The organism is Plectonema radiosum NIES-515 (assembly GCF_025753815.1).
Lineage (GTDB): Bacteria > Cyanobacteriota > Cyanobacteriia > Cyanobacteriales > Nostocaceae > Hassallia > Hassallia radiosum_A.
Genome location: NZ_JAOWRF010000104.1, coordinates 1 through 51,522 on the forward strand (window position 1 = coordinate 1; position 51,522 = coordinate 51,522).

Consider the following 51,522-nt stretch of genomic DNA (forward strand, 5'->3'; position numbering starts at 1 on the left):
GGGGGGGAGAGGGACAAATGGGATACGCGGGGGGGTGCTGGAACAAGGGGGAAGAAATATGTATTCTTTCTTACCATGAGTCCCTTTTCCCTTTTCCCCTTTCCCCCTCTTCCGGTAAGTCTAATATAGATATAATTCCAAATCACGCTACTTCGATGCCAGTCGCACGTAAGTGGCTCCAAAATCTCAAATTTAAAATTGATGGATAGACGGTCTTTTATACTGGGTACAGGGGCACTGGCATCGCAACTGCTTGTTGGGTGTGCTGATAATAATCAGCTCAAATTAAACGTGCAGCTATTGAAAGGCTCTATCCCCGGACAGGTGGTGAACCAATTTAGCAAGAGTTTACAGCAAAAAGCACAATTAAAGTTTGCCCCAGTAGGACAATTGCAGGATTTATTTGATCAATTGCAAACTTCCCAGGGGAAAACCAAAGGTACTGATGGTAAGGGATGGCTTCCCTCGTTACATTTACCACAATTCCAAAAAACCGCTGTAGCCGATTTGGTAACGTTGGCAGATAATACACTAAAAGAGGCAATTAAGCAGAAACTGATTCAACCATTGGAAGAGTCGCAGTTAAAGCAGTGGTCTAGTTTGCCGAAACGGTGGCAAGAATTGGTGAGACGTAATGACCAAGGTAATTTGGATGCTCAAGGAAAAATTTGGGCTGCACCTTACCGCTGGGGTAGTACGGTGATTGTTTATCGCCGTGATAAATTTAAAGAATTGGGTTGGACACCGAAAGATTGGGCTGATTTGTGGCAAAGTGAATGCAAAGGTCGCATTTCTCTGCTCGATCAACCACGAGAAGTTATTGGTATAGTTTTGAAGAAGTTAGGAAAATCCTACAACACAGAAAATCTTGACAAAGTGCCTTCCTTGGAAAAGGAATTACGAACCTTAAACCAACAGGTGAAGTTTTACGCTTCTGATAAGTATCTCGAACCCTTAATTATTGGTGATACTTGGTTAGCAGTTGCTTGGTCAAGCGACGTGGTGCGGATGCTGCCACGTTATCCAGAACTTGCGGCAATTGTCCCCCAGTCAGGAACGGCAATGTGGTCAGATTTGTGGGTACGTCCAGTTGGGGGAAAAAGTGCTTTATCATCCTCGTTTATTGATTTTTGTTGGACTCCCAACATTGCCAAGCAAATTTCTTTGCTAACTAAAACTAATTCACCAATTTCTATCGACATTGCGATGTCAGACATCCAGGAACCATTACACAATCTTTTAGTGAGTAATTCTCAATTTTTCGATAAAAATGAATATTTATTGCCTTTATCCGAATCAACGCAAAAGCAGTACCAAGATTTGTTTACCAGAATCAAAAATGAAGCATGAGTGACTCTTTTCTATAAAGAGCGTCCTAACCCAAGCTTATTCTGAGTATCAATATCTATCCGACATAAAGTTGGATTTGTATTAAAGTTACAAGTATAACTTGCTAAACGTTCTTGTTGATAGTTGAAAACCCGGATATTGTAATTGTAATTCCTGGCAAAGCTACCTACACGATTCACAAAGTTGTATCGTTCTAAATAGTCTAAAATACTCCAAAATTGCTGGTTGACAACAACATCAACTCGTGCTGGTTGTGTACCTTCTGCTGGATATGCTATCCAGTTATCTAACAACTTGTTTTCAGAGTTTTCTTTTGCCCACCATAAACTAGGAACAGTCAATTGCCCTTGGTTAATGGTGTTAGCTGTAATTACACCTTTTGGATTGCTCAATAAATCTAGTTCTAAAGGAGCATCAGAAGCGGGTGGTATAGATGCTTCAGTTTGTGCTGTTGATGGTTGAATTGATAAAAGGTAAATCGTGGTGAGGGTAATGCCATATAGTAGTGTCAGTAATGACTTTTGACCAGCCATTTTATGTTTCCGCATAAATTATACCGTGTTCGATTTGGGATTAATCTTCAAAGGAGTATGGGTAATAGGTTTTCGTCAATTCTTCAAAACCCATTACCGAAGGGAGGGGAAAAGGGGAAAGGAAAAAAGGGGAAATGTTGAATTAGATACGCAGAAATTTTTATATGATTATTTTCCCCAATAAGGGTTTAAAACCCCCTATGCCTAAGTGGTTTTATTTGGGGGGAGGTCACAATTCCCGAATCCAAATTCTTTCCCCTTTACCATGAACCCATGAACCATGAACCCCTAATGAGTGAACCATTACATTTTTTAGATTATCGTTAATTTGTTAATCTAAAGTCTGAAATTTGGAATTGTCTACTTACTAAGGACAGAGCTTTTAATACCAATGTTTCTAATTTTAACTGTATAAGTAACGCCTTTCGGCAATCAAAACAATTTTTCTGTCTTCTAGCAGATAATGAAAGCAGCTCCCGTGCGATCGCTCTGCATCTTTGATCAGTTCGTAGTCAGGTGAAATTGAGCGATTAATCGCTCACTACGAACTTATCTACGTTATCTGATTGATACCGATTGGTATTATTTCAGATTCTTGCTGTTTTTTCTAAGTTCTTGCTATTTTCTTTTATTTTTAATTTATTGGAAGTCGCAAACTGTGGATAAAGCTTACTCAATAGCTGTGCGATCTCTTCAGAACTAGAAGAATTAATTAAACTCAGGTTTAAAGGTGCTTTACTAATAAACCTCGCATAAGACTCACTTAAATAAGGACGATAATTAGGTTTGTTGACAAGATGAGTTTCAAAAAAAGCCACACTGAGAGCTTTAACATAAGAGTAAGCTGCTGTGCGATCCGGACCAAGTAATCCATTTGGTACAGGTATCACTGTTTGACTGGGAGGTGGATCTATTTCTACTGTGAAATGAGTGCCATTTTCAATTAATGCTAAATATTTATCTGGATTTGGCAGCCTGGTAAAAGGAAAAATCTGTTCTGGTACGGGTGGGGTAAAAATATCTTGACTACTAGCTAATAGCATTGTCGGAATTTGAATTTGACTTACTCCTTTAGAACCAAAAATTGTGCTACTTAAGGGATTAAATGCCAAAATGGCTTTTACCCGATCGTCTTTAATTGGATAAATACCTGGTTGTAATTCCAACGCTCCACACTGTAAGAAAACGGATAAATTTAACGAACGGTTAGGAATACAATCTTTCCGGACTTGCTGAAAATTTATTGTTGCACCTGCTAACGCTAAAGCGGTATATCCACCTAAAGAATGTCCGATTACTCCTACTTGTTTAAGATTAAATTTTCCCTTGAGATTAACATCAGAATCGTTAAGACGTTGAAGTTCATCTAATAAGTATTTTACATCTAATGGACGGTTAATTAAATCTGTTGCTTGTGGGGTACTTGCAAATCCTGATAAGAATTGTTGAAAATCCTTAGAGTTAGTTTCCGGATGTTCAATTACCGCAACTGCAAAGCCATAGGATACTAAATGTTTAGCTAAATAGGCAAATGTATTGCGGTCTTCTGCTAAACCGTGAGAAATTACAATTACAGGAAAAGGAGAAGGGAAGCTATCTGTTTTATTCTGCCGTGATTGAGGTAAATATAAATCTACGTCTAAGTTGCGTTCTGATATAGCTCCAGATTGATTTTTCCGCGAGCGATCGCGCAGATTTAAAGTGATTTTTTCGGAACTCAAACCACCTGCTAGTCGAATATCTGGCTGTTGTGAAAAATCAATTTGCGCTTGTGTTGTATTATCTGCTAATTGTTGTAGTGCCGCAACTACTGCATCTCTTTTTTTCAGTAAGTCTGATAATTGCCCAAATGTATTTATCGTTTCCGAAAAATTCAAACGAATACTGGGGCTAGGATATCGACGTAAGATATTAATTAATGTTAAACCTTCTGGGTCAGCAGCAGATAAAATAAGTGTAGAGCGTAAAGCGTAGAAACCATTTTGTCTAGTTTCCACTTGCACTAATTCTCCCAGACGTTGCAGTATTTTTTCACCGATGGGGGAATAGGTAAACTGCGAAACTAAGGTGGGGCTAATGTTAAATTTAGTTTGCAGAAATTCTCGTAGTTGTGCTAGTTGTTCTGGTTTAGCACGTTTAGTATAAAAGGCAAAGTCGGAAGTAATTTTACCTTGTTTGGCAAACAGTTCTAAATCATTGGTAGAGATAGAAAAGTCACCAAATGGGGGGTAATAAAAATCAATGCGATCGGCTCCGAATACAGGCGTTGTAATTGCTACACTGGATATAACTCCGAATAAAGAAGCGTTGACGTAGCCTCTCCAACGGAAAATCGCTTTTCCTAGCCAATGCTGCTTTTTGTGAAGTATCTGACTAAAATAATCTATATTGTGCTGTGTCATTGCCACTACTGCCAGAGTGTCTGCCACAGTATGATATAACTTTTTGTTTCGTACTAAACATTTTAACGCTGACTACAAACTTGATTACTGATGTGTACTTGTCACCCCTCAATTCATGCGATCGCCATGCTTGGCTTTTTAAGAAAGTAAGCTCGTGTTACAAATTTCCTTCAACAATCAGGGAACACTACAAGTAAGCATCTAAAACTGCTTGGATGAGCAGTGAGATTAGACGCGAATCAACTTGGTTTAACCCTGGAGGAATAGCTGTTATGAGTTTTATGGAAAACTTAAAGGACATAGCACAAAAGGCTAACGAGGCAGCGCGTGCTGCTATATCTAAAATAACACTATGAAAATGCGTCTACTTTCTAAGCTAAAATTTGTTCCATCTCAACTAATAGCTGTAACAGTAGCACTAACACTACTCTTGTTTATTCCTCAAAATTGGCTGAAGTGGCAAGCGTATTATAACTTCGATAGGATTACTCAACACGAATTTCAACTACAACGATTGAGTGATAAAATTACTTATTTGGATGAAGTCTTAACCATGTCGGCTCGCATGAATGCTGCAACAGGAAATTTTGCTTGGGAGCAACGCTATCGTCAATTTGAACCTCAACTTGATGTTGCCATCAAAGAATCTATTAAACTAGCTCCCAAAGCATATACAAATGAGAATGCAAAAAAAATTTATACGGCTAATCACAATTTGGTTTCAATGGAATACCAATCTTTTAACTTAGTTAGAAACAATCAAAAGGATGCAGCGCAGCTTCTATTATCCAGTCACGAATATGAGATTCAGAAACACATTTATGCTGATGGTATTGCTCAAAGAAACCATAATATTTCACTGGATTTGCAGCAGAAAGTTACTAAATACCGCCAAAGAATGTTTTGGGCATTTTTAATATCTATCATAAGTTTATTCATTCTGATTCCTGCATGGCTTTTAGTATTACATTTATTGCAAAAGTATCTGAGAGCTAAAAAAATATCTCAGGCTGCTTTAGAAGAAGCTAATTCTAACTTAGAAATACAAGTTGCGACAAGAACAGAAAAATTAAAACAAAAAAATATCCAATTACAACAAACACTACAAGAATTGCAAGCCACTCAAGTACAGCTAATTCAAAGTGAAAAGATGTCTTCGTTGGGTCAACTAGTTGCTGGTGTTGCTCATGAAATCAACAACCCAGTTAATTTCATTTATGGCAACTTAATGCACTTTAGAGAATATACTCAGCAATTACTAACTTTAGTCAACCTATATCAGCAACAAGGTTTTTATCACCCAAAAATAGCTAATTTTATTCATGAAATAGATCTCAACTTTGTTATAGAAGATGTACCAAAAATTTTAGCCTCAATGGAAGTTGGTGCTGAACGCATCCGTGAGATTGTGCTAACTTTACGGAACTTTTCACGTCTTGATGAAGCAGAAATGAAACCTATTGATATCCATGAGGGGATTAATAGTACATTATTAATTTTGCAGCATCATCTTAAAGGAGTGCATGACCAGCAAGAAATTATAATTATCAAAGATTATGGTAATTTGCCTTTTGTCGAATGTTATCCGGGAGGACTAAACCAGGTATTTATGAATATTCTTAGTAACGCTATTGATGCTTTACGACAAAAAGAAATAGAATACTTAAAAGGAGGAATTAAAAATTACAGTTATTCTATTACTATCCATACTAAAATTAAAGATAACAAATCTGTAATTTTTAGTATAAAAGATAGTGGACTAGGAATAACGGAAGAAGTAAAAAATAGAATATTTGACCCTTTTTTTACTACTAAACCAGTAGGCAAAGGTACTGGTTTAGGATTATCTATTAGTTACCAGATTATAGTAGATAAGCATAAAGGAAAAATTAAGTGTATCTCTGCACCTGGTAAAAATACAGAATTTGTAATTGAGATTCCTATTAAACAAAGCAATCTCCTTGAGCAACCTAAGCAGCCAGAATTATCTTGAAAACTAAACGTTGGTATTTGAGTGCGATTCGTACCTGAGGAAATAGTTGAAGATGAAAATGTCAAGGCAAAACATTGAAAAGTTTCATAACTAATTCACCATAATCGCTTTCTCAAATAACTAGCAACTTGGGTTAATTAGGAAAAACGAACCGCACTACTATCGCAGAGGACACAGAGTTTGGCAGAGTTGAAGAGAGATTCTGTGTAAGTCATAAATTATTTGGTTGTTGGATTAAAGCCTGAAAGCGTCCATCGTCACGGATTTTGTCAAAATCTGAGTGAGTTTGGATCGTGTGCAAATATTGTTCTGGACAGATAATAATTGCTTGTTGCAAGTTTTCAATTGCTGCTTCAATGTTGTTTTGCAAGGCGTAACAGCGCGCTTTATTATACCAGACTACATGATCGTTGGGTTGCAATTCAATGGCACGATTGTAACTAGCGATCGCATCTTCGTAATGCTGTAATTTTTCCCAAGTTATGCCCCGGTTTAACCAAGCTTTATAATAATCTGGTTCAATTGCTAAAGCGCGATCAAAGCTGACGATCGCTTTTTCATAACGTCCCCAGTTACTCAAACTTGCACCTCGGTTATGCCAAGCCATAAGGTTGTCGGGGTCGAATTCAAGAGCGCGATCGTAGCTGTTAACAGCTTCTTCATAGCGTCCTAGTTGTTTGAGGGCATTACCTTTGTTATTCCATGCCCAATAAGCATCTGGTTGGAAGTTTATAGTGCGATCGAAGCTAATAATTGCCTTTTCATAATGTCCCAAGTCGCATAAGGTAATACCGCGATTGTGCCAAATAGTAGCGGAATTGAAGTTAAATTCAAGAGCGCGATCAAAGCTGTTGAGAGCTTCATCGTGACGTTCTACTTTTCCTAGGGCAATAGCACGGTTGTGCCAAACCCAGCAAGCGTCTGGACGTAATAAGAGCGTTAAATCAAAACAAGCGATCGCATCCATGTGACGACCCAAGGAACCTAAGGCAAAACCTTTTTGCGATAAGGCTTCCGGATAATCTGACTGACATTTAAGCGCTTTGTCGAAATTAGCGATCGCCTCTTCAAACTTTTCTGCTTTGTTTTGGCGCAATCCTTGGTGAAAATATAATTCCGCTTCTAGTTTAAGGATTATTTTCATAGACCTGGCATCTTCCCTTGGTATGATATTTTTTCCAGATTCCCAAAAGGATAACATAAGCACAAAAAATATGTTTGTAAAAGCACTCAGCAATTTGTGAAAAACGCATCATTCACCCATTTCCAGATGTAGAGACGTTCCACCATTTCCAGATGTAGAGACGTTCCACCATTTCCAGATGTAGAGACGTTCCGGCATTTCCACATGTAGAGACGTTCCGGCATTTCCACATGTAGAGACGTTCCGGCATTTCCACATGTAGAGACGTTCCGGCATTTCCACATGTAGAGACGTTCCGGCATTTCCACATGTAGAGACGTTCCGGACCGAACGTCTCTACTAGTGTTACAAATGTGAGATCCTGAAAATAGTTAAGGACGGTCAAGGGAGTCTAAAGAGAATGCAACAACATGGGCAATCAACGGTTGTAATTACCGGTGCATCCTCAGGAGTCGGTTTGCAAGCTGCAAGAGCGCTTGCTCAAACAGGAAAATGGCATGTGATCATGGCATGTCGGGATATCCCGAAGACGGAAAAAGCTGCCCAAACCTTAGGAATGCCCCAAGACAGCTACACAATCATCCATCTCGACTTAGCTAGCTTAGAAAGTGTGCGACAGTTTGTGAAAAACTTCAGAGAAACCGGTAAGTCTCTGGATGCTTTGGTGTGCAATGCTGCTGTGTATATGCCTTTATTAAAAGAGCCGTTGTACAGCGAAGACGGATATGAGTTGAGCGTTGCCACAAATCATCTGGGACATTTTCTTTTGTGTAATTTGATGCTTGAGGATTTGAAAAAATCTTCATCCCAGCCAAGATTAATTATTTTGGGAACTGTAACGGCAAATCCGAAGGAGTTGGGAGGCAAAATTCCGATTCCAGCACCTCCAGATTTGGGAGAACTCCAAGGCTTTCAGGCAGGTTTTAAAGCCCCGATTTCCATGATTAACGGCAAGAAGTTTAAACCAGGTAAAGCTTACAAAGATAGCAAGCTTTGCAATGTTTTGACGATGCGGGAATTGCATCGACGTTATCACGAGTCAACTAATATTGTTTTCAGTTCTCTGTATCCGGGATGTGTAGCAACTACGGCTTTATTTCGCAACCACTATCCGCTCTTTCAGAAAATCTTTCCACTCTTCCAGAAAAATATTACTGGTGGATTTGTCTCTGAGGAATTGGCAGGCGATCGCGTTGCCGAAGTTGTCGCCAATCCCGAATACAATAAATCCGGGATGTATTGGAGTTGGGGAAATAGACAGAAAGAAGGTCGTAAATCTTTTGTGCAAGAGGTTTCTAACGAAGCTAACGATGATAACAAAGCTAAACAACTCTGGGATTTGAGCGCAAAGCTAGTTGGAATTGCCTGACGATCCAGTTGGTAATGGGTAATGGAGAAAATCATTACCTATTACCAACCTCATAATCCCTCAAAGCAAGCAGCTACTTAACAATAAGCACTTACAAGGTAAACTTATGGCAAAAGTTGCGAATATGCTGTTTGATGAATTGGTGACTGTGCGATCGCGTTACAAGGAGACTAACTAGAGTGAAATTAATATCCGAACCACCGATTCCAGTGAAAATCCAAAAGATGAAGGAACGAGTGCGATGGAATCATTCAAGTATTGTCTCACGCTCAATTGACCAAACCAGCATGGTTTTGGATGACGGTAGAGACGATTGCCCAGAATTTTCTTTTATGGTTATCGGTGATACTGGCACTAAGTCACATTATGGCGAACATCCCCAACGCAAAATTGCCGAATTAATGCTTCTTCACCGTGACTCTTGCCGTTTTGTCTTGCATACGGGGGATGTAATTTATGTGGTCGGTTCCCATGAGTATTATCCCTCAAAGTTTATTGAGCCTTACCGCGAGTTTTTGGAGGGTGGCAAGAACCCTAAAAAGATTGCTTACGATCGCATGGTCTTCAACTTACCAATATTACCTGTGCTGGGCAATCACGATTACTACGATGTACCGTTGATGTATCGCTGGCTGACAGGAGCAACCCAACCCCTACGTCGGATCTTCGGCTATCAAGATATAGAGATTGGCTGGCATGGTTCCTATCAAGGCAACGCTTATGCAAAAGCATTTCTTGATTATTTGAAGGCGATCGCTTCTCCGAAAGAGTTAGAACGTCACCTCGATACTCATTATACTGCCAAAACTGACACCGGACGCTGTTTGCGTTATCAACCCGGACACTTCACCCGCTTGCCCAATCGTTATTATACGTTTCGTTACGGCGGTATTGACTTTTTCGCTCTTGACTCGAATACTTTTAATGAACCATTACCGCTGCCGGCAACCAAAGAAGGGGAAATTAATCGGCGCGAATTAGAAAAACGTTGGCGGGAGATAGACCAAGAAGAATCAGAGATTTTGGCATTATGCGTAGACGCGGAGCGCCTTGTCGATAGACATCACCTCAACCCAGATATCCCCTCATACGCAGAAAAACTCGATGAACTCAGTGCAAAATTAGACCAAATCAACCAAATCAAAATTGACATTGAGAAACAACTTGCATCTAACAACCCGTCTGCTATCGACTTTGAACAACTCGAATGGTTGAAACAAAGATTAATTGAATCTTGGCATACTTCAGACGTGCGCGGACGTATAATTTACTTTCACCATCCGCCCTACGTTACTGAAAGCAATAAGTGGCATCAAGCACAAACATTAGCAGTGCGTCACCGCTTGCGTGCTTGTTTTGATGCAGTTGCCCTTCAAGTTGGTTCCCTAACTCAAGGACGTTCAATAGTCGATTTAATCTTAAACGGTCACGCCCACTGCTTAGAATATCTCCGCACCACTGATACTGGATATGCAGACTCGCACATCAACTGCATTATTAGTGGTGGTAGCGGTCATTATCCCCGTCGTCAACGCTCCCAGGGAACAGAATTGATGGAAACTGTTGAGGGAATTGACGGCAGTTCTACCCGGAAAATTGCGGATTCATTACTTTATGTTGGTCGCGAAGGGTACAAACCCCACAGGCGATCGCCTTACTCATTCGTGCGAATTGATGTACAATCCGGTTCCCCACCCAAGTTGATCATTAGACCGTTTGTGGCAGAGCGAATTGGAGAAAAGTGGTGCGATCGCGCTTTGGAACCCTTTGTGATTTAAATTTTTGTGTAGTAGCAACCGTCGTCGAGACGTGACGGCGGAACGTCTCTAAAATATGTGTGATGTACCGGACATGATATGAAATATCAACCGAAAAATAACCTTTTATATCTTGGTGTAATCATCCTACTAATACTGTGCTGCTGGCTACTTAACCCTACGCTGTCACCAATTGCACCTACAGCATCCGCAACATATCAACAAAAGGCTGTCCACAGCCCAGACGGTATCGGCAAGTTCTATCAAGGTCGAGAAATAGCAAAAGTTATGGGACACACCGGTGCTTCATGGCTAGAAAGACCCCAACGTGAAGCGGAAGAACAGCCTAGTAAGATAGTAAACGCCATCGACCTCAAACCTAACGATGTCGTTGCAGACATTGGCGCGGGTACAGGTTATTTAAGCTTTCGCATCGCACCTTTAATTCCCAAAGGAAAGGTGTTTGCTGTGGATATTCAACCAGAAATGTTAGATATTATTAAGTCTTTGAAAAAAGAGAAAAATATCCCCAACGTTGAACCGATTTTAGCAACCGTGAGTAACCCCAACTTACCGTCGGAAAGTGTAGATTTGGCGATAATGGTCGATGCTTACCACGAATTTGAGTATCCCTTAGAAGTTATGCAAGGAATTGTCAGCGCCCTTAAACCTGGTGGTAGAGTGGTTTTGGTTGAATACCGAGCCGAAAATCCTTTTGTCACGATCAAACCCTTGCACAAGATGAGTCAGAAACAATTAAAAAAAGAAATGCAAGCTGTTGGTTTGCTTTGGCGCCAAACCAAAAACTTGCTACCACAGCAGCATCTAATGGTGTTTGAAAAACCGCAGACATGAATCTGTACCTTTAGAATAACTGCCTTGTGTTTCTTGAAAGTTAATCATTGAACTCTCCTGGCTTTGAAAAACCAGGATTCTGAACTGATATTGCGGTGCGGCGGCTTATAGCCGCCGGGAGCAATGTTTATTCTGCCCTTCCGGGCTTTGACTGGTTCAAGCAGTCCTACTCGCCTCGACCAATTACTTGGCTGTGCGGCTACTTTGAAGTTACTCATAATGTTTTTTGTTATGGGTTTTTCACCAACATCATGGGTAAAATTAACATGCCTTTCGGAATCAGGCGGTTAGCTTTCATCCCCCGGATAAATCACGCTTGGGCGGTACTACGTACCTGTTCTTCGTATTTTCTCAGAGGAATGCTGATAGACATCTCCAGAAATGAACTATGCGTTGCCCAGAACCCTTGATGAGACGTGAAATTTCGCGTCACAATAATTGTTTTCTGGAGATGTCTAATAGACAACCTATTTGAAAATGAACTATGCGTTGCCCAAAACCCTTGATTAGAGGTGAAATTTCACGTCTCTACATTCATTTTCAAATAGGTTGTCTAATAAAGATAGGAGTGAAAATTAAATATGCATTATCCATAACCCTTGATTAGACTATCAAGTGCTACGTCTCTACATTCATTTTCACGTTTATGTCTAATAATAGGAATCAAGAAGCAACTTTATCTTGAATACTACTCAGACAAAAACTCAGATGGGAACGAATAGCCCGCTCATAAACTAAAGTTTGCTCTGTGCGTACCCCAACAGGTTGATATATCAAGTTCACTTCGGGAAATTCCTGCCAAGACAGCAAAAAAATGTCTTTGGCTGGAGTAGTAATTTGATAATTATTCTCTTGTCTTTTCTTTATGAGCCGGCAATTATTTAGCTTTAATTTTTGTCTAAATAATTCTTCAAATTCGGGAACTAAATTTGCATAATTTGTCATAGTCTATACACGCTCAAACGTTTTAGTGAGAGAATCCGCATCTGGTGATACTAACAATTATGACACTTGATCTACTGAAAATATAAAAATATTTTGGATGTATAAACTAGCCTCTGTATTTGTTAGCCAAATTAAATTGATTCGGCAAATCTGTAACAGTAAATACTGTTTTGCAAAAAGTAGTCTATAGTGGTTAGTAGATTACACAAAACTAGGTAAAAAATTTGGCTGACATTATTGATACCGCTGTAAGTGCAGGTTCTTTCAGTACCCTAGTTGCTGCAATCAAAGCTGCTAATTTGGTAGATACTCTTAAAGGCGCTGGTCCCTTCACCGTCTTTGCACCTACTGATGAAGCATTTGCAAAGCTTCCAGCAGGCACAGTAGACGCACTACTTAAGGACATTCCCAAACTCACGAAAATCCTGACTTATCATGTCGTTTCCGGCAAGGTTATGGCTGCTGACGTGGTTAAGCTAAAGTCAGCTACCACAGTTGAAGGAAGTAATGTGAAAATTGACGCTTCTAATGGCGTGAAAATAAATGATGCTACCGTTGCAACAGCTGATGTTGCTGCTGATAACGGTGTCATTCACGTCATTGATACTGTGTTAATTCCTGCGTAATTAAACGCTTAGATAGGTAATACTATCTCTGGGGCAACGACTAGAAATAGTCGGTGTCCCATTATTGTATAAATGTGTTTTATATCATGACAGGCTGATGGCGCATACTGTAGAGACTACCAAGTGCTACGTCTCTACTTATTATTATTATTATTATTATTATTGCGACTGACCAAAACGTTCTAATAATTCTTCACGAGATAATTGCAGTAGTCAGGGAGTAAATTCTTCGATTGGTAGCGATCGCAATGGTTCTATAATTTTTGATAATTGCTCATCCAACAAGGCAAAACGAATTTTCGGCAAATTTTCGACGACTTTTCTTTGTCCTTCTATTTGTCCCCGTCCCAATACGCTTGGTGTTAACGTATGTAGAGACGTTGCATGTGCAACGTCTCTACAAGGGTTTTGGGTTCACAAATATTCTTAACCGAACCGTATTGATTAGACAGGGACTTTGAGTCCTTGGCAAGCTGGGAGTTTAAGTCAGCTAAAAGACCATCAGCAACTATCACTAACCGTTTTTTCCCTAATTTACCTTTCACCGGAGCTAGGATAAGTTGACTGAGTTCGGTTGCTGCTCGATCAATTCTTCGAGTTTTGATGTCTGGACAGGGGGATTCTTTATTTGTTACCGAAGGTGGTTTGGAACTGTTCTGACTGATAAGGCAAAATAGATTGATGGCACTTTTATCTATCTCTGATTTTTTCGGAAGTTGGTAGGTGTCGAGAGAATTGGGAGAAACAACCCATAAAAAACTGCGATCGCTACCCAAGGAATACTGTAGATGCGAATACGGGTTTTGGCAATAATTCTATTTTTATGTAGAAAGAGGAATGATGCTGGCGCTTTTTGCTACACTATCCCAAACTATCCAATTACAAGAATCATTCACATCAGCCGGATTATTTGTCACTTTAAAATAAAGCTTTTGGCTGCCTTTGGGTTCAATAGCAAAATCGGCATTTTGAGCGTATACTACTTTGAAACCTCTATCTCGCAGGCAATACATTGCCCAATTTTTCAATGACTCCTTATATGGATTGTGGGGAATTGGTGGACTTGTGATTAATGCTTCTTCGATGACTTGAAATATTTGCATGTTTGTTAGTTGGAGCGTTGGAGCGTTGGAGCGGTGGAGCGTTGGAGCGGTGTTCTACTAACCACTAACCATTTACATCATCCGGATCGCAACGAATTTCAATCATAAAGCCATCGGGATCGTAAAAATACACACCTCTACCTGTGGGACGGGTGACTGGACCGTGAGCGATCGCTATTTTATTTTCTCTTAGTACTGCCACTGCTCGCTCAAATAATTGCGGCTCGATATCAAATGCCAAATGATATGCTCTAGTAAACGTCTGAAGAGGATTTGGATTGGGTGGTGATAGTTCCGGTTCCCAAAATAAATCGAGGATTGTCCCATCTGGAGTAACGAAGTTGGCAACTTTACCTTGTGCTACCAACTCAACTAAGGTTTTGGGAACTTCTTCCCCTGTAAGTTCATGCAAACCCAAAATTGTGCTGTAAAAGTGGCGAGAAGCTTGCATATCATGCACATTTAAGGCAATATGATGCACGCGACGCAGATTTCCGGCGACAAGGGTAGGACTACAAGTGGTGCTAAAAAGCATGGTATGACTCAATTCCTTACCTAAGATAGAAGCAAAGTTCGTTTATTCAAGTTTATTATTCATCATAAAAAGCGATGATGCAATTTGATTATTCTTTAGACTTTAAGAATATCGACTTTCGCCAACATCCAGAACTGTATCGCGTTGGCAAAGGTGAACAGGGTGTACTTTTGGTAGAACCCTACAAATCAGAGATTCTTCCTTACTGGCGATTTAAGACTCCGGATATTGCTAGAGAGTCGAGTGAAAAAATCTACGAAATGTTTCTTGCTTATTTGGAACAAGATGATTTTGTCGGTGCAGATATGGCACGAAAGTTTATTCAAATGGGTTATACGCGATCGCGTCGCTATGCTAATCACAAAACTGGCAGAAAATACAAAACAAACCCCCAAAAAGAAGCTTCACCAGAAGCACAACTGCAAGCGCGAAAAGATATCTTACCTTATGAAGTAGACCCGGTGAAAGCCGAATCCGCAGCGATATTTAAAGAAAAATGGATCCAAGCAAAAACAAATCAAAAATATCTTCTGTTATTAAAAAAACATCAAGAAAAAGTTCAGGCAAAAGTCGATAGATGCGATAATCTAATTAGTAGAGACGTTCCGGCGGAACGTCTTTACTAGTAGAGACGTTCCGCCGGAACGTCTTTACAAGATGTGTGATATCATATCCGAGAAATCCCCATAATTAATTAGTAGAGACGTTTCGGCGGAACGTCTCTACTGTTGATTTGCCGGATATGAAAATTTTAGTAACAAATTATTTTTTCTAGCTGCTAGAATTTCTTCTATCTTGGTTGTTTTGCTGTCTATTCATTTTGTACTCATTTTTTTCTAAAAGTCTCTGAGTAGTAATCAGAACAACAATTAGCAATAAAAGCTGAATCTGCCAAGGAGCTAAGACCAAACTTATAATTAAGCTGATAACTGCAAGTATGCCTGCAAAGTAGGTGATTTCATCGACACCTTTTTTAAAGATGTAACCAGTTATCAAGCCAGTAAAAAGTGGTATCAAAAAAGACAAAGTCATTTTAAACAAACCTCTGCACTAGAAGTACGTTGCTCTGAGAATATAAAGATTTCCGGTAAGTGTACTTACTTTACATCCAAACATGTTTTCAGTACAATGCCTAATTTCAAATAACAACGTGTAAAATAGAGATTCCGGAATAACTATGATTTAATTTAGCTTAACACTCTAGGTTTATGCTGAAAGAGCCATTTGGCATATTACTTGAGAAATATATTTTCGCTCCTTAACACTTGATGCTGAACATTCCTCAATTATTGGCAACTGAATTAGACCTTAAACTTTATCAGGTGCAAAACGCGCTCGAACTATTCAAGGAGGGTGCGACAATTCCCTTTATTGCACGTTACCGCAAAGAGCGTACCGACGAGATGAATGAAGTGCAATTGCGTGATGTTGCGGATAGGTATACTTACTTAGAAGAACTGGAAGAAAGAAAAGCGGCGATTTTGAAAGCGATCGCCGAACAAGGTAAACTCACTTCGGAACTGAAAGCAAAAATCGAATTCTGCCTACAAAAAACGGAACTTGAGGATTTATACTTACCTTATCGACCAAAGCGACGCACTCGCGCTACTATCGCTAGAGAAAAGGGACTCGAACCTTTAGCACAGTTTATCAAGTCGCTAAATGTTAAGAATGGTATAGCAGCTTCACTAGAAGAAGAAGCCGCAAAGTATATTTCCGAAAGCATGGGAGTAAAGACAGCAGAAGAAGCACTCAAAGGTGCTGCTGACATCTTAGCGGAAGAAGTCGCAGAAAAAGCCAAATTGCGGGCATATGTGCGCGAATATCTCTTAGAAGAAGGAGTGTTTATCTCTCGCATCAAAGACAAGCATCCCGAAGGTACAACCAAGTTTGAAATGTACCGCGACTATAAAATTAGAGTGCCAAATATCGCACCGCACAACATGTTAGCGTTGTGTCGCGGTGAAGCTGAAGAAATATTACATTTTGAAATTTCCTTTGATGAAGATGTGGTACTTTCTTATTTAGAGTCGGAAGAAATTCACTCAAAGCAGCGTGTAATGAGAAATTTTTATCAGGATATGTTGAAAGATGCATTCAATCGCCTGATGAAAACATCTTTGATCAGTGAGGTAATATCTGAAAAGAAACTTTATGCAGATATTGAGTCAATTAAAACATTTGAAACGAATCTGCGAGAGTTATTGCTAGGAGCGCCGGCGGGAATGAAACCAACTTTGGCGATAGATCCGGGGTTTAGAACTGGATGCAAAGTGGCAGTACTCGACGAAACAGGGCAATTTTTAGAGTATCAAGCGGTGTTTCCCCATCAAGCCGCAGAACAACGCGCTAAAGCTGCACAAACCATCAAAAAGTTGATGGAAAAATATAAGATAGAATTGATTGCGATCGGTAATGGTACAGCTTCACGAGAAACAGAAGAATTTGTCTCAGAAGTTTTGCGTTCCATTGAACGCAAACCAATTAAAGTGATGGTAAATGAGTCTGGTGCATCTATATATTCTGCCAGCAAACTAGCAGGTGAAGAGTTCCCCGATTTAGATGTTACTGTACGCGGTGCGATTAGTATCGGGCGCCGTTTGCAAGATCCATTAGCGGAACTTGTGAAAATAGACCCGAAATCTATTGGTGTGGGACAATATCAACATGATGTCGATCAAAAGTTGTTGAAAAAGAAGTTAGATGAAACGGTAGAAAGCTGTGTTAACTATGTTGGTGTGGATTTGAATACCGCATCAAAGGAACTTCTGACTTTTGTATCGGGAATTAGCTCAACCGTAGCGAACAATATCGTTAAATATCGTAACGAGAACGGTGCATTTAAAAATCGCCGCCAACTTTTGAAAGTTCCTAAATTGGGACCAAAAGCCTTTGAACAAGCGGCAGGTTTTCTTCGCATTCGCGGTGGTGACAACCCCTTAGATAATACCGCAGTGCATCCAGAAAGTTACGCAGTTGTGAGTGCGATCGCATCCGATTTAGGTGTACCCTTACAACAGGTAACGGAAATTGCCGAAAAGTTGAAAAAAACCAACTTGAAAAAATACGTTACCGATGCGATCGGTGAACCGACGCTGCGTGACATCAAGAGCGAACTAGAAAAGCCAGGAAGAGATCCGCGTGCTGAATTTAAGTATGCCACTTTTAAAGAGGGAATCAAAGAAATTTCTCATTTAAAAGCAGGGATGGAATTAGAAGGTATCGTTACCAATGTCGCTAATTTTGGCGCATTTGTCGATATCGGTGTGCATCAAGATGGTTTGGTGCATATATCCCAACTTGCTGATAGATTCGTAGACGATCCGAATAAAGTTGTGAAGGTAGGGCAAGTTGTGAAAGTGCGAGTTATGGAAGTTAACGAGAAATTGAAGCGGATTGGTTTGTCAATGAAGGCTGTGAAGCAGTAGAATCTCAGCATTTTACCTCTCCTCGCTTGCTGTGGAGGGGTAATACCATTTCACGTTAATAACGATACATATGAATCTTGTAGAGACGCGAAATTTCGCGTCTCTACAGGTCTGTATTTGTATCAAGGTTTTTGTGAAACGGTATAAGGGTAATGTTTGCTTAATTTGACATAGGAATGAAAAAGAATGTAGAGACGTAGCACAGAATAGTCTCTTGGGGTTCGGGCAACGCATATTTAAATTCGGTCGATGTCTATTTGACAATATTGCACATTATGTGTCTAATAAAAAGTTAGGGTTCCCGTTCTTTTTTTATGTAGTATCTTTACATGCAACTACCCAAACGTTAGAAAATAATAAATTGTGACTATTCAAACAATAAATAAAATATGGCAATTTATAAAGTTCGACTTATCAATTCTGCAATTGGCTTAGATCGCACAATTGAAGTACCACAAGACCAATATATCCTTGATATAGCCGAAGACATCGGTATCCGCTTACCATCTGGGTGTAAACAAGGCGAATGTTCCGTTTGTGTTGCTAAACTCATCAGTGGGAAAGTCGAGCAAAGCGAGCAAAAATTTTTGCGTCAGCAAGAAATCCAAGCTGGATATACGATTACCTGTGTAGCTTACCCTTTGTCTGATTGCACCTTAGAAACTCATCAAGAACAAGTCTTGTATAAATCGTCGCTTTACTTTCAATCTGACGCGACATCAGACGATACAAGCAAGAATATCTAACTTTAATTCTAGCGACTTACTTAACTTTTTTCACATACCAGCCAAATGGCATAAGACAAATCTACCTTCTTAGGGAGGTTTAAACCTAAGCGTTTAGTCGAAGATAGTTTTAGAACGTAAAAACAATCTTTGGTTCTTAGGTGAAAAAAAATGTTGTTGGGAACCTTCTTTATAACGCTAGCTACAGCTTTAAGCCTACTAATTGTTGATTTAGTTGTGCCCGGTGTTGATATAGCTAACTTTCCAGCCGCTTTAATTGCTGCTTTAGTAGTTGGTTTAATCAATGGTTCAGTTAAGCCAGTTCTGTCTACGTTATCTTTACCGCTTAACTTATTAAGCTTTGGAGCATTTTCTCTAATTGTAAACGGTCTGTGTTTTACATTAGCAGCATTTTTGGTTCCTGGGTTTAGCGTTCACGGAATTCTCGGTTTTATTCTCGGTCCAGTTGTTTTATCTTTTGCTAACACTTTCATTAGCAAATACTTTGCAGAGAAAAATCTGGCTTTGACTAGTGGTGACATCAAAACCCAAGGCGAATTACCTTCAAGGTAAGTATAAGTTGGAGTAGAGATGTCAGTAATATTATATCTCTACCCCAAATATGAAGGGTTAAATAAAACTTCCGAATTAAGATGATTCTTCAGATGGAGTTGATAATTCGGTAGCTTCCATAAAATGTAAGTAAATATTGAAACTGTAGCAGCAATCACATGAAATTAGTTCGTTTTATTCTTGGTCTTCTTGTGCCTCCATTAGGCGTCTTCTTGACAGTTGGTGTTGGTTCAACTTTGCTGATTAATGTTTTGCTAACTCTTCTCGGTTGGGTTCCCGGTAGTATTCATGCAGTTTGGGTAATTGCTAAACATGAAGAAGCTTTAGATAGACAGGAACCGATTTAATAAAGTTTTGAAGCTGGATAAATCTTCTCTCTTAACAAGGAAATAAATTAGGGTGGACTAATATTAAGTCCGCCTTTTTAATTGTTATATACAGTAGATTTCACTCCTGAGCAAGTACATATATAAAACCCCTCTCCTTGTAGAGACGTAGCACAGAATCGTCTCTACGTGTATTTGATTAGAGCGATAGGCTGCTGTATTTTGCAAAAAAGCCGACGACTGAAGTCGCGACTACAAAAACAAAGTCCGCAGAACCGAAGCGGACTTAATGTCTAAAAGCCTACCTGGGTAGGCTTTCTAGGTGCTCTATTTGTGAGATTTATCAGAATGTTCTCTTTCTTTAAAAGAGCTAACCGCTGTTGACAGCAACTCCCGCAAAATTAGTTTTACTTGACGTTCTTTTTTAGCGATAGAAGAACCGGCTTCACCAAGTTTATCTTCTAACTGCGATCGCTGTTGCGCTACCTGTGTAGCCAGTGTTTCCGCTTGCGGACGAGCTTTATCATACCAGGTCTTAGCCTCGTCTAGATAGCCTGTAACTTCTTCACCGCGTCCCCCGTAGCGTGCTGCTAAGTTAGCTCTGACAATGGCTAGCTGCGCTTGCAATTGAGCATAACGTTTCTGTAATAATGCGGCTTCTTCACTATTTTTGATCGTGTTGACAGCCGAATCAACAACAGTTTTGGTACGAGCATTTTCTTTGCCCGTTTCTCCAACATCTGCTAAAATGCCATCAATTTCTTGCTGAAGTTGTTCTTCTTGATTATCCAGTTTTGCCTGGAGTTGCTTCATTTCCGCTTGAGTTTTAGCAATAGCTTCATGTCTTTTGCTATTGACAGCTTCCAGCGCTCCTTCAATTGAGGCTGTCACTTCTTCTTTGAGTTCACCACCTTTTTCTTGTAAGTTTTCAACGACGCTAGAAACAGCTTCTCTGACAATGGTGCGAAGTTCTGTGGAACCTTCTTTAAATTCGGAGGTGACTTGAGAAACTGCGGCTTTGACAATTTCTCGAATGCGATCGGCTCTAAGTTGTCCGGCTTCTTTAGCTTGTTTGATGTCGGTTGTAATTTGTTCTTTGATATTGTTAGGCATGGAACTATTCTAGTGTAGATAATTTGGAACTCTAAAAGTTAAAATTCTTAGACATGGTGTAGTATTTACATTCTGGCGCAGTATTTTCTAGCTTGGCACTTCCTTTAGGTAGAAAAATATTCTGAATTTACTTACTTGTATGAGGTGACACTTCGTGAGATAATTATTATCTACCTATTGATAAATAAAAGTAAATTATGTGGTTAGTAAATGTTACTTGTTCAAATGATGCTTGGAAGCGCTCTGCTGTTGAATTTAAGACAATGACAGATAAGTATCAAGGCGATTGTATTTCTTCTAAGAGAATGCCTGATGGTAGGCGAATTATGGAATATAAAATTGAGGATGTTAATGATGCTGAAGCTTTTCAGGATGAATGTGCAAGTTTAGCTGAATTTACAGCTTACTTTGAGTCACTTTGAAAGTGGTGATAATTGATTACCAAACTGCGAAATTATTCCAGCATTTTATCTTATATTTAAAGGAGTATCAAAGTGAAAAAAACAGTGATAATTATCTTAGGAATGTTAATTTTATTAAATCTTAATTTCATATCTCCTGCCTTAGCCGACGATACAGTTAACGGCACACAAATTTTTAGCGTTCATTGCGCTGGTTGCCATATTAATGGTAGCAATATTATCAGGCGGGGTAAGAACCTGAAAATGAAAGCGCTCAAGAAAAATAATATGGATTCAATCGAGGCGATCGCATCCATTATAACTAACGGCAAAAACAATATGTCAGCTTACAAAGACCGCTTAACTCAACAGCAAATTCAAGATGTAGCTGCATACGTTCTCGAACAAGCAGAAAAAAACTGGCGCTAACAAAAGTTAGGAATTATGAGTTAAGAGTGATGAATTGATAACTCCTACTCCAAACTCCAAACTCCTAACTCCTAACTCCAAACTCCTAACTCCAAACTCCAAACTTTTAAAATGGTATTACCAACATCAAGTCGTCTACAATTAACTTCTGAAGTGAGGAATTATGAGTTAAGAGTGATGAATTGATAACTCCAAACTCCAAACTCCAAACTCCAAACTCCAAACTCCAAACCCCCAACTCCAAACCCCCAACTCCTAACTCCAAACTCCTAACTCCTAACTCCTAACCCCCAACTCCTAACTCCCAACTCCCAACTCCAAACTCCAAACTCCTAACTCCAAACTTTTAAAATGGTATTACCAACATCAAGTCGTCTACAATTAACTTCTGATTTAAACATTTGCCAGATCTTAAATGGAATGTGGCAAGTTTCTGGGGGACACGGACGCATTTACCCAGCCACCGCCATCGAAACAATGTTTAAATATATGGATGCCGGCTTTACTACTTGGGATTTAGCAGACCATTATGGTCCAGCAGAAGACTTTATTGGTGAGTTTCGGCGTCAATTAATTGCTAGTCGTGGCAAAGAAGCTTTATCTAATATACAAGCTTTCACAAAATGGGTTCCTCGACCTGGAAAAATGACCAAAAAACTGGTTGAGGAAAATATCAATATATCCCTGAAAAGAATGGACGTAGAATCATTAGATTTAATGCAGTTTCATTGGTGGGAATATAAAGATAAAAACTATTTAGATGCCCTCAAATATATGACAGAACTTCAAACAGAGGGAAAAATTAAGCATTTAGCTTTGACAAACTTTGATACTGAACATTTACAAATCATTACCGAAGCCGGGATCAAAATAGTTTCTAACCAAGTGCAATTTTCTTTAGTTGATCGTCGTCCGGAAGTGAAAATGATTAAGTTTTGTCAAGAACACGACATCAAACTTTTTACTTACGGCACAGTTTGCGGTGGTTTATTATCAGAAAAGTATTTAGGTAAACCCGAACCACGAAGCTTAGACTTAACCACCGTCAGCTTAAGAAAATACAAAAATATGATAGATGCGTGGGGAGGTTGGAGTTTATTTCAAGAATTACTTTCTACACTGAAACAAATTGCTGATAAGCATGGTGTGAGTATTTCTAATGTAGCAGTGCGTTACATCTTAGATAAGCCAGCATTAGCTGGTGTAATAGTCGGTGCGAGACTTGGTGTTTCGGAACATCTAGAAGATAATCCTAGAGTTTTTAACTTAACACTTGATGCTGAAGATAGCTTAAGACTTAATGTTGTGTCTGGCAATTCACGCGATTTGTATCAAATTATCGGCGATTGTGGCGATGAATATAGAAAATGAGAAGATGGTAAGATATGGGATGCGATCGCCTCCCAAAAACACAGGGGTGTAGGGGTATGGAAGCGTGGGGCAATGGTAATAATTCTCTTTCTAGTCCAAGCATCCCCAGTCCAAGCGTCCCTAGCCCCTATTTTCAAACTACCTGAACTCTATCGTATCAACAAACGCCAAAATTTTCTGCTTAATCTCATATGCTTGTTCTTCTAAAGAAGAGTGAGTTTCATCTGACAAAATGCCATGTTGACTGCTGACTATATACAAAAATTCACCATTAAAAAATGACAAAAGACCTCGGTACGCATCCATCCTGGCAGCGGTTCCATTATTTTCTTGCTTAGAAATCGTTGAACCTTTGGGCATATTAACTAAGACAAAGTAAGCCCCGTCCATTGTGTCTTCTAAATATTCGTTACGCTCCACATAAGCATCTGGTAAACTAGCAGAAATCGCTTGAGGTATATATTTATCTATTAGAACTGATTGCAGATATTTTTCCAGTCCCATAGACTCGATTTCTTCCTCCTCTTCAGGGGTTAGAGTATAATAATCGATTCTCAATAAAGTGCCGTAGTCATCAGAAAAGCCAACTACTCCTTCTTGACTTTGAACTATACCACCTTGCTGCGAGTCAACGGGAATCGAGACACTAAAATTACCCAAAGGTGATTCATAAACTTGCAGGCTAGGGTCTACTACCATTGTTTCGTCATCGTCTTCATATTCTTCATTTTCTGCTTCTTCATAAGCAGCGATTACTTCCTGGATAATTTCCTGCGCTTCCTCTTCTTCAAGATCCAAAGCTTGCTGTAACTTTTTCAACAAAGGCGTTTTTCCTTGAGGAATAATTAGTTCTTCTTCATCTATAACCATCAAGACACCGGCAGCAAAAGCGTCAAGTATTAATTCATCAGAAAGAGAATCAGTGGCAGTCTTAAATAGCCTTCCCAGACCTTGAACCTCAGCAATCTCCATCAGTCTATCGACAATTTCTGATATTTCCTCTTCTGAGTATTCCTCGAATACCTCAAATTCCCAGAGGATCATGGCTATAGTTTCTGCATCCACATCTTCGAAAGAAGAATCAGCTGCTGCGGTAACAACAGCGATCGCTGCTACTGCCTCTTCTGGAGTCAGTGCTTGTTCTGATTTCTCTTGGGAGTTAAAAATGTTGTCGTACTTGCCCATGATTGCTTCCTCCTTAAATGGCTAATGAGTGATTAGTGAGTGTCACTGAAATAATTAATAGGTATCTGTAATGCTGAAACACAACTAGGAACTATAGTACACAGGTAAGGAACATTCCTACCAAAGAAAATTTGATTAATTGGTAGAATTCTTTTAAGTTTAATAAACATTTCAATTTGATTTATTAATCTAACCGCCAAGTCCGCCAAGACAAAAACGGATATATGACATAATTTAGTTATATAATTATCTCGCGAAAATAACATTTGAATATATTTTTCATTCTGGGAAAAATCGACAATTTGTTGAGAACACAACCCAATAAAAAAATCAAGGTTTTACCCCCAAAGTGAAACGGCATTAAATCTGAAGTAAATTAAAAATTAGAGTACTAGTTAAAATAAAGAATTAGAGGGCACTCTTGACCGAAAAATAGATTCAAGAGTAAATACTAATGAATATGGTATACAAAAACACTTTATCTGTTTCAGCAAAAGAGCGATCGCTCATTCTCTGGTTTGATGAAGTCGGGATTGCTGACATTCCTCTAGTTGGGGGGAAAAATGCCTCACTGGGGGAAATGATTCAACAACTCACACCCCAAGGTGTTAACGTTCCTAACGGGTTTGCGACAACTGCCTATGCATATCGGTATTTCATCGAATCAGCTTCTTTAGAAGAAAAGCTGCGAGAAGTGCTGGAAGACTTGGATGTTGAGGATGTAACAAATTTACACTCGTCTGCGAAAAAAGCGCGATCGCTACTGCTGCACACACCATTTCCTCAAGAATTGCGGCAAGCGATTAGTGAAGCTTATCAAACCTTATGCGATCGCTACAACGCAGACACCGATGTAGCAGTGCGTTCCAGCGCTACCGCTGAAGACTTACCCGATGCTAGTTTTGCCGGACAGCAAGAAACTTATCTTAACGTTACTGGCATCCAAGGAGTATTATCAGCTTGTCATAAATGCTTTGCTTCCCTATTTACCGATCGCGCTATTTCCTATCGCCACACCAAAGGATTTGACCATTTTAACATTGCCCTTGCCGTAGGCGTGCAAAAAATGGTGCGCTCCGACTTAGCAACCTCTGGGGTCATGTTCTCCATTGACACAGAAACAGGCTTTAAAGACGCAGCAATAATTACAGCTGCTTACGGCTTAGGTGAAAACGTCGTTCAAGGAACAGTTAACCCTGACGAATATCAAGTTTTCAAACCGACTTTAAAAGCAGGTTTTCGCCCAATTGTCGATAAAAGATTGGGTACGAAAGAATTAAAAATGGTCTACGATGAAGGCTCAAAACTAACCAAAAATATACAAGTTTCTCCAAACGAACAAGCTAAATTTGCCCTTGCAGATGACGATATTTTACAACTAGCTAATTGGGCATGTTTAATAGAAGACCATTATTCCCAAGTTCACGGCAAATTCACCCCGATGGACATCGAATGGGCAAAAGATGGCATTACCAACGAATTATTTATTGTGCAAGCGCGTCCGGAAACAGTGCAATCTCAGAAAGCGCAGAATGTCTTGCGGAGTTATCGATTAGTAGAAACAAGAGGAGAGGGAGGACAGGGGGACTCCTTGGAGACAAGGGAACTCCTTGGAGAACTCCTAACTCCTAACTCCTCACTCCTAACTCCTAACTCCCCACTCTTAACTCCTAACTCCTCACTCCTAACTCCTAACTCCTCACTCTTAACTCCTAACTCCCCTCCCCCCCTCCCCCCCTCTCCCACTCCCCTAATCACCGGTCGTGCTGTCGGTGAAGCTATTAGCCAAGGGAAAGTTCATCTGATTTTAGATGTTAATAAAATGCATGAATTTAAAGCCGGGGAAATTCTTGTCACAGAAAGAACCGATCCCGACTGGGAACCAATTATGAAACGCGCTAGTGCGATTATTACTAACTCTGGTGGACGCACATGTTTTGATGGAGAAACAAAGGTTTTAACAAATAAAGGTTTTATGACCTTGCAGGATATTTATGAGCAAGGTCACGAAGGATTATTAACTCTATCGTTAAATCCACAAACAAGCAAAATAGAGTGGCAACCAATTATTGACTCGATGAAAAGGCAATCAAACATGATTGCTGTCAGCGTGTCTCAAACAGGTAGAGTTACTGATAACTGTTTGCGCCTAACTCCAGATCATAAGATGATTAATATTAGAGATGGGGAATATGTCAAAACCGAAATTCAAGAGATACTCGCACACAAAGAAATGGTGGTAGTAGCAGAACATGTTCCACAGTTGCAAGAAAATCAAAAAGAAAAGATAGAGTTAGCTTATTTATTAGGCGGTATTTTTACAGATGGTTCAATTTACAGAAGCCGCACTCATGGTGAAGTCCAGTTTATACAGAAAGACACCTGGGAAAAGCAGCAATTTATAGCTGCGATGAATCAATGCATAAATGCGGTTTACAGTAAATCTTTTGTTCCTTGTCTCTTAAATGCATCTTCTGGTTATATCAGAGGTCAGTTAGTAGTAGGTCAAGCAACAGCTTACAGCCTATACTCTAAAAAAATAGCCGACGAATTGCATGATAAAGAGCAAAATATAGTTAACATACTGCTGAACAACTCAGTAGAATTTGCTTACAATTTCCTTGCGGGAGTAATAGACGGAGATGGCTGTTATTTCAACAATCGCATTAATATATATATCTCCGAAAACCTTTTACTACAAGCTTTCATAGTAGCTTGTTTGAAAATAGGCACTGTTCCTTATGTAACAAAAAATAGAGGAATCTCTAATGTACAATTGGTTGAAAAAATTGCAGAAATCTTCAACTTTACTAAACGAGTCAAGGGAGAAGTTACCCAAAGAACAATACAAACACGCTTCTTTGCTACTAACCAGCTTTTTGGCGACGATGTTACGGGTCAAATCAAACTCAGAAGAGATAATAATTTACTAATTTCAGATAAACAACTTCAGGAAACAGGCTCGTTTGAAGAAATACTTGCAGGAAACATACGTATGCAGCGAGTGGTTTTAGTTGATGAAGAAACAGATGGTGATGTTTACAATATTACAGTTGCTGAACATCATAATTATGTTGTCTTCACAAGCAAATATACGCCAATTATTGTATGTAATTGTCACTCCGCAATTATAGCCAGAGAATTGAATTTACCGGCAATTGTTGGCTGCGGCAATGCAACACAAATATTGAAAAACCATCAAGAGGTAACAGTTTCTTGTGCCGAAGGAGAAGAAGGACGAGTTTATCAAGGTTTATTACCTTTTGAAGTCAACGAAATTCACTTAGAAAACTTGCCCCGCACTCGCACGCAAATTTTAATGAATGTGGGCAATCCTCAACAAGCATTTAGTTTATCTACAATTCCTAACGATGGGGTGGGTTTAGCGCGGACAGAATTTATCATCGCTAATCAAATTCAAATTCATCCGATGGCGTTGATTTATTTTGACAAGTTAGAAGATAAAATTGTTCAAAGTAAAATTGACGAAATTACCGCATTGTATGACGATAAACCGCAATATTTTGTCGATAAATTAGCCCAAGGTATCGGTAGAATTGCCGCAGCATTTTATCCCAAACCTGTGATAGTGCGGATGTCAGATTTCAAAAGTAATGAATATGCCAATTTGTTAGGTGGAAGACAATTTGAACCCCACGAAGAAAACCCGATGCTGGGTTGGCGAGGAGCAGCGCGTTATTATGATAAAGGTTATAGAGAAGCTTTTGCTTTAGAATGTCACGCGATTAAGCGAGTACGCGAAGACATGGGTTTAACTAACGTCATCCCGATGATTCCTTTTTGTCGCACTCCCGATGAAGGACGTTTGGTATTGACAGAAATGGCAAAAAATGGTTTAGAACAAAATGTCAACAACTTGCAAGTTTACGTAATGTGCGAGTTGCCAAGTAATGTAATAATGGCTGAAGAGTTTGCCGAAGTATTTGACGGTTTCTCCATAGGTTCTAATGATTTAACTCAGCTGACACTGGGATTAGATAGAGATTCAGCCTTAGTAGCGCGATTGTTTGATGAGCGCAGTGAAGGAGTAAAGCGAATGATTAAAATGGCGATCGCATCCGCAAAAAAGAAAAATCGCAAAATCGGCATTTGCGGACAAGCACCCAGCGATTACCCAGAATTTGCTCAATTTTTAGTCGAGCAAGGAATCGACTCAATCAGCCTCAATCCAGATTCAGTTTTGAAAACAATGTTGGAAATTGCCAAAGTCGAAAATCCTCAATCTTGAGTTTAAATTTCAAATAAACCGCAGATGAACATAGATTATTGATCTGTTTTAATCTGTGGTTTAATAAACTTGTTGTAAAAGTTATATGATAATTAAGAATTATATTATTTCTTTGCGTCTTTGCGCCTTTGCGTGAGGCAAAAAAAAATGAAACAAACCATCATCCAAGTAGACGCCTTCACCGCTAAACCTTTCGCCGGCAATCCAGCCGCAGTTTGTGTATTATCAGCACCACAAGATGACATTTGGATGCAAAATGTCGCTCAAGAGATGAATCTTTCCGAAACGGCTTTTTTGCTACCCCAAGCCGAAGGATACAATTTACGCTGGTTTACGCCATTTGTGGAAGTTGATTTGTGTGGTCATGCTACCTTAGCCAGCGCTCATGTATTATGGTCAGAAGGACATTTATCGCCTGAAGAAACAGCTATATTTCATACTCGCAGCGGATTGTTAACAGCGCAACTACAAGGTGAATGGATTGAATTAAATTTTCCCAGCAAGCTGATAGAAACAGCAACCGCACCTGAAGAGTTAATTAAAGCTTTGGGGGTGAAATTTAAATATGTAGGAAAAAATAACTTTGCTTATTTAGTGGAAGTGGAATCCGAGGCGATCGCTCGCAATCTCAAACCAGATTTTACTCTTTTAGAAACATTGTCTACCGAAGGTGTCATTGTCACCAGTCGCGCCGATACCGGAGAATATGATTTTGTTTCGCGCTTTTTTGCTCCCAAACTCGGTATCAATGAAGACCCGGTTACAGGTGCGGCTCATTGTTGTCTCGCACCATATTGGAGCGATCGCCTCAGTAAAAATGAATTCATCGCTTATCAAGCTTCAGCACGAGGTGGAGTAGTGCGCGTTCGTTATGGAGGGGAACGAGTATATCTAAGCGGACAAGCAGTCACCGTTCTGCGTGGTGAACTTTGCTAAAAACTAAATTTAGGCAATTTTCCGATGACAAATCTTCTTGAAACCGAACGTTTAATTATTCGCAATTGGATACCTAAACAAGGAGACAAGGGAGACAAGGGAGACAAGGGAGACAAGGGGACAAGGGAGACAAGGGAGACAAGGGGACAACCAACCACCAACAACTAACCACTAACCACCAACAACGCTCCAACTAACAAATGACCAATATCCAATGACTAAAAAATGGTTTTCGATAGGGATAGCGGGTGTATTTGTTCTATCACTCGCTTTGCGATTTTGGGGACTGGGACGATTTAATGCTCTCGTATTTGATGAAGTTTACTTCGCCACATTTGGTAATAATTATCTCATTCACAAGCCATTTTTTAATGCTCATCCACCGCTGAGTCAATATATCATTGGCATTGGCATTTGGATTGCGAGTCACATTCCCTTTGGGCAAGAAGAGGTAAATGGACTTGCAGGTTCGCTCCTAACACCTTGGAGTTACCGTTGGATAAATGCCCTCACTGGCTCATTTATTCCCTTAGTTGTTGCCGCAATTGCCTATCAGATAAGTCATCGTCGCAGCTTTGCTTTTTTGGCAGGTTTATTTACAGCTTGTGATGGCATATTTCTGGTTGAATCTCGCTATGCATTAAATAATATTTATATTGTTATCTTTGGTTTGTTAGGGCAATGGTTTTTATTATTAGCATTAGAAAAAAAAAGCGGAAAACGCACTTTTTGGTTAGTTTGTTCAGGTATTGGTTTTGGTGCATCAGCAGCTACAAAATGGAATGGTTTATGGTTTCTGTTGGGGGCTTATTTTATTTGGATAACAGCTTGGATAATTCGTTGGTTACAGGCGTTTTATTTAGCGAAAAACAAGCAAGAAAACTTAGATGAATTTAACGTGTCAGATAATTACCGTGACGAAAATTTGAAATTAAATGCAGCGAAAATACCACTGCAAAAATTAACGCAGCTAAATGTTTTTCAGATGCTGTTTTTTTTAGGAATTATCCCCGCTTTCATCTATAGCGTCATCTGGATTCCCCACCTTCAACTTGATAAAAGGTTCGACTTTATCAAAGTACATCAGGAAATTTTGAAGTTTCACTTACAACTAGGTGGGAATAATCCTGATGTGCATCCTTACTGTGCTGCGTGGTACAAATGGCCTTTGATGACTCGACCAATGGCGTATTATTATCAAACGGCTTTAAGTTTAAATGAACCGCTACCTGTAATGGGACCACCTTTACCCCCCGGAACTGTGAAAGTAATTTATGATGTTCATGCGATGGGTAATCCCTTTTTGTGGTGGTTTGGTTTGGCTAGTTTGTTATTTTTAGTCGGGATAATAGTGTGGCAATTTGTCAACTTTTTGGTGAAGCCAAAGCGTTTTTCTGCTGCTGTACCTTTTTGTGTTGATACTTGGATTGCTTTATTTTTAGTTTTAAATTATCTGGCTAATTTACTACCTTGGGTAGAAGTGACGCGCTGTGCTTTTATCTATCATTATATGCCTGGTGTGGTGTTTACATTTTTAGCGATCGCCTGGTTTGTAGACCAGTGTATTCGCAGTTATCACTTATATCTACGCGCTGTCGGTGTCACCATTACCTTCATAATTTTAGCTGCCTTTGTGTTCTGGATGCCCATTTATTTGGGTTTACCCCTTTCTCCTGATGGTTATAAATTGCGAATGTGGTTTGATTCGTGGATTTAAAGCAAAGTTAAACCCGGACGCACTGCTGGTTCACCGGAACCGCACCACTTGATTCAATCTTTTTTGATTCAGGACTTACGCAACAATAACCTAATGGAAGTAAAGCTCATCAGGGGAAGTTTCCCATGCATGAATGCATGGGGTAGTTCAGAACCTTAATCTATCACAGATGCTTTAAACGGATATGTAAATTCTGTCAATATGTTAAAAGCAAATTTTATAGAAAATTTAATCCAATGTAAAGATATTACTTACCAAGTAGTGTAAATTCAAGATTAAATAAAGACAATGGTATATCTTTATAAAGAACAAATAAAGCTAAATTTGCTACATAAATCAAAGTTTATGTACTGCCGTAGACACATCTGCTAGTAAGTCGGCTGGCAAGCCCAAAAGGGAAAATCCAGGAAATCTCCTGCTGCTAATTTGGTACTCAGAATTAGCAGCAAGAAGATGTCAATGTCTGTATGGGTTCAAATTTGTTCTCAAATACTGCTCAGAAAAAAGGAGATAGATCATGTTAGCTAAGTCTATGTTCATATCTTTTGGTTTGGGCTTGAGCTTGCTTAACTGTGGCATCGCTCAAGCGTTACCCAAAACTACACCACCAAATTTAGTAGCGCAAGGTTATAACGAGAGGGAGTTTTATGCTCCCGCTTCTGACTCGGTAAAAATAAGAGGTGCAGTAGTCAATAGTGATGGCACCCTTGCTCGTAGTTTAGGAGCAATATCATCAAGTCTGCTTGCTACAGGAGCATATGAGGTAGTATTTCCACGAGATGTAAGCAATTGTATATACAATGCAACTCCTGGAGTACCTGGTTTAGACGATCCGCAACCAGGAGAGATTTCAGTGGGTCTGCGCCGTACTAATTCTAGAGCTGTGTTTATTGCAACCTTTGACAGCAGTGGACAACCATCCAATAATGGATTCCATTTAACAGTTACTTGTCCGGCAAATCTCAAAGCAGATCGATATAATCCCGGTCGCCCAGATGGGTACTAAGGGACTTCCAGAAAATAAAATATAGAAGAATCTCCGTATATTAATAATAATCATTATCATGCGGAGGTGAGAAAGGGGTAGCCGTGGGCTGCCCCTTCCTCACCTCTATTATTTACGACACAGATGTGGATGGAGAAGATGAGCGTGCGTTCTTATGCCATCATGAAATGATGCATAAATTGTTATTGGATCGGCTATATCCCTTATCGCTTAAGTACTCAATTGATGAATTCTGACAAAAGCTGGATTTTTGCGCTTTGCGATCGCACTACAAATTTTTATATAGCTGCGGGGAGTGTCAATCACAATCCTTCAGGTTAAAATCAACACCTTCGTAAATCTCAGCGATCGCTATTTCCAAATCAACCGAGGAAAAGGTAATTTTTGCATCCTCTGTTTCAAATTCTCGAAGTAGCCATTGTGCCTCGCCAGTTTTACTATATTGCTCTATCTGAAGCTCATATTGATTAATTAAAACATATTCTTGGAACTCAGTAATTGAGCGATAATAGCGAAACTTATCTGTATGATCGTAATTTTGGGTTGATTTTGATAGGACTTCCACAATTAAGACGGGATTTGTAATGGTATCCGTCCGATTATTGTGCAAAGCAGGATTTCCCTGAATCACCATCACATCTGGGTAAGTATATCGTTGATAACGCGGAATCCAAAGCCGCAGATCGCTCATAAAAGCCTCTTTGTTTTTGCCACGTAGTAAAAACTTCAAAGAAGCATATACATTTCCGCAAATACGATTATGATTTATTGATGCTCCAGTCATCGGTACAATTTCTCCATTGTGATATTCACTTTTAAATTCCGCAGCTTCTTCTAGTGCTAAATATTCTTCTGCGGTGTAATAACGTTGTTGAGTTTGCATTTTATTTACCTCTTAACTTTTAGCTTAGTAAGTTATAAATCGCGCTGTAGGGGTGGAGTATCCCCGTCGTTCCTAACTCTTGTAAACAAAGCGCGATAAACAGGTTCACCCCGCAACAGCACATATTCTTCTCTTTCAGTAGAGACTGGTAGCGGGTTTTCGGCTAGCCATTCTTCGTCATGTTGTCTGACAAAAGCTGGATGTTGGGTAAAGCGATCGCACATTTCCTCAGCCACAAACTTAATATCTGATTGCAAAAATACCATTCCCCCAGGTGCGAGATAATTCGCTAATTCTGCGACTAATTCGGGTTGCACAACTCGTCTTTTAGCGTGACGATTTTTAAACCACGGATCGGGAAATTGAATTGTGACGCGCTGTAGACTTTTATTAGGGAGAGAAGATAAAAGCGAGGATACCGAATTATTTACATTACAAAATAAATAATGGACATTAGTTAAACCCAACTCATATCGCAATTTATTCGCGTCAATTACCAAAGGTTCACGAATTTCTAAACCAAGAAAATTCCAGTTAGTTTCTAGCTGTGCCATACTCAATAAAAACCGTCCCCGTGCAGAACCAATATCTAAATGAAGCGGTTGGTTTTGGGCATAATTTTTTTCCCATTCTACAGGATTCGCTGGTGTTTGATATTTATTTGCTAGTGGGTTTACATGTTGACGGACTCGACGAACTCGCAATGCCAAAATCAACTCTCCTTTAACTTCAGACATTATAATAATACTTAACGATGAAAAATAATATCTTATTTATTCAATTACCAATTCCCCAATTTGTATATAAATATTAAGTGGGATCGCTTCTCCCCACCAAGACAAAACAAAGGTTATACTTCTCTCAAAAGAGCTTTTTTAGTTTGTTTTTAACATTATCCTTACTTCAATGACTCTAAATTTTCGCTTTGCCGTAGTCAGCGACTTACACCTTGCGCTTCCCCACACAATCTGGAATCATCCCAGCCGTTTTCATTTGGTGGAAGTCGGCATTCCCGCGTTTGAAAGTGTATTAGAACACTTAACACAACTGAATTTAGATTTCCTCTTACTTCCAGGAGATTTAACCCAACACGGTGAACCAGAAAATCATATTTGGTTGCAAAAACGTTTGGCTGAGTTACCTTTTCCAGTCTACGTTGTTCCTGGCAATCATGATGTTCCTGTCCTCACAGCAGATGAACAATCAATTGGTTTTGCCGATTTCCCACTTTATTATCGCAAGTTTGGTTATGAAGATGCCGACAAACTTTATTACACTTGTCAGTTGCTACCTGGAGTCAGACTTATTGGTTTGAATTCTAACTTTTTTAATGACCAAGGTGAGCAGGTAGGGCGTTTAGATATCCAACAACTAAATTGGTTAGAAGAGGTGTTAGCAGCCGCAAATGATGAATTAGTATTAGTAATGGTGCATCACAATGTTGTTGAGCATTTGCCTAACCAATCGCGTCACCCAATGGCAAATCGCTATATGTTGGAAAATGCACCACAATTGTTGCAGATGCTAAAGCAGTACAAAGTCAGTTTAGTATTTACAGGACATTTGCACGTTCAGGATGTTGCCTACTCAGAAGGAGTATATGATATTACCACAGGTTCTTTAGTCAGCTATCCACATCCTTACCGCGTATTAGAGTTTCATCGGGATAATCACGGAAGAAAATGGTTGCAAATTTGCTCACATCGGGTGGAGTCAGTACCGGATTTCCCGAAATTGCAGGAAACCTCACGAAAATGGATGGGCGATCGCTCTGTTCCCTTTTTACTCAAACTGCTAACTTTGCCTCCCTTAAACTTACCACCAGCCCAGGCGGAAGAACTAGCCCCGAATTTGCGCGACTTCTGGGCAAATATTGCCGCCGGCGATGCTTTGTTTGAGTACAACCACTTTCCACCAGAAGTAAGTCGCTACTTTGAGAAATATGGTGCGATCGCAACTTCTGGCACACCTGCCCTTATAGATAACAACAGCACCCTACTGCTTGAGGGGACGCTTGGACTGGGGGATTGATGACTGGCAAGAAATAGAACCACCATAATAACCAGGCGTTGCGGGTTATCAAATACAAATATACTATTGAATGCGACCATCGCAATCACCACTTTCACTAAGAGCGAAAGTCAAGGGCGATCGGAACTAACGCAAATACTCAAATAGTAGGTTATCGCGATCGCATAACCATTTCAGTCAATTTATCAACTAAGCCTCAAAAGACAAAGTATTTTATCACTTTTGACTTAGTATTTATTGGTCATACCAAAAATACCCCCAGGGGAATTCGAATCCCCGTTACCTCCGTGAAAGGGAGGTGTCCTAGGCCTCTAGACGATGGGGGCATGACTTGCAACACTCTTACTAAAATAACTAATTTTCGTCTTGATGTCAACAGGTTTAGCGAAAAAAATTTCTCTTCGGCAAGCTTTGCCGAATCCAAAAGATTTTTAGAGGAAAGAAATTCTTAGGGACTTGTGTGCATAGTGCTTTACGGGTGGTTATCGGGTCATGCGATCGCAAGCGTTTATAATAGTCGTACTTTTATCGGCTATGATTTGGTTTTAATTATGAGCGTCATTTCCTCAACTTAGTCATCATGCGTTTATCACAAGCTGAATACTCCCGTACATTCGCCTTTTTGACTTTTAGGCACCGACTTATAGAATGAATTCTTGAGTTTTATGGATTAAGAAGCGATCGCCACTTTTTCAGGAATAATTAAGAAATAGCGTATAAACAAATACCATAAATTAACCCATTGGAGAATTTAGCAAGTCACAATGGATATGGTATTGCGCCGGACAAAGTTAAGATTAACTATTCTTTACAAAGATTTTGAAATATATCACTCAAAATCTAAAACATGGAAGCATCATTTGAAATCACCCAACAGATGGTGATTGCGGTCTTTGCAGGCATTAGCGCTCAAGTGCTGGCTGCATATCTGAAGCTGCCCAGCATCGTTTTGTTATTGGTGTTTGGCATTCTTCTTGGTTCGGATGCACTTGGGCTGTTGCACCCTCATTTACTGGGCACAGGATTGGAAGTTATTGTCGCTTTAGCAACGGCAATAATTTTGTTTGAAGGTGGACTCAACTTAGATTTGCGCGAGTTAGGCAAAGTTTCTCTTAGTCTGCAATTGCTCGTCACTCTGGGAACGCTCATCACTCTGCTTGGTGGTAGCATGGCAGCTCATTGGTTGGGTGAATTTCCCTGGAATATTGCTTTTCTCTACGCTTCCATAATCGTAGTTACAGGACCAACCGTCGTCGGTCCCCTACTCAAACAAATCAATGTAGATCGACAAGTCGCAACACTGCTAGAAGGGGAAGGCGTTTTAATTGACCCGGTAGGGGCTATCCTCGCCTTTGTTGTTCTCGATACAATTTTGAACGGCGATACTGACCCAATCAATGCAATTATCGGTTTGCTGTTGCGTCTGGGAGTCGGTGCAGCAATTGGGGCAGCAGGTGGTTATTTGATGAGTTTGATTTTCAAACGTGCCGATGTTCTCTCATTAGAACTAAAAAATTTGGTAGTGCTAGCGGTGCTGTGGAGTCTGTTTACTTTAGCGCAGATGATCCGCAGTGAGTCGGGAGTAATGACAACCGTAATCGCCGGCGCAGTTTTTGCTAACTCCTCAGTGCCAGAAGAACGTTTGTTACGCCGCTTTAAAGGTCAATTGACGATTCTTAGCGTCTCGGTGCTGTTTATTTTGCTAGCGGCTGATTTGTCTATTGCCAGTGTATTTGCTTTGGGTTGGGGCAGTTTATTTACAGTTTTAGTACTAATGTTCATCGTTCGCCCGATTAACATTCTCTGTTGTACCTGGAATAGTGACCTCAACTGGCGGCAAAAATTGTTTTTAAGTTGGGTTGCACCTAGAGGTATTGTTTCTGCTTCAGTGGCTTCTTTATTTGCGATCGCACTCACAAAACGCGGTGTCAACGGTGGTGAAGCGATTAAAGCTTTAGTCTTCCTGACAATTCTGATGACAGTATTCTGTCAGGGGCTAACAGCAGGTACGATCGCCAAATGGCTACAAATCACCTCTAAAGAAGCAACCGGGTTGGTAATTGTTGGCTGTAATCCCCTAAGTCTTTTGATTGCCCGATTCTTTCAAGAACGGGGAGAAGCGGTGGTCATGATTGATACTGACCCCGAATGTTTTGCAGAAGCCGAAGCACAAAACCTGCGGTTGATTGCTAGCAGTGCCCTAGATACAGGAGTTTTGGAAGAAGCGGGACTGGCTTCGATGGGAACTTTTTTAGCTATGACTAACAATGGTGAGGTAAATTTTGTTTTAGCTCAACGTGCGGCTGAAGAATTTAACCCCCCCCGTGTTTTAGCGGTTTTTCCTCGCGACCCCCAAGCATCCACATCCGCAGATAATAAAGTTGACCAGGCTTTTGTCCAGGATTTAGGAATTAAGACTTGGAATGAGTATCTTAATAGTGGACGAGTGAAGTTAGGGACAACTACCCTCAATGAAGAGGAATTTTCCAGCCAACAAAATCGCATCCAAGAAAAAATTCGCACCGGCGATTTGGTGCCGTTATTGGTAGAACGAGAAAAACGCCTACAGATAATTCCAGCTGCTATTCATTGGCAAGCAGGCGATCGCATCATATATCTATTGCATGACCCCAGATCCAATCTTTTAAAACGCTTATCCGGTGCTACTCAATCCACCCCCCTATCTCTAGAAAAGCTACCAGAAGTCGAACAAGTCCCTGTGGCAAAATTAGCTGAACTTTCCCCTAGTGATTTACCAAGTGTTTGAAAATACTGCTGCCATCTAAGTGTCAATACCCCCAATAACTTAGGAGAATACAAAAAGGGTTAACCGTTCAGAAAATACTAAATAAATCTAGTGTTTTACGTTTGTAATCTTAGACCAAAGGTTTAAAACTACAGGGATAAACGGCAATCCCACTATTCCTTCCATAAAGTTAGGAATTACTTTTCTAGCTATATTCAGACTTCCATTGGTATCAGCATTGATGATCCTACCAGTGGTGCTTTTATATAACCCTCTCTTAATTCGCTTACCACTAAATACTGGTTTAAACTCTGCTTTAGCTTTGTAAGTTGGTAAAATATCTACGTCTATTGCACTAGCCTTAGAAGTATAACTTTCCTCAGTGACTATAACCTTAATACCAACTAATTCAGCTTTATAGGTTAAAAGATGAATCAATTTAGCATGAGGTATTTTAGTAAAAGATTGGTTATTCTTCTTACCAATATTGATATCCTGTTTCCAACCTTGATTATTGCCGATGATTAGCTGACTAATATCATTTAATTGACACCAGTCAATGACTCTACGGCTAACTGTATGTAGATAATTATCTACTCTACGAGCACGTTTACCATTCAGTTGTTTAATCTGTTTCCAGGCTTCTATAGATTGAGCTAAGGATAGTCTTTTGTTAAATAGTTGGTTTATACTCTTCAACGGTCTACCATTAATCAAAAGCGGCTTGATACCGGGATGATTAGAAGTTATAGCCATTAAATTATTTAAACCTAAATCTATACCAGCTATGTATTTACCGTCAGATTTAACTACGTCTACAGCAGTATAAACCACCTCAATTACATAATGGTCAAGTTTTGGTACTATCCTTACTTGATCTACATTTGTAGCCTTGGTGGGAAACTCAATACTAGTCTGAGAAAGTTTGATAATACATGACGCTAATGCTGGTTTTGATATTGCATCTATTGGATAAATAACAACATTTCTACCATGCTCTTTATGTTTATACCCTGGAATTTTGGGTTTACCTAAATACTTATCAGGATTTTTTGCCCAGTCTTTTATAGCAGCTAACCAACATGACCAAGCATCCGTTACTCTACGTACTATCTGCTTACTAACTTTAGTAGGTAAAAATCTATAAGCCTCTAGTCCTTTAGTTTTATGGTAAATATCTATTGAGTTGAAATATTTACCAGTTTCAAAAAAGTACTGGCGTTGGGTGTAATTAGCAGAGTTGTATAAATGCTTCGACTGTAAAGCTAAATGATCACACTCTTTCCAAAATCTATGAGTTAGCCTAATTACGTGTTTCTCTACTAGTTGCATAAAGAAGAGTGCTTTTTCGACCTTACTTGAAGTATACACAAGATTTATATAGATTGGCAATAGGTTTTATAGATTTTCTGCTGTAACCTTATGTAGTTCTTGTATTAATTTGAGATTTTTTCTACTTCTAGATCCATAAAGCCTTGCTGAAAACACTGTAATTACTTCTAGTACATCTGAGGCTAATTCCTGCTCAAAAGTACAGTCTGTAGGTTGGTTTAGGATTGTAACCTTAGTTCCGTATTGCTCACAGAATGCAAAAATTAATTCACTACCAAAGCGTAAAAGTCTATCTTTATGAGTAATTACGAGTTCGGCAATATTTCCTTGAACTAGGAGAGAGATTAATTGGTTAAGTCCTTTTTTCTTATAATTTAAACCACTCCCTAAATCTTTAATCAGTAATCCATTAGGGTAGAGAGATTGAAGTACTTGGCACTGTCTCTCTAAATCTTCTTTCTGGTCATGGCTGGACACACGAGCGTATAGAATAGTTAGTTTTTCTTTATACTCAGTAAATTGCTCAGATGGATACCTACGATGACCACCTTCAGTTACAACATATTGTAATTTACCTGATCTAGTCCATTCTCGTACTGTCTCTACCCTTACCCCTTTAAGTGTCGCTACTTGTCCAATGGTTAAAAGTTTAGTCATCTAAAAATACTCTAGATTATATGATTAATTCTAGAGTATTATCTAGATTTATATAGTTTTTCACCTAACTGATTAAAACCCTAACAATGGCAGATATTTCGGAATTAGTTTTAGGCTTGCGCGATCGCATTCACATCTTCATCAATCAAGGAATTAAGCAAAGTCCACAGTTGCAAATCTGTGAAATCGGGAATTGCCATAAATGCGCCAATTTCTTGCAATACTTGCCCATTGTGAGTGGAAGCAATACCAATTGTACCAATTCCTGCACCAATAGCAGAACGAATACCTGAGGGAGAATCCTCCAGAGCGATCGCGTCCGTTGCTTGTATCCCCAAATTATTCAAGGCAACTTGATAAGGTGCAGGATCTGGTTTACCTGCTATATCTTCTCCTGCGATCACCACCGTATGAAAAGCTTCTTTAATTCCTAAAACTTCCAGCATAAATTCTACATTTAATCTAGGGGCATTAGTTACTAAAGCTCGTTTTAATTGATGTATCTTTGTCCATTCTATAAGTTGCGAAAATCCGGCTAGCGGTTGCAAATCAGGGGCAAATTCCCGAAAAAGCGCTTCTTTTTCTTCCGCAAGTTTTACCCCATCTTCGGGTGATAATTGTGGCAGTATGTCTTTGATGATTGCAGGGTTAAGCCGTCCACTAATTCTTGATTTGTAGAAGTTTTCATCAATTTCTATCCTGTAATTTTTCAGCATTTCCCGCCACGCTATGTAGTGGATAGGGTCAGTATTAACAATAGTTCCATCTAGGTCAAAGAGGATTGCAGTCAGCATAGTGTTTTGCTTTAATGTAAAATATTGTCAAGTTGATGTAGATAGTTTACATTGTTTAATTCTGCAATTTCTCATTAATAGCGTTGATTAGGACAATTTTGACCAAATTCCTTGTAATATAATGTTATCCGCCACAAAATTTTTTTTGCGCGACGAGCTGATGGTGCAGATTTACAACTGTGAAAGCGAAATGGCACAGGATGCAGCAGAAATAGCCCAAAAGTATTTACAAGAGGTTCTGACTTCAAGAGATTGTGCCACTATATTATTCGCGACAGGTAACTCTCAACTGAAATTTTTGGATGCTTTGATAAACTTAGGTGGTGTAGATTGGTCGCAAGTGACGATGTTTCATCTAGATGAATATTTAGGAATTGCTGCTGACCATGCTGCGAGTTTTCGACGCTATTTGCAAGAACGTGTTCAGAAACGGATACAGCCTAAGCAATTTCATTACATAGAAGGTGATGCATTACAACCTTTGGCAGAGTGCGATCGCTATACTAAATTATTGCAAGCACAACCAATTGATTTATGCTGTCTAGGTATTGGTGAAAACGGACACATAGCTTTTAACGATCCATCTGTAGCAAATTTTCACGATTCATACAGCGTTAAATTGGTAAAACTAGATGCAGTCAATCGTCAGCAACAAGTGACCACTGGTTATTTCCCTCATCTGGAAAACGTACCCCAGTACGCTTTTACCCTCACCATCCCGATGATTTGCTCTGCTAAAAAAATTATCTGCCTTGCACCCGAAAAACGTAAAGCTCAGGTAGTAAAGCAGATGTTGCAGCAGTCAATTAACATTAACTGCCCCGCTTCTATATTACGTCAACAACCGCAGGCAACGTTATTTTTAGATGCGAATTCTGGTTCCGCATTTTTATAGTCAGAACTGCCCTAGACGACCCAGACCACAAATGCACATTTTGATTTTATATCACCTAAAGGCGCAAAATTCTTCTTTGCCCCTCTGCGTCTAGAAGTGAAATAATTCTTTTCACTTCTTCACCAAAATATATGCCTGAGCATAATCAGGCAATTCCTGAACATGCTGCCCAAAATCTTTATTATTCTTAAAAATACCCGCTAAAAAATCGAGTTGATGCAGATTCGGTAAAAACGCTCCCCCCGTATCCGCTATAATTCCCATTTGCAGGTTTTTTCGCCCAGCCTTATTATACTCAAGTACAATAATTTTCCCTAAACCAATATTTAGCACATCGCCAGCAAAAGTCACCCCTGGTTTAATAGATATTTTTGCATCAATCTTATATCCATAACCTTTAATAGCATCAACCTCCCGAAAATACCAATAACGCTTTTGTGCAGTTGCAGCTAATCCTCGCACATAAGCCATTTCATTATTTCTATCGACATTAAAATATGTCTTAGAACCATCAGGAAAAGTCACCAGAATTGTTCCTTCCAATAAAGCTTCTTCTAAACCTTTTCGGCTGAGATAAACCAAAGGTTCAACTTTTCCATACTCTCTACCACCTGGTTCGTAAATACCTGATAAAACATCCTGCTTTGTATATCTGGTATAGAACTTACTAGCCGCTAAATCATCTTTTAAACTGTATAGTGGTATATTAAACGTAGACGTTTTCTTGCGTGACCCTGGATGAGTAAATACAGCATATTTTGTAATTCGTAGTCGTTCTTGCTGAGATTTTTGGGGGTTATAAGCAGACCATTTTATCACGCGAAAATTAGAGTTGATAAAATTAGCATCTTGTAAACGCGTAGTGCGACCATTGGCAATATCCTCTTGCAATACAGCAATCATAAAATCCAAAGTCTTGAGGATATCTTCTACTTTAACTCCTTGAGCGCCAAGCAATCCTGTACGTTGAACATCTGGGTCTAGCGAACCATAATCTTGAAAATATTTTCTCGTATTGGAAAGAGTTGCTAATAAGTCGGCTTGATTGAAATTAATTTTAGTAGTTGGTAGCTTTCCTGAATTAAAAACTTGGCTGCTATTAACCTTAAATTTAGGTTTTTGTGCTTCATCAATCACAGAATATGCTTTTGATGCTTGTGCTAATTCTCGTTGAGATGAAGAAGGATTTTCCTTGTCTATATTTTCATTTAACGTATTTTGAATATTTGAAGCTAAGGAAATCTGCTGAGTAGTAAAGGCTAAATTCTCTGTAGCCGGATTTTGTTGAGCTAGCTGTTTAGTTTTTGACTGAGTATATAGATAGCTACTAGCGAAGCCAGTAATTAATAAAGTGGCAAAACCTACTGCGAGACGAAGTTTTTGATTGAATAACATACTGATAGCTTAGAATTGTTTTTGCTAAATGATTGCACTTTCTCAATGTTTGGACAACATTTGTTAATAAAAGTTTCATATAAGTTCATTAAAATTTTAAATTATTTATGATGATAAAAGTGCGTTGGCGCAGCCCGCCGTAGGTATCGCTGATTTCCCAACTCACATCTTGCACAAGCACGATTAAAATCGCGGCTAGCCGAACAAAGCCTGCCGACCCAGGCTATAGAATCCCTGATTTTCCGTTAGTCCGCGTAGGCGGACTTGGTTTGTTTAGCCGCGATTTTAATCGTTCGGGCGGGCGTGCAAGATATGAGTTGGGAAATATATGTATGTAGAACACTGCCAGTCAGCAACCCGGAACTAATTTTCAACTAAATATGAAATTATGCCACGCATCTTTGACAACATAGATTTGCAACTGCTACCGATTTTGCGTTCTTCTCTCGAAGTCTCTTACAGAGCAGATTTTTGCGTTGGCTACTTCAATCTTAGAGGTTGGCGGAAAATAGATGATTTAATTGAACAATATCTTGGTAGTGAAAAGGCTTGTTGTCGTCTGCTGATTGGGATGCAAAGCTTACCCAGTGATGAAGTCCATGCAGCTTTCACCCTTGGCACTGGTGACGGACGGATTGACAACATTGCGATCGTGCGCTTCAAAAAACGTATGGCAGCTGAATTTCGCCAGCAGTTGACTATTGGTGCGCCTACGAATCAAGATGAAGCGGGGTTGCGGCGGTTAAGTCATCAGCTAAAAACAAAGAAATTAATTATTAAACTGTTTCTGCGTCACCCCCTCCACGCCAAATTATACTTGGTGCATCGCAATGACCCTAATACTCCGACCGTGGGATTTTTGGGTAGCAGTAACCTGACTCTGCCGGGACTTGCGAAACAAGGGGAATTGAATGTTGATATTTTAGACCACGATGCCTGCAACAAGCTGCAAAAATGGTTTGATGACCGCTGGAAAGATTATGGCTGTGTAGATATTTCCCAAGAACTCGCAGATATCATTGATGAGAGTTGGGCGAGGGAAGAATTAATCCCGCCTTACCACATCTACCTAAAGATTGCTTATCATTTGTCTCATGAAGCGATCGCAGGTTTATCTGAGTTCCGCATCCCCCGTGAATTTAATAATTTGTTTGATTTCCAAAAAGCAGCAGTGCAGCTAGCAGCGCGTCATGTCACCAAACGCGGTGGTGTGTTGGTGGGGGATGTGGTTGGTTTGGGGAAAACCTTGATTGGAACTGCTTTAGCCAAAATATTACAAGAAGATTGTTTGTTAGAAACGCTAATTATTTGCCCAAAAAACTTAGTGCAAATGTGGCAGGAATATGTTGATAATTATAAGTTGTATGCGAAAATTTTGCCGATAAGTCAAGTCCAAAGTAAGTTACCAGAATTACGCCGCTACCGAGTTGTATTAATTGATGAAAGTCACAATTTGCGTAACCGGGAAGGTAAGAGATATAGAGCGATCGCAGAATATGTTGAGAAGAACGAAAGTAAATGCATTCTCCTATCTGCCACTCCCTACAACAAAACTTATCTTGACCTTTCTTCCCAACTGCGCTTATTTGTCCCAGAAGACGAAGATTTGGGGTTTCGACCAGAAGCCTTAATCAATGAACTAGGTGGCAGTTCGGTGGGAGAATTAGAGTTTATCAGAAGGCATCAATGTTCTGTACGCTCTTTAGCGGCTTTTGAAAAAAGCGAACATCCCGATGACTGGCGAGAGTTAATGAAACGTTACATGGTGCGGCGGACGCGATCGTTTATTAAAGAGAATTATGCCCAAACTGATGAAACTAAACGTAAATATTTAGAATTTTCCGATGGCAGACGTTCTTATTTTCCAGACCGCATTCCTCGTACTGTCAAGTTTACTTTAGAAGGCTCGGAAACTGACCTTTATTCTCGCCTTTATTCGGAGTCAATAATAGAGATAATTAATCAACTTAACCTACCTCGTTATGGATTAGGAAATTACGTTATCACCAAACACAAACAACCACCCACTGACAATGAACAGCGCCAACTTAATGCATTATTTCGTGGTGGACGTAGGTTAATGGGATTTTCCCGTACTAATTTATTTAAACGTTTAGAAAGTAGTGGCTTTGCTTTTATCCAATCAATTGAACGCCACATTTTACGGAATTTTATTTATTTATATGCTCTAGAACAGGAACTTGATATTCCTATCGGTACTCAGGATGCTGAGTTATTAGACACAAGTAATAATGATGAAGATGCAGTTTTGTTTGATACGGAAACCGAAGATGATGTTGATGATTCATCTCTGCAAGAAGAAGAAGCAGAAAGTTTAACAGAAAAAAGTTTTCGACAAAAAGCACAGTCAATTTACACTGAATATGCAACCCGATATAAACGGCGTTTTAAGTGGTTACGTTCTACACTATTTGATATTAAAAGATTAAAACGGGATTTATTGGCAGATGCCGAAGCACTAATTAATCTGTTGCAATACTGTGGGGAGTGGAATCCCAAAGAAGATGAAAAACTTGCCGCTTTGGTCGAACTGCTAACAAAAACTCACCCGAACGAGAAGGTACTCATTTTCACTCAATTTGCCGATACAGTACGCTACCTTGCTGATAATTTACAGGAGAGAAAACTTACCAGTGTGGCAGGGGTGACGGGTCAATCAAAAGACCCTACGGAACTGGCAGTTAGGTTTAGTCCTATTAGTAATGGCAAAGGTGAGAAAGTCACAAATAATCATGAATTACGTGTTTTAATTGCCACCGATGTTTTGAGTGAAGGTCATAATTTACAAGACTGCGCGATTATTGTTAATTGGGATTTACCGTGGGCAATTATTAGATTAATCCAAAGGGCAGGACGGGTAGACAGAATTGGACAAAATGCCGAAAAAATTCTCTGTTATTCCTTTCTACCAGCAGCGGGTGTAGAACACATTATTAATTTACGCTTAAGATTACGCCAAAGATTACAAGAAAATGCTGAGGTGGTGGGAACTGATGAGGCATTTTTTGAAGATGATTCTACTCAGGTAATTCTCGACCTCTACAATGAAAAATCTGGGATTTTGGATGGTGAAGAAGATACAGAAGTAGACTTGACTTCGGAAGCATTTCAAATTTGGAAAAAAGCCACTGATGGTAATCAAGCTTTGAAAAAGATGATAGAAGATATGCCAAATGTGGTTTATTCTACCCGCGCTAATACTCCCGAAATGCAACCGGAGGGGGTACTACTTTACATGAAAACCACCGAAGGTAATGATTCTTTGATTTATGTTGACCGCGAAGGAAATAATATCACTCAGTCGCAATTAGCAGTTTTAAAAATGGCGGCTTGTGAAGAAAATACTCCCGCTATTCCTAGAGATGAACAGCACCACGAGTTAGTTCAAAAAGGTGCTGAACTGATTGCTGAGGAAGAAAAAAATATGGGTGGTCAGTTGGGAAGACCATCAGGTGCAAGGTTCCGCACCTATGAACGATTAAAAAGTTATGTTCAGGAAATGAAGGAGACGTTATTTATTACTGAAGAACTGCTAAAGGCAGTTGATGATATTTATCGTTACCCGTTAAGACAGTCAGCAATTGATACTTTAAATCGGCAATTAAGAAGCGGTATTAGTAATCAGCAATTGGCAGAATTGGTAGTAGCTCTGCGGATGGATGACCGTTTGTGTATTGTCAGTGAAGAAGTAGAGAAAAGAGAACCATCAATTATTTGTTCGCTGGGATTATTTCAGGAAAAGTGACATTGTAAAAATATAATTGAAACAAACTTAATATAAATATTTATAAATTTGGACACAGGAAAGAGAAAATAATTTTAATTAATTTCTCACAAAGTACTTATGAGTGAATTAAATACAGAGAATTATGGTGAACTACTAGTTGCTGTCAAGCAGCGCATTCGCGCTGCACAATATGAAGCTTTGAAGGCGGTTAATAAAGAATTAATTGCTCTCTACTGGGATATTGGACGGTTAATTGTTTCTCGTCAGCAGGGACAAAGCTGGGGGAAGTCAGTTGTTGAGCAATTAGCGAGAGATTTACAAGCTGAGTTTCCAGGTATTAGCGGTTTTTCGGCTCGTAATATTTGGAGAATGCGCGATTTTTACCTAACATACCATGCCAATGAAAAACTGTCACCATTGGTGGCAGAAATTGCTTGGACTCATAATCTAGTAATTATGGAGAAGTGCAAAGACGACCTAGAACGAGAATTTTATATCCGTATGACGCGGAAGTTTGGTTGGACGAAAAATGTTTTAATTAACCAGATTGAAAATCAAAGTTATGAGAAAACTTTACTAAATCAAACTAATTTTGACCAAACTGTTCCAGAGAATATTCGTCAACAGGCTCTCTTAGCGGTTAAAGATGAGTATACATTTGACTTTTTAGAACTTGCTTCGGAACATAGTGAACGTCAGTTAGAGCAAGCAATTTTGGCGAAGGTGGAACCATTTCTGCAAGAAATGGGCGGAATGTTTACATTTATAGGTAGTCAGTACCGTTTAGAAATTAGTGATAAAGAATATTTTATTGATTTATTGTTATTTCATCGTCGCTTGAAATGTTTGGTGGCTATTGATTTGAAAATTGGTGAATTTTTGCCGGAATATGTGGGAAAAATGCAGTTTTATTTGGCGGCGTTAGATGACAAAGTAAGGTTAGAGGATGAAAATCCCTCGGTGGGTATTATTCTCTGCAAGTTGAAAGATAAAACGATTGTGGAATATGCGTTGAGGGAGTCGAATAAACCTATTGGCGTGGCAACTTATCGGATTGTTTCAACGTTACCACAAGAGTTACAGGATAAACTTCCTACACCAAAACAAATAGCGAAATTGTTGTCAGGGTTTTAACCCAAGATTTAACCAAGTAGAAGTTTGAAAATAGAGCATATTTCAAAACATATATTTGCGGTGTCCAGATCCCCGACTTGTTGGAGAAGTCGGGGATCTAACTTTTCCAGAATATTTTCAGTGATTGTACTCAGCCACTTGTGTAATTATAGCGGTTATTACAGATACAGTGCGATCGCTCCTTCATAAACTTATCACATTTTTCATTTTTTAAATAAACCTGTTAAGCCCCAGCTTTAAAGCTTTTTCGGGCGGATTCGTCATGCTCAAAAATTCTATTTTTTCTTTAATAGTCTAAGTATACTATGAAACTCAATTTTAAACAGACACGCGATTTACTCTATAACTTCCAATTTGAGGATTTGTTTATAGAAGAGTTGGGCTGGTCACAACCGATACGCAGAAAGGCTGTTACCTTGGAAATTGAGAGCAAGATTTATCAGTACAAATGTATTGCAGAGATATCCGGTGTAGCTGTTTATGAAGTTACCGCAGCAGATGGAATCATTCCAGAAGCTAAAATTCGCGCTGCTATTTACCAAGAAATTACTAAATTAAAAGCTGAAAATCTGCTGATTTTTATTGATAATAAACGCACCCGCAGTCTTTGGTATTGGGTAAAACGGGAAGAAAATAAAAGCTATATTCGTGACCATTTATATGTAAAAGGTCAACCAGGTGACTTATTTTTAAGTAAGCTTGGTTCTCTGGTTATTGATATCACTGAACTAGAAGATGATAAATTATCAGTTGTAGAAATTGCTTATCGACTGCAAAAAGCTTTTGATGTTGAACGAGTAACTAAACAGTTTTATAAAGAATTTCAAGAACAGCACAAGCAATTTTTAGCCGACGTTAAAGGCATTAATAATACTCATGACCGACGTTGGTATACATCGGTGCTTCTCAATCGCCTGATGTTTGTTTATTTTCTCCAACGTAAGGGTTTTATTGATAAACGCATCGGTAAACCTAATGGCGATTTTGAATATCTACAAAACAAGCTAAAAGAAAGTAAACAGCGAGGCGATAACCTTTATTATAATACCTTTTTGCAAGTATTATTCTTTGAATCTTTTGCTAAACCAGAGATAGACCGCGACCCATCTGTACAAGCTTTAGTAGGAAATATTAAATACTTAAATGGTGGATTATTTTTAAGACATCGCATTGAGCAAGAGTATAATATTGTCATAGCAGATGATGCCTTTGAGAAAGTTTTAGATTTCTTTGGGCGTTATTCTTGGAATTTGGATGACACCCCAGAGGGTAAAGATGATGAAATTAATCCGGACGTTTTAGGCTACATTTTTGAAAAATATATTAACCAAAAAGCGTTTGGTGCTTACTATACTCGACCACAAATAACTGAATATCTCTGTGACAGAACAATTCAAAAATTAATTGTAGACCGCGCAAATTCTTCTCTTTCAGATAAGTATAAACCATTTGAAGATATTAACGAACTCTTTCTCAAACTGGATGCTAATGTCTGTCGTCTACTGATTAAAGATATTCTCCCCAATTTATCGATTCTTGACCCAGCTTGCGGTTCGGGAGCGTTTCTTGTGGCAGCGATGAAGACGCTAATTCAAGTTTACAGTGCGGTAATTGGCACAATTGATTTGATGGGAGATGCAAAACTAAAAAGTGAACTTGAAGATACAAGAAAATTACATAAATCATTATCGTATTATATTAAAAAGCGCATTGTTACTGATAATCTCTTTGGTGTAGACATCATGGAAGAAGCGACGGAAATTGCAAAATTGCGTCTTTTCTTGGCGTTGGTTTCTTCTGCTCACAATGTGGATGAGTTAGAACCGCTACCTAATATTGATTTTAATATTATGGCGGGGAATTCGCTGATTGGATTAATTAAGGTTGATGAAACTGCTTTTGATATTGTTGGCAATTCTAAACAAGGTAATCTTTTACAGTCTCTAACTGCAAATCAATATAAGGCTATTTTAGAAGAAAAGAATAAGTCGATTGAACTTTACAAGAGACATGCTTTTATTCCCGGTGAGGAAAAGTTTGCTAGTGCGGATGTGGGAACCCATCAAGATGGAAGGTTGTTAAGTTTGCGGACATCGATTGACAACCTCAATAAACAATCGCAAGAAAAGTTAAATACTTTGTTGTTGGATGAGTTTAGTCAGCGGTTGGGGATTAAGTATGAGGAAGTTCAGTTAACTGGGAAATCAAAGAAACGCGTTTTGACTGCGAAGGATATTGCAGCGTTAAAGCCTTTTCATTGGGGTTATCATTTTGATAAGGTTTTAGGACGGGGTGGTTTTGATGCGATTATTACTAATCCTCCGTGGGAGATATTCAAGCCGCAAGCTAAAGAGTTCTTCGCACAGCATAATGATTTGGTGACGAAGAACAAAATGGATATCAAGGCTTTTGAAAAAGAGCAGAATAAGCTTTTACAAAATCAGGAAATTGCTAATACGTGGTTAGAATATCAAAGTCAATATCCTTATGTCAGTGCTTATTACCGTTCTTCGGAAGAGTATAAAAATCAGATTTCTATTGTTAATGGTAAGAAAGCTGGTACAGATATTAACCTCTACAAGCTATTTTTAGAAAGGTGTTTTAACCTCTTACATACTGGTGGTGAATGCGGAATTGTGATTCCTAGCGGTATCTATACTGATTTAGGTACTAAGCAACTGCGAGAAATGTTGTTTAGTCAAACAAAAGTTACTGGACTTTTCTGCTTTGAGAACCGCAAGACAATTTTTGAAGAGGTTCATCGCAGTTTTAAATTTGTTGTCCTTACTTTTGCTAAAGGTGGTAATACGGTAGATTTTCCATCTGCTTTTATGCGTCATGATGTGCAGGAATTGGAAAGGTTTCCTAGTCAAGAAAGCTTGCAGATAAGTATTGATATGGTGCGGAAACTTTCGCCAGATTCTCTATCGGTGATGGAGTTTAAAAATGATGTAGATGTCCGCATTGCTCAAAAAATGCTCAAGTTTCCCTTACTAGGTGAAAAGATTGATGGTAAGTGGAATTTGCGGTTGACTCGTGAATTTGACATGACTAATGATAGTCATTTATTTAAGCAACAACCTGGCAAAGGAAGGCTACCGCTTTATGAAGGTAAGATGATTCATCAGTTTACTCACCAATGGGGACAACCTAAATATTGGATTGATGAAAATGAAGCACGTAAAGATTTACTGGGTAAGCAAGCAGATATTCGACAAGTATTAGGCTATCAAAAGTATAGATTAGCATATCGTGAAATTGCTAGAAATACAGATGCAAGGACTGTAATTGCTGCTTTAATTCCCAAAAATGTTTTTGCAAATCATAAGTTAACGCTGAGTAATTTAGATAAATCTAATATCACAAATCATGAAATTTTGTATGTTTGTGGATTGTTAAACTCTTTTGCATTTGATTTTATAGCTCGACAGCGAGTCACAACATCATTTTCTATGTTTATTTTTTACCAGTTACCAATACCACGTTTAACATCCGGCGATCGCAACTTCTCTGAAATCGTACAACGCGCTGCCAAACTCATTTGCACCACCCCAGAATATGACGAACTCGCGTCTTATGTTGGACTCGGTTCCCATCAACAAGGTGTCACCGACGAAACCGAAAGAGCCAAACTCCGTGCCGAACTCGATGGAATGATAGCCCATCTCTACGGCTTAACCGAAGAAGAATTTGCCTACATTCTCAGCACATTCCCCATTGTTGCTGAACCTGTAAAAGTTGCTGCATTAGAAGCTTACCGCGTCTTCGCTCCACAAGCCTTATTTCGCAGATAATAGCTGAGACAAGGGAGACAAGGGAGAGGGGGGGATGGGGAG

At 39.3% G+C, this 51,522-nt stretch carries 44 protein-coding genes and 1 tRNA gene; 25 read left to right on the top strand and 20 right to left on the bottom strand.

Going from position 1 to position 51,522, the window contains the following annotated elements; translation table 11 throughout:
• The first annotated feature begins 201 nt into the window (after positions 1-201).
• Positions 202-1,350, top strand: a complete 1,149-nt coding sequence (locus tag OGM63_RS06485; protein WP_263744681.1) for an extracellular solute-binding protein — start codon at positions 202-204, stop codon at positions 1,348-1,350.
• 11 nt (positions 1,351-1,361) lie between these two features.
• Here the strand turns inward: OGM63_RS06485 and OGM63_RS06490 are convergent, their stop codons facing one another.
• Both OGM63_RS06490 and OGM63_RS06495 read right to left on the bottom strand, forming a co-directional pair.
• On the bottom strand, positions 1,362-1,883 hold the full coding sequence (locus OGM63_RS06490; RefSeq protein WP_263744682.1) for a hypothetical protein: 522 nt from the start codon (positions 1,881-1,883) through the stop codon (positions 1,362-1,364).
• Between the two features lie 587 nt (positions 1,884-2,470).
• A complete protein-coding gene (locus OGM63_RS06495; protein ID WP_263744683.1) occupies positions 2,471-4,312 on the bottom strand; it encodes an alpha/beta hydrolase in 1,842 nt (613 codons plus the stop codon).
• 325 nt (positions 4,313-4,637) lie between these two features.
• On the opposite strand from OGM63_RS06495, the gene OGM63_RS06500 reads away from it, so the two are divergent.
• Complete coding sequence (locus OGM63_RS06500) at positions 4,638-6,278, top strand: sensor histidine kinase (RefSeq protein WP_263744684.1); 1,641 nt, start codon at positions 4,638-4,640, stop codon at positions 6,276-6,278.
• Positions 6,279-6,489: 211 nt separating this feature from the next.
• Here OGM63_RS06500 and OGM63_RS06505 read toward each other — a convergent pair whose 3' ends face one another.
• On the bottom strand, positions 6,490-7,422 hold the full coding sequence (locus tag OGM63_RS06505) for a tetratricopeptide repeat protein (RefSeq protein ID WP_263744685.1): 933 nt from the start codon (positions 7,420-7,422) through the stop codon (positions 6,490-6,492).
• A gap of 108 nt (positions 7,423-7,530) precedes the next feature.
• Entirely contained in the window at positions 7,531-7,698 is a 168-nt protein-coding gene (locus tag OGM63_RS06510) for a hypothetical protein (protein ID WP_263744686.1), read from the bottom strand.
• Positions 7,699-7,822: 124 nt separating this feature from the next.
• Here OGM63_RS06510 and OGM63_RS06515 point away from each other — a divergent pair, with 124 nt between their 5' ends.
• The 3 genes from OGM63_RS06515 (at position 7,823) to OGM63_RS06525 (ending at position 11,403) form a co-directional block, all read left to right on the top strand.
• Positions 7,823-8,791 carry a protochlorophyllide reductase gene (locus OGM63_RS06515; RefSeq protein ID WP_263744688.1) on the top strand — a complete coding sequence of 323 codons (969 nt, stop codon included), beginning with the start codon at positions 7,823-7,825 and terminating at the stop codon, positions 8,789-8,791.
• A gap of 179 nt (positions 8,792-8,970) precedes the next feature.
• Entirely contained in the window at positions 8,971-10,569 is a 1,599-nt protein-coding gene (locus tag OGM63_RS06520; RefSeq protein WP_263744689.1) for a metallophosphoesterase family protein, read from the top strand.
• A gap of 78 nt (positions 10,570-10,647) precedes the next feature.
• On the top strand, positions 10,648-11,403 hold the full coding sequence (locus OGM63_RS06525) for a class I SAM-dependent methyltransferase (protein ID WP_263744690.1): 756 nt from the start codon (positions 10,648-10,650) through the stop codon (positions 11,401-11,403).
• 44 nt (positions 11,404-11,447) lie between these two features.
• Here the strand turns inward: OGM63_RS06525 and OGM63_RS06530 are convergent, their stop codons facing one another.
• Both OGM63_RS06530 and OGM63_RS06535 read right to left on the bottom strand, forming a co-directional pair.
• Positions 11,448-11,621 carry a hypothetical protein gene (locus OGM63_RS06530; RefSeq protein WP_263744691.1) on the bottom strand — a complete coding sequence of 58 codons (174 nt, stop codon included), beginning with the start codon at positions 11,619-11,621 and terminating at the stop codon, positions 11,448-11,450.
• 445 nt (positions 11,622-12,066) lie between these two features.
• Positions 12,067-12,348, bottom strand: a complete 282-nt coding sequence (locus OGM63_RS06535) for a hypothetical protein (RefSeq protein ID WP_263744692.1) — start codon at positions 12,346-12,348, stop codon at positions 12,067-12,069.
• Positions 12,349-12,572: 224 nt separating this feature from the next.
• Here OGM63_RS06535 and OGM63_RS06540 point away from each other — a divergent pair, with 224 nt between their 5' ends.
• On the top strand, positions 12,573-12,974 hold the full coding sequence (locus OGM63_RS06540; RefSeq protein ID WP_263744693.1) for a CO2 hydration-associated protein CupS: 402 nt from the start codon (positions 12,573-12,575) through the stop codon (positions 12,972-12,974).
• A 213-nt stretch (positions 12,975-13,187) separates the two neighbouring features.
• Here OGM63_RS06540 and OGM63_RS06545 read toward each other — a convergent pair whose 3' ends face one another.
• From OGM63_RS06545 to OGM63_RS06560, 4 genes are all read right to left on the bottom strand, one after another.
• Positions 13,188-13,325: a hypothetical protein gene (locus tag OGM63_RS06545; RefSeq protein WP_263744694.1), complete on the bottom strand. Its 138-nt coding sequence runs from the start codon at positions 13,323-13,325 to the stop codon at positions 13,188-13,190.
• A gap of 11 nt (positions 13,326-13,336) precedes the next feature.
• Positions 13,337-13,750: a hypothetical protein gene (locus OGM63_RS06550; RefSeq protein ID WP_263744695.1), complete on the bottom strand. Its 414-nt coding sequence runs from the start codon at positions 13,748-13,750 to the stop codon at positions 13,337-13,339.
• Between the two features lie 45 nt (positions 13,751-13,795).
• Complete coding sequence (locus tag OGM63_RS06555; RefSeq protein WP_263744696.1) at positions 13,796-14,077, bottom strand: hypothetical protein; 282 nt, start codon at positions 14,075-14,077, stop codon at positions 13,796-13,798.
• Between the two features lie 64 nt (positions 14,078-14,141).
• Positions 14,142-14,612: a VOC family protein gene (locus OGM63_RS06560; protein ID WP_263744697.1), complete on the bottom strand. Its 471-nt coding sequence runs from the start codon at positions 14,610-14,612 to the stop codon at positions 14,142-14,144.
• A 74-nt stretch (positions 14,613-14,686) separates the two neighbouring features.
• Between OGM63_RS06560 and OGM63_RS06565 the strand changes: the two genes are divergently transcribed.
• Positions 14,687-15,238, top strand: coding sequence for a DUF4385 domain-containing protein (locus OGM63_RS06565; RefSeq protein ID WP_263744698.1), 552 nt, complete (start codon positions 14,687-14,689; stop codon positions 15,236-15,238).
• A gap of 145 nt (positions 15,239-15,383) precedes the next feature.
• Here the strand turns inward: OGM63_RS06565 and OGM63_RS06570 are convergent, their stop codons facing one another.
• On the bottom strand, positions 15,384-15,644 hold the full coding sequence (locus OGM63_RS06570) for a hypothetical protein (protein ID WP_263744699.1): 261 nt from the start codon (positions 15,642-15,644) through the stop codon (positions 15,384-15,386).
• A gap of 236 nt (positions 15,645-15,880) precedes the next feature.
• On the opposite strand from OGM63_RS06570, the gene OGM63_RS06575 reads away from it, so the two are divergent.
• From OGM63_RS06575 to OGM63_RS06590, 4 genes are all read left to right on the top strand, one after another.
• Positions 15,881-18,040, top strand: coding sequence for a Tex family protein (locus OGM63_RS06575; protein ID WP_263744701.1), 2,160 nt, complete (start codon positions 15,881-15,883; stop codon positions 18,038-18,040).
• Positions 18,041-18,429: 389 nt separating this feature from the next.
• Complete coding sequence (locus OGM63_RS06580) at positions 18,430-18,786, top strand: 2Fe-2S iron-sulfur cluster-binding protein (protein WP_263744702.1); 357 nt, start codon at positions 18,430-18,432, stop codon at positions 18,784-18,786.
• Positions 18,787-18,936: 150 nt separating this feature from the next.
• Positions 18,937-19,338: a phage holin family protein gene (locus tag OGM63_RS06585; RefSeq protein ID WP_263744703.1), complete on the top strand. Its 402-nt coding sequence runs from the start codon at positions 18,937-18,939 to the stop codon at positions 19,336-19,338.
• Between the two features lie 158 nt (positions 19,339-19,496).
• Positions 19,497-19,685, top strand: coding sequence for a YqaE/Pmp3 family membrane protein (locus tag OGM63_RS06590; RefSeq protein WP_263744704.1), 189 nt, complete (start codon positions 19,497-19,499; stop codon positions 19,683-19,685).
• Between the two features lie 306 nt (positions 19,686-19,991).
• Here OGM63_RS06590 and OGM63_RS06595 read toward each other — a convergent pair whose 3' ends face one another.
• Positions 19,992-20,777, bottom strand: coding sequence for a histidine kinase (locus tag OGM63_RS06595; RefSeq protein ID WP_263744705.1), 786 nt, complete (start codon positions 20,775-20,777; stop codon positions 19,992-19,994).
• 197 nt (positions 20,778-20,974) lie between these two features.
• Here OGM63_RS06595 and OGM63_RS06600 point away from each other — a divergent pair, with 197 nt between their 5' ends.
• The 3 genes from OGM63_RS06600 to OGM63_RS06610 all read left to right on the top strand — a co-directional run bounded on the left by OGM63_RS06600 (position 20,975) and on the right by OGM63_RS06610 (position 22,978).
• Positions 20,975-21,199: a hypothetical protein gene (locus OGM63_RS06600; protein WP_263744706.1), complete on the top strand. Its 225-nt coding sequence runs from the start codon at positions 20,975-20,977 to the stop codon at positions 21,197-21,199.
• Positions 21,200-21,271: 72 nt separating this feature from the next.
• Positions 21,272-21,607 carry a cytochrome c6 PetJ gene (petJ, locus tag OGM63_RS06605; RefSeq protein WP_375340464.1) on the top strand — a complete coding sequence of 112 codons (336 nt, stop codon included), beginning with the start codon at positions 21,272-21,274 and terminating at the stop codon, positions 21,605-21,607.
• 351 nt (positions 21,608-21,958) lie between these two features.
• A complete protein-coding gene (locus tag OGM63_RS06610; protein ID WP_263744707.1) occupies positions 21,959-22,978 on the top strand; it encodes an aldo/keto reductase in 1,020 nt (339 codons plus the stop codon).
• 138 nt (positions 22,979-23,116) lie between these two features.
• Here the strand turns inward: OGM63_RS06610 and OGM63_RS06615 are convergent, their stop codons facing one another.
• A complete protein-coding gene (locus OGM63_RS06615; protein ID WP_263744708.1) occupies positions 23,117-24,163 on the bottom strand; it encodes a hypothetical protein in 1,047 nt (348 codons plus the stop codon).
• A gap of 454 nt (positions 24,164-24,617) precedes the next feature.
• Between OGM63_RS06615 and OGM63_RS06620 the strand changes: the two genes are divergently transcribed.
• The 5 genes from OGM63_RS06620 (at position 24,618) to OGM63_RS06640 (ending at position 32,071) form a co-directional block, all read left to right on the top strand.
• Positions 24,618-28,412 carry a PEP/pyruvate-binding domain-containing protein gene (locus OGM63_RS06620; protein WP_318528416.1) on the top strand — a complete coding sequence of 1,265 codons (3,795 nt, stop codon included), beginning with the start codon at positions 24,618-24,620 and terminating at the stop codon, positions 28,410-28,412.
• Positions 28,413-28,559: 147 nt separating this feature from the next.
• Positions 28,560-29,348, top strand: a complete 789-nt coding sequence (locus OGM63_RS06625) for a PhzF family protein (protein ID WP_263744710.1) — start codon at positions 28,560-28,562, stop codon at positions 29,346-29,348.
• A gap of 24 nt (positions 29,349-29,372) precedes the next feature.
• A complete protein-coding gene (locus OGM63_RS06630; protein ID WP_263744711.1) occupies positions 29,373-29,516 on the top strand; it encodes a hypothetical protein in 144 nt (47 codons plus the stop codon).
• Between the two features lie 46 nt (positions 29,517-29,562).
• Positions 29,563-31,065 carry a dolichyl-phosphate-mannose--protein mannosyltransferase gene (locus OGM63_RS06635; RefSeq protein ID WP_263744712.1) on the top strand — a complete coding sequence of 501 codons (1,503 nt, stop codon included), beginning with the start codon at positions 29,563-29,565 and terminating at the stop codon, positions 31,063-31,065.
• A gap of 517 nt (positions 31,066-31,582) precedes the next feature.
• Positions 31,583-32,071, top strand: a complete 489-nt coding sequence (locus OGM63_RS06640; protein ID WP_263744713.1) for a hypothetical protein — start codon at positions 31,583-31,585, stop codon at positions 32,069-32,071.
• Positions 32,072-32,369: 298 nt separating this feature from the next.
• Here OGM63_RS06640 and OGM63_RS06645 read toward each other — a convergent pair whose 3' ends face one another.
• Positions 32,370-32,954, bottom strand: coding sequence for a Uma2 family endonuclease (locus tag OGM63_RS06645; RefSeq protein ID WP_263744714.1), 585 nt, complete (start codon positions 32,952-32,954; stop codon positions 32,370-32,372).
• A 32-nt stretch (positions 32,955-32,986) separates the two neighbouring features.
• Complete coding sequence (gene trmB / locus OGM63_RS06650; protein ID WP_263744715.1) at positions 32,987-33,691, bottom strand: tRNA (guanosine(46)-N7)-methyltransferase TrmB; 705 nt, start codon at positions 33,689-33,691, stop codon at positions 32,987-32,989.
• Positions 33,692-33,860: 169 nt separating this feature from the next.
• Here trmB and OGM63_RS06655 point away from each other — a divergent pair, with 169 nt between their 5' ends.
• Positions 33,861-34,985 (top strand): metallophosphoesterase family protein, encoded by a 1,125-nt coding sequence (locus OGM63_RS06655; RefSeq protein WP_263744716.1) that lies wholly within the window; start codon positions 33,861-33,863, stop codon positions 34,983-34,985.
• A gap of 253 nt (positions 34,986-35,238) precedes the next feature.
• Here the strand turns inward: OGM63_RS06655 and OGM63_RS06660 are convergent.
• Positions 35,239-35,311 (bottom strand) — tRNA-Glu (locus tag OGM63_RS06660).
• A 521-nt stretch (positions 35,312-35,832) separates the two neighbouring features.
• On the opposite strand from OGM63_RS06660, the gene OGM63_RS06665 reads away from it, so the two are divergent.
• Positions 35,833-37,752, top strand: a complete 1,920-nt coding sequence (locus tag OGM63_RS06665; protein ID WP_263744717.1) for a cation:proton antiporter — start codon at positions 35,833-35,835, stop codon at positions 37,750-37,752.
• 87 nt (positions 37,753-37,839) lie between these two features.
• Here the strand turns inward: OGM63_RS06665 and OGM63_RS06670 are convergent, their stop codons facing one another.
• The 3 genes from OGM63_RS06670 to OGM63_RS06680 form a co-directional block, all read right to left on the bottom strand.
• Positions 37,840-39,063, bottom strand: a complete 1,224-nt coding sequence (locus tag OGM63_RS06670) for an RNA-guided endonuclease InsQ/TnpB family protein (protein ID WP_263744718.1) — start codon at positions 39,061-39,063, stop codon at positions 37,840-37,842.
• Positions 39,064-39,129: 66 nt separating this feature from the next.
• Positions 39,130-39,720: an IS607 family transposase gene (locus OGM63_RS06675; RefSeq protein ID WP_263744719.1), complete on the bottom strand. Its 591-nt coding sequence runs from the start codon at positions 39,718-39,720 to the stop codon at positions 39,130-39,132.
• Between the two features lie 110 nt (positions 39,721-39,830).
• Positions 39,831-40,514, bottom strand: coding sequence for an HAD family hydrolase (locus OGM63_RS06680; protein WP_263744720.1), 684 nt, complete (start codon positions 40,512-40,514; stop codon positions 39,831-39,833).
• 160 nt (positions 40,515-40,674) lie between these two features.
• Between OGM63_RS06680 and OGM63_RS06685 the strand changes: the two genes are divergently transcribed.
• Positions 40,675-41,409: a glucosamine-6-phosphate deaminase gene (locus OGM63_RS06685; RefSeq protein WP_263744721.1), complete on the top strand. Its 735-nt coding sequence runs from the start codon at positions 40,675-40,677 to the stop codon at positions 41,407-41,409.
• A gap of 111 nt (positions 41,410-41,520) precedes the next feature.
• On the opposite strand, the gene OGM63_RS06690 is transcribed toward OGM63_RS06685, so the two are convergent.
• On the bottom strand, positions 41,521-42,804 hold the full coding sequence (locus tag OGM63_RS06690; protein WP_263744722.1) for a hypothetical protein: 1,284 nt from the start codon (positions 42,802-42,804) through the stop codon (positions 41,521-41,523).
• 388 nt (positions 42,805-43,192) lie between these two features.
• Here OGM63_RS06690 and OGM63_RS06695 point away from each other — a divergent pair, with 388 nt between their 5' ends.
• From OGM63_RS06695 to OGM63_RS06705, 3 genes are all read left to right on the top strand, one after another.
• Positions 43,193-46,570 (top strand): helicase-related protein, encoded by a 3,378-nt coding sequence (locus OGM63_RS06695; RefSeq protein WP_263744723.1) that lies wholly within the window; start codon positions 43,193-43,195, stop codon positions 46,568-46,570.
• A 99-nt stretch (positions 46,571-46,669) separates the two neighbouring features.
• Positions 46,670-47,686, top strand: a complete 1,017-nt coding sequence (locus OGM63_RS06700) for a PDDEXK nuclease domain-containing protein (protein ID WP_263744724.1) — start codon at positions 46,670-46,672, stop codon at positions 47,684-47,686.
• Positions 47,687-47,991: 305 nt separating this feature from the next.
• Complete coding sequence (locus OGM63_RS06705; protein ID WP_263744725.1) at positions 47,992-51,480, top strand: Eco57I restriction-modification methylase domain-containing protein; 3,489 nt, start codon at positions 47,992-47,994, stop codon at positions 51,478-51,480.
• The last annotated feature ends 42 nt before the right edge of the window (positions 51,481-51,522 follow it).

Excerpts from the sequence above, each read along its gene's own strand:
- OGM63_RS06530 (WP_263744691.1), bottom strand. The coding sequence starts at position 11,621 with ATGAGTAACTTCAAAGTAGCCGCACAGCCAAGTAATTGGTCGAGGCGA.
- OGM63_RS06600 (WP_263744706.1), top strand. The coding sequence starts at position 20,975 with ATGTGGTTAGTAAATGTTACTTGTTCAAATGATGCTTGGAAGCGCTCT.
- OGM63_RS06575 (WP_263744701.1), top strand. The coding sequence starts at position 15,881 with ATGCTGAACATTCCTCAATTATTGGCAACTGAATTAGACCTTAAACTT.
- OGM63_RS06515 (WP_263744688.1), top strand. The coding sequence starts at position 7,823 with ATGCAACAACATGGGCAATCAACGGTTGTAATTACCGGTGCATCCTCA.
- OGM63_RS06485 (WP_263744681.1), top strand. The coding sequence starts at position 202 with ATGGATAGACGGTCTTTTATACTGGGTACAGGGGCACTGGCATCGCAA.
- OGM63_RS06695 (WP_263744723.1), top strand. The coding sequence starts at position 43,193 with ATGCCACGCATCTTTGACAACATAGATTTGCAACTGCTACCGATTTTG.
- OGM63_RS06570 (WP_263744699.1), bottom strand. The coding sequence starts at position 15,644 with ATGACTTTGTCTTTTTTGATACCACTTTTTACTGGCTTGATAACTGGT.
- OGM63_RS06590 (WP_263744704.1), top strand. The coding sequence starts at position 19,497 with ATGAAATTAGTTCGTTTTATTCTTGGTCTTCTTGTGCCTCCATTAGGC.
- OGM63_RS06610 (WP_263744707.1), top strand. The coding sequence starts at position 21,959 with ATGGTATTACCAACATCAAGTCGTCTACAATTAACTTCTGATTTAAAC.
- OGM63_RS06700 (WP_263744724.1), top strand. The coding sequence starts at position 46,670 with ATGAGTGAATTAAATACAGAGAATTATGGTGAACTACTAGTTGCTGTC.
- OGM63_RS06625 (WP_263744710.1), top strand. The coding sequence starts at position 28,560 with ATGAAACAAACCATCATCCAAGTAGACGCCTTCACCGCTAAACCTTTC.
- OGM63_RS06645 (WP_263744714.1), bottom strand. The coding sequence starts at position 32,954 with ATGCAAACTCAACAACGTTATTACACCGCAGAAGAATATTTAGCACTA.
- OGM63_RS06680 (WP_263744720.1), bottom strand. The coding sequence starts at position 40,514 with ATGCTGACTGCAATCCTCTTTGACCTAGATGGAACTATTGTTAATACT.
- OGM63_RS06685 (WP_263744721.1), top strand. The coding sequence starts at position 40,675 with ATGGTGCAGATTTACAACTGTGAAAGCGAAATGGCACAGGATGCAGCA.
- OGM63_RS06585 (WP_263744703.1), top strand. The coding sequence starts at position 18,937 with ATGTTGTTGGGAACCTTCTTTATAACGCTAGCTACAGCTTTAAGCCTA.
- OGM63_RS06510 (WP_263744686.1), bottom strand. The coding sequence starts at position 7,698 with ATGCCGGAACGTCTCTACATGTGGAAATGCCGGAACGTCTCTACATGT.
- OGM63_RS06505 (WP_263744685.1), bottom strand. The coding sequence starts at position 7,422 with ATGAAAATAATCCTTAAACTAGAAGCGGAATTATATTTTCACCAAGGA.
- OGM63_RS06560 (WP_263744697.1), bottom strand. The coding sequence starts at position 14,612 with ATGCTTTTTAGCACCACTTGTAGTCCTACCCTTGTCGCCGGAAATCTG.
- OGM63_RS06500 (WP_263744684.1), top strand. The coding sequence starts at position 4,638 with ATGAAAATGCGTCTACTTTCTAAGCTAAAATTTGTTCCATCTCAACTA.
- OGM63_RS06640 (WP_263744713.1), top strand. The coding sequence starts at position 31,583 with ATGTTAGCTAAGTCTATGTTCATATCTTTTGGTTTGGGCTTGAGCTTG.
- OGM63_RS06595 (WP_263744705.1), bottom strand. The coding sequence starts at position 20,777 with ATGCCTAACAATATCAAAGAACAAATTACAACCGACATCAAACAAGCT.
- OGM63_RS06630 (WP_263744711.1), top strand. The coding sequence starts at position 29,373 with ATGACAAATCTTCTTGAAACCGAACGTTTAATTATTCGCAATTGGATA.
- OGM63_RS06670 (WP_263744718.1), bottom strand. The coding sequence starts at position 39,063 with ATGCAACTAGTAGAGAAACACGTAATTAGGCTAACTCATAGATTTTGG.
- OGM63_RS06615 (WP_263744708.1), bottom strand. The coding sequence starts at position 24,163 with ATGGGCAAGTACGACAACATTTTTAACTCCCAAGAGAAATCAGAACAA.
- trmB (WP_263744715.1), bottom strand. The coding sequence starts at position 33,691 with ATGTCTGAAGTTAAAGGAGAGTTGATTTTGGCATTGCGAGTTCGTCGA.
- OGM63_RS06490 (WP_263744682.1), bottom strand. The coding sequence starts at position 1,883 with ATGGCTGGTCAAAAGTCATTACTGACACTACTATATGGCATTACCCTC.
- OGM63_RS06620 (WP_318528416.1), top strand. The coding sequence starts at position 24,618 with ATGAATATGGTATACAAAAACACTTTATCTGTTTCAGCAAAAGAGCGA.
- OGM63_RS06635 (WP_263744712.1), top strand. The coding sequence starts at position 29,563 with ATGACTAAAAAATGGTTTTCGATAGGGATAGCGGGTGTATTTGTTCTA.
- OGM63_RS06565 (WP_263744698.1), top strand. The coding sequence starts at position 14,687 with ATGATGCAATTTGATTATTCTTTAGACTTTAAGAATATCGACTTTCGC.
- OGM63_RS06665 (WP_263744717.1), top strand. The coding sequence starts at position 35,833 with ATGGAAGCATCATTTGAAATCACCCAACAGATGGTGATTGCGGTCTTT.
- OGM63_RS06655 (WP_263744716.1), top strand. The coding sequence starts at position 33,861 with ATGACTCTAAATTTTCGCTTTGCCGTAGTCAGCGACTTACACCTTGCG.
- OGM63_RS06580 (WP_263744702.1), top strand. The coding sequence starts at position 18,430 with ATGGCAATTTATAAAGTTCGACTTATCAATTCTGCAATTGGCTTAGAT.
- OGM63_RS06675 (WP_263744719.1), bottom strand. The coding sequence starts at position 39,720 with ATGACTAAACTTTTAACCATTGGACAAGTAGCGACACTTAAAGGGGTA.
- OGM63_RS06555 (WP_263744696.1), bottom strand. The coding sequence starts at position 14,077 with ATGCAAATATTTCAAGTCATCGAAGAAGCATTAATCACAAGTCCACCA.
- OGM63_RS06535 (WP_263744692.1), bottom strand. The coding sequence starts at position 12,348 with ATGACAAATTATGCAAATTTAGTTCCCGAATTTGAAGAATTATTTAGA.
- OGM63_RS06690 (WP_263744722.1), bottom strand. The coding sequence starts at position 42,804 with ATGTTATTCAATCAAAAACTTCGTCTCGCAGTAGGTTTTGCCACTTTA.
- OGM63_RS06525 (WP_263744690.1), top strand. The coding sequence starts at position 10,648 with ATGAAATATCAACCGAAAAATAACCTTTTATATCTTGGTGTAATCATC.
- OGM63_RS06705 (WP_263744725.1), top strand. The coding sequence starts at position 47,992 with ATGAAACTCAATTTTAAACAGACACGCGATTTACTCTATAACTTCCAA.